54 protein-coding genes, 1 tRNA gene and 1 pseudogene (2 of these 56 cut by a window edge) are annotated in these 56,572 nt (G+C 60.1%); 42 read left to right on the top strand and 14 right to left on the bottom strand.

What is annotated here, in order from left to right; genetic code table 11:
* Positions 1 to 746, bottom strand: the 5' portion of a protein-coding gene (locus tag HX839_RS13500; protein WP_050550296.1) for an MFS transporter. It extends 382 nt beyond the left edge of the window; only the first 746 of its 1,128 coding nucleotides appear in the window; it begins with the start codon at positions 744 to 746; its stop codon lies beyond the left edge, outside the window.
* A gap of 243 nt (positions 747 to 989) precedes the next feature.
* Between HX839_RS13500 and HX839_RS13495 the strand changes: the two genes are divergently transcribed.
* The gene (locus HX839_RS13495) at positions 990 to 2,252 is read left to right on the top strand and encodes an MFS transporter (protein WP_102604557.1); all 1,263 of its coding nucleotides are present in this window, start codon (positions 990 to 992) and stop codon (positions 2,250 to 2,252) included.
* 15 nt (positions 2,253 to 2,267) lie between these two features.
* Here the strand turns inward: HX839_RS13495 and HX839_RS13490 are convergent, their stop codons facing one another.
* Positions 2,268 to 3,017, bottom strand: coding sequence for a hypothetical protein (locus tag HX839_RS13490; RefSeq protein ID WP_032898777.1), 750 nt, complete (start codon positions 3,015 to 3,017; stop codon positions 2,268 to 2,270).
* Between the two features lie 191 nt (positions 3,018 to 3,208).
* Here HX839_RS13490 and HX839_RS13485 point away from each other — a divergent pair, with 191 nt between their 5' ends.
* Entirely contained in the window at positions 3,209 to 3,769 is a 561-nt protein-coding gene (locus HX839_RS13485) for a fasciclin domain-containing protein (RefSeq protein WP_177067164.1), read from the top strand.
* A gap of 56 nt (positions 3,770 to 3,825) precedes the next feature.
* Here the strand turns inward: HX839_RS13485 and HX839_RS13480 are convergent, their stop codons facing one another.
* On the bottom strand, positions 3,826 to 4,023 hold the full coding sequence (locus HX839_RS13480) for a hypothetical protein (protein WP_177009152.1): 198 nt from the start codon (positions 4,021 to 4,023) through the stop codon (positions 3,826 to 3,828).
* Between the two features lie 598 nt (positions 4,024 to 4,621).
* On the opposite strand from HX839_RS13480, the gene HX839_RS13475 reads away from it, so the two are divergent.
* From HX839_RS13475 to HX839_RS13460, 4 genes are all read left to right on the top strand, one after another.
* On the top strand, positions 4,622 to 4,924 hold the full coding sequence (locus HX839_RS13475) for a helix-turn-helix transcriptional regulator (protein ID WP_177067163.1): 303 nt from the start codon (positions 4,622 to 4,624) through the stop codon (positions 4,922 to 4,924).
* Between the two features lie 62 nt (positions 4,925 to 4,986).
* Positions 4,987 to 5,979, top strand: a complete 993-nt coding sequence (locus HX839_RS13470; RefSeq protein ID WP_003219647.1) for a zinc-dependent alcohol dehydrogenase family protein — start codon at positions 4,987 to 4,989, stop codon at positions 5,977 to 5,979.
* 40 nt (positions 5,980 to 6,019) lie between these two features.
* The gene (locus tag HX839_RS13465; RefSeq protein WP_003219645.1) at positions 6,020 to 6,277 is read left to right on the top strand and encodes a hypothetical protein; all 258 of its coding nucleotides are present in this window, start codon (positions 6,020 to 6,022) and stop codon (positions 6,275 to 6,277) included.
* Between the two features lie 230 nt (positions 6,278 to 6,507).
* Positions 6,508 to 7,836: an OprD family porin gene (locus HX839_RS13460; RefSeq protein WP_003219643.1), complete on the top strand. Its 1,329-nt coding sequence runs from the start codon at positions 6,508 to 6,510 to the stop codon at positions 7,834 to 7,836.
* Between the two features lie 127 nt (positions 7,837 to 7,963).
* Here the strand turns inward: HX839_RS13460 and HX839_RS13455 are convergent, their stop codons facing one another.
* Positions 7,964 to 8,422, bottom strand: a complete 459-nt coding sequence (locus HX839_RS13455) for an Hsp20 family protein (protein ID WP_003219642.1) — start codon at positions 8,420 to 8,422, stop codon at positions 7,964 to 7,966.
* Between the two features lie 362 nt (positions 8,423 to 8,784).
* Between HX839_RS13455 and HX839_RS13450 the strand changes: the two genes are divergently transcribed.
* The gene (locus tag HX839_RS13450) at positions 8,785 to 9,696 is read left to right on the top strand and encodes a bifunctional GNAT family N-acetyltransferase/nucleoside diphosphate kinase regulator (protein ID WP_177067166.1); all 912 of its coding nucleotides are present in this window, start codon (positions 8,785 to 8,787) and stop codon (positions 9,694 to 9,696) included.
* A gap of 247 nt (positions 9,697 to 9,943) precedes the next feature.
* On the opposite strand, the gene HX839_RS13445 is transcribed toward HX839_RS13450, so the two are convergent.
* Positions 9,944 to 10,034 (bottom strand) — tRNA-Ser (locus tag HX839_RS13445).
* A 152-nt stretch (positions 10,035 to 10,186) separates the two neighbouring features.
* On the opposite strand from HX839_RS13445, the gene HX839_RS13440 reads away from it, so the two are divergent.
* From HX839_RS13440 to HX839_RS13410, 7 genes are all read left to right on the top strand, one after another.
* A complete protein-coding gene (locus tag HX839_RS13440; protein ID WP_003219636.1) occupies positions 10,187 to 10,858 on the top strand; it encodes a Bax inhibitor-1/YccA family protein in 672 nt (223 codons plus the stop codon).
* A gap of 89 nt (positions 10,859 to 10,947) precedes the next feature.
* A complete protein-coding gene (tusD, locus tag HX839_RS13435; RefSeq protein WP_003219632.1) occupies positions 10,948 to 11,340 on the top strand; it encodes a sulfurtransferase complex subunit TusD in 393 nt (130 codons plus the stop codon).
* Between the two features lies 1 nt (position 11,341).
* Positions 11,342 to 11,692, top strand: a complete 351-nt coding sequence (gene tusC / locus HX839_RS13430; RefSeq protein ID WP_177067162.1) for a sulfurtransferase complex subunit TusC — start codon at positions 11,342 to 11,344, stop codon at positions 11,690 to 11,692.
* Positions 11,692 to 11,985 (top strand): sulfurtransferase complex subunit TusB, encoded by a 294-nt coding sequence (gene tusB, locus HX839_RS13425; protein WP_003219628.1) that lies wholly within the window; start codon positions 11,692 to 11,694, stop codon positions 11,983 to 11,985. Before tusC ends, tusB begins: the two co-directional genes overlap by 1 nt.
* A complete protein-coding gene (locus tag HX839_RS13420; protein WP_102369434.1) occupies positions 11,982 to 12,317 on the top strand; it encodes a TusE/DsrC/DsvC family sulfur relay protein in 336 nt (111 codons plus the stop codon). Before tusB ends, HX839_RS13420 begins: the two co-directional genes overlap by 4 nt.
* Positions 12,314 to 13,315 (top strand): glycosyl transferase family protein, encoded by a 1,002-nt coding sequence (locus HX839_RS13415; RefSeq protein ID WP_087693048.1) that lies wholly within the window; start codon positions 12,314 to 12,316, stop codon positions 13,313 to 13,315. Before HX839_RS13420 ends, HX839_RS13415 begins: the two co-directional genes overlap by 4 nt.
* A gap of 88 nt (positions 13,316 to 13,403) precedes the next feature.
* Positions 13,404 to 14,399, top strand: coding sequence for a glutathione S-transferase family protein (locus HX839_RS13410; RefSeq protein ID WP_102369436.1), 996 nt, complete (start codon positions 13,404 to 13,406; stop codon positions 14,397 to 14,399).
* A gap of 145 nt (positions 14,400 to 14,544) precedes the next feature.
* On the opposite strand, the gene cysG is transcribed toward HX839_RS13410, so the two are convergent.
* From cysG to ftsK, 6 genes are read right to left on the bottom strand one after another with little or no spacing between them, the layout of a single operon-like run.
* Positions 14,545 to 15,939 (bottom strand): siroheme synthase CysG, encoded by a 1,395-nt coding sequence (cysG, locus tag HX839_RS13405; RefSeq protein ID WP_003219620.1) that lies wholly within the window; start codon positions 15,937 to 15,939, stop codon positions 14,545 to 14,547.
* A complete protein-coding gene (gene serS / locus HX839_RS13400; protein ID WP_177009159.1) occupies positions 15,940 to 17,220 on the bottom strand; it encodes a serine--tRNA ligase in 1,281 nt (426 codons plus the stop codon).
* Positions 17,221 to 17,236: 16 nt separating this feature from the next.
* On the bottom strand, positions 17,237 to 17,611 hold the full coding sequence (crcB, locus tag HX839_RS13395; protein ID WP_008431560.1) for a fluoride efflux transporter CrcB: 375 nt from the start codon (positions 17,609 to 17,611) through the stop codon (positions 17,237 to 17,239).
* Positions 17,611 to 18,933, bottom strand: a complete 1,323-nt coding sequence (locus tag HX839_RS13390; protein WP_003219616.1) for a replication-associated recombination protein A — start codon at positions 18,931 to 18,933, stop codon at positions 17,611 to 17,613. Before HX839_RS13390 ends, crcB begins: the two co-directional genes overlap by 1 nt.
* A gap of 27 nt (positions 18,934 to 18,960) precedes the next feature.
* The gene (gene lolA / locus HX839_RS13385) at positions 18,961 to 19,584 is read right to left on the bottom strand and encodes an outer membrane lipoprotein chaperone LolA (protein WP_016975527.1); all 624 of its coding nucleotides are present in this window, start codon (positions 19,582 to 19,584) and stop codon (positions 18,961 to 18,963) included.
* Positions 19,585 to 19,641: 57 nt separating this feature from the next.
* The gene (ftsK, locus tag HX839_RS13380; protein ID WP_003219614.1) at positions 19,642 to 22,050 is read right to left on the bottom strand and encodes a DNA translocase FtsK; all 2,409 of its coding nucleotides are present in this window, start codon (positions 22,048 to 22,050) and stop codon (positions 19,642 to 19,644) included.
* Between the two features lie 487 nt (positions 22,051 to 22,537).
* Here ftsK and aat point away from each other — a divergent pair, with 487 nt between their 5' ends.
* The 3 genes from aat to infA all read left to right on the top strand — a co-directional run bounded on the left by aat (position 22,538) and on the right by infA (position 24,300).
* Positions 22,538 to 23,218 (top strand): leucyl/phenylalanyl-tRNA--protein transferase, encoded by a 681-nt coding sequence (gene aat / locus HX839_RS13375; protein WP_003219611.1) that lies wholly within the window; start codon positions 22,538 to 22,540, stop codon positions 23,216 to 23,218.
* 55 nt (positions 23,219 to 23,273) lie between these two features.
* On the top strand, positions 23,274 to 23,981 hold the full coding sequence (locus HX839_RS13370; RefSeq protein WP_003219609.1) for an arginyltransferase: 708 nt from the start codon (positions 23,274 to 23,276) through the stop codon (positions 23,979 to 23,981).
* A gap of 100 nt (positions 23,982 to 24,081) precedes the next feature.
* On the top strand, positions 24,082 to 24,300 hold the full coding sequence (gene infA / locus HX839_RS13365; RefSeq protein ID WP_002553999.1) for a translation initiation factor IF-1: 219 nt from the start codon (positions 24,082 to 24,084) through the stop codon (positions 24,298 to 24,300).
* 236 nt (positions 24,301 to 24,536) lie between these two features.
* On the opposite strand, the gene clpA is transcribed toward infA, so the two are convergent.
* Together clpA and clpS are read right to left on the bottom strand one after the other, a co-directional pair.
* Positions 24,537 to 26,807, bottom strand: a complete 2,271-nt coding sequence (gene clpA, locus HX839_RS13360) for an ATP-dependent Clp protease ATP-binding subunit ClpA (protein ID WP_003219606.1) — start codon at positions 26,805 to 26,807, stop codon at positions 24,537 to 24,539.
* A 29-nt stretch (positions 26,808 to 26,836) separates the two neighbouring features.
* Positions 26,837 to 27,205, bottom strand: coding sequence for an ATP-dependent Clp protease adapter ClpS (gene clpS, locus HX839_RS13355; protein ID WP_003219604.1), 369 nt, complete (start codon positions 27,203 to 27,205; stop codon positions 26,837 to 26,839).
* A 224-nt stretch (positions 27,206 to 27,429) separates the two neighbouring features.
* Here clpS and cspD point away from each other — a divergent pair, with 224 nt between their 5' ends.
* The gene (gene cspD, locus HX839_RS13350; protein WP_023658953.1) at positions 27,430 to 27,690 is read left to right on the top strand and encodes a cold shock domain-containing protein CspD; all 261 of its coding nucleotides are present in this window, start codon (positions 27,430 to 27,432) and stop codon (positions 27,688 to 27,690) included.
* Positions 27,691 to 27,759: 69 nt separating this feature from the next.
* Here the strand turns inward: cspD and icd are convergent, their stop codons facing one another.
* The gene (icd, locus tag HX839_RS13345; protein ID WP_003219599.1) at positions 27,760 to 29,016 is read right to left on the bottom strand and encodes an NADP-dependent isocitrate dehydrogenase; all 1,257 of its coding nucleotides are present in this window, start codon (positions 29,014 to 29,016) and stop codon (positions 27,760 to 27,762) included.
* Positions 29,017 to 29,510: 494 nt separating this feature from the next.
* Here icd and HX839_RS13340 point away from each other — a divergent pair, with 494 nt between their 5' ends.
* The 24 genes and pseudogenes from HX839_RS13340 to HX839_RS13225 all read left to right on the top strand — a co-directional run.
* Positions 29,511 to 31,736: an NADP-dependent isocitrate dehydrogenase gene (locus tag HX839_RS13340; protein ID WP_177067161.1), complete on the top strand. Its 2,226-nt coding sequence runs from the start codon at positions 29,511 to 29,513 to the stop codon at positions 31,734 to 31,736.
* A 228-nt stretch (positions 31,737 to 31,964) separates the two neighbouring features.
* Positions 31,965 to 32,411 (top strand): NUDIX hydrolase, encoded by a 447-nt coding sequence (locus HX839_RS13335; RefSeq protein ID WP_177020160.1) that lies wholly within the window; start codon positions 31,965 to 31,967, stop codon positions 32,409 to 32,411.
* A gap of 59 nt (positions 32,412 to 32,470) precedes the next feature.
* Positions 32,471 to 33,595 carry a tRNA 2-thiouridine(34) synthase MnmA gene (gene mnmA, locus HX839_RS13330; RefSeq protein ID WP_003219588.1) on the top strand — a complete coding sequence of 375 codons (1,125 nt, stop codon included), beginning with the start codon at positions 32,471 to 32,473 and terminating at the stop codon, positions 33,593 to 33,595.
* A complete protein-coding gene (hflD, locus tag HX839_RS13325) occupies positions 33,592 to 34,215 on the top strand; it encodes a high frequency lysogenization protein HflD (RefSeq protein ID WP_003219586.1) in 624 nt (207 codons plus the stop codon). The genes mnmA and hflD overlap by 4 nt, the downstream gene beginning before the upstream one ends.
* A 124-nt stretch (positions 34,216 to 34,339) precedes the next feature.
* The gene (gene purB / locus HX839_RS13320; protein ID WP_003219584.1) at positions 34,340 to 35,710 is read left to right on the top strand and encodes an adenylosuccinate lyase; all 1,371 of its coding nucleotides are present in this window, start codon (positions 34,340 to 34,342) and stop codon (positions 35,708 to 35,710) included.
* Positions 35,711 to 35,794: 84 nt separating this feature from the next.
* The gene (locus tag HX839_RS13315; RefSeq protein ID WP_003219582.1) at positions 35,795 to 36,961 is read left to right on the top strand and encodes a cupin domain-containing protein; all 1,167 of its coding nucleotides are present in this window, start codon (positions 35,795 to 35,797) and stop codon (positions 36,959 to 36,961) included.
* On the top strand, positions 36,954 to 37,376 hold the full coding sequence (locus HX839_RS13310; RefSeq protein WP_003219580.1) for a GNAT family N-acetyltransferase: 423 nt from the start codon (positions 36,954 to 36,956) through the stop codon (positions 37,374 to 37,376). The genes HX839_RS13315 and HX839_RS13310 overlap by 8 nt, the downstream gene beginning before the upstream one ends.
* 239 nt (positions 37,377 to 37,615) lie before the next feature.
* Entirely contained in the window at positions 37,616 to 38,353 is a 738-nt protein-coding gene (locus HX839_RS13305; RefSeq protein WP_177023236.1) for a secretin N-terminal domain-containing protein, read from the top strand.
* Positions 38,354 to 38,846: 493 nt separating this feature from the next.
* Complete coding sequence (gene aceA, locus HX839_RS13300; protein ID WP_003219577.1) at positions 38,847 to 40,172, top strand: isocitrate lyase; 1,326 nt, start codon at positions 38,847 to 38,849, stop codon at positions 40,170 to 40,172.
* 716 nt (positions 40,173 to 40,888) lie between these two features.
* Complete coding sequence (locus HX839_RS13295) at positions 40,889 to 41,302, top strand: NADH-quinone oxidoreductase subunit A (RefSeq protein ID WP_003219575.1); 414 nt, start codon at positions 40,889 to 40,891, stop codon at positions 41,300 to 41,302.
* A gap of 10 nt (positions 41,303 to 41,312) precedes the next feature.
* Entirely contained in the window at positions 41,313 to 41,987 is a 675-nt protein-coding gene (locus tag HX839_RS13290) for an NADH-quinone oxidoreductase subunit B family protein (RefSeq protein ID WP_003219572.1), read from the top strand.
* 72 nt (positions 41,988 to 42,059) lie between these two features.
* The gene (gene nuoC / locus HX839_RS13285; RefSeq protein WP_003219570.1) at positions 42,060 to 43,844 is read left to right on the top strand and encodes an NADH-quinone oxidoreductase subunit C/D; all 1,785 of its coding nucleotides are present in this window, start codon (positions 42,060 to 42,062) and stop codon (positions 43,842 to 43,844) included.
* A 2-nt stretch (positions 43,845 to 43,846) separates the two neighbouring features.
* Complete coding sequence (nuoE, locus tag HX839_RS13280) at positions 43,847 to 44,344, top strand: NADH-quinone oxidoreductase subunit NuoE (protein WP_003219568.1); 498 nt, start codon at positions 43,847 to 43,849, stop codon at positions 44,342 to 44,344.
* Positions 44,341 to 45,696, top strand: a complete 1,356-nt coding sequence (gene nuoF, locus HX839_RS13275) for an NADH-quinone oxidoreductase subunit NuoF (protein WP_177067160.1) — start codon at positions 44,341 to 44,343, stop codon at positions 45,694 to 45,696. Before nuoE ends, nuoF begins: the two co-directional genes overlap by 4 nt.
* A gap of 135 nt (positions 45,697 to 45,831) precedes the next feature.
* Positions 45,832 to 48,546: an NADH-quinone oxidoreductase subunit NuoG gene (nuoG, locus tag HX839_RS13270; RefSeq protein ID WP_177009162.1), complete on the top strand. Its 2,715-nt coding sequence runs from the start codon at positions 45,832 to 45,834 to the stop codon at positions 48,544 to 48,546.
* The gene (nuoH, locus tag HX839_RS13265) at positions 48,543 to 49,550 is read left to right on the top strand and encodes an NADH-quinone oxidoreductase subunit NuoH (RefSeq protein ID WP_003219563.1); all 1,008 of its coding nucleotides are present in this window, start codon (positions 48,543 to 48,545) and stop codon (positions 49,548 to 49,550) included. The genes nuoG and nuoH overlap by 4 nt, the downstream gene beginning before the upstream one ends.
* 11 nt (positions 49,551 to 49,561) lie before the next feature.
* A complete protein-coding gene (gene nuoI / locus HX839_RS13260; RefSeq protein WP_003174725.1) occupies positions 49,562 to 50,110 on the top strand; it encodes an NADH-quinone oxidoreductase subunit NuoI in 549 nt (182 codons plus the stop codon).
* 9 nt (positions 50,111 to 50,119) lie between these two features.
* Complete coding sequence (gene nuoJ / locus HX839_RS13255; protein ID WP_003219561.1) at positions 50,120 to 50,623, top strand: NADH-quinone oxidoreductase subunit J; 504 nt, start codon at positions 50,120 to 50,122, stop codon at positions 50,621 to 50,623.
* A 2-nt stretch (positions 50,624 to 50,625) separates the two neighbouring features.
* A complete protein-coding gene (nuoK, locus tag HX839_RS13250; protein ID WP_003219560.1) occupies positions 50,626 to 50,934 on the top strand; it encodes an NADH-quinone oxidoreductase subunit NuoK in 309 nt (102 codons plus the stop codon).
* Complete coding sequence (nuoL, locus tag HX839_RS13245) at positions 50,931 to 52,784, top strand: NADH-quinone oxidoreductase subunit L (RefSeq protein WP_177067159.1); 1,854 nt, start codon at positions 50,931 to 50,933, stop codon at positions 52,782 to 52,784. Before nuoK ends, nuoL begins: the two co-directional genes overlap by 4 nt.
* 49 nt (positions 52,785 to 52,833) lie before the next feature.
* Entirely contained in the window at positions 52,834 to 54,366 is a 1,533-nt protein-coding gene (gene nuoM, locus HX839_RS13240) for an NADH-quinone oxidoreductase subunit M (RefSeq protein WP_003219558.1), read from the top strand.
* Positions 54,367 to 54,373: 7 nt separating this feature from the next.
* The gene (gene nuoN / locus HX839_RS13235; protein WP_003219557.1) at positions 54,374 to 55,837 is read left to right on the top strand and encodes an NADH-quinone oxidoreductase subunit NuoN; all 1,464 of its coding nucleotides are present in this window, start codon (positions 54,374 to 54,376) and stop codon (positions 55,835 to 55,837) included.
* Positions 55,838 to 56,075: 238 nt separating this feature from the next.
* Positions 56,076 to 56,425 (top strand): annotated as a pseudogene (locus tag HX839_RS13230) (toxin).
* Positions 56,415 to 56,572: the 5' portion of a DNA-binding transcriptional regulator gene (locus HX839_RS13225; RefSeq protein WP_003219555.1), read on the top strand. 157 nt of this gene lie beyond the right edge of the window; the window shows 158 of its 315 coding nt (coding positions 1-158); the start codon lies at positions 56,415 to 56,417; its stop codon lies beyond the right edge, outside the window. Before HX839_RS13230 ends, HX839_RS13225 begins: the two are co-directional and overlap by 11 nt.

The following is a 56,572-nucleotide window of genomic DNA, read 5'->3' as shown; positions in this document are numbered from 1 at the left end:
CGGTCGCCACTCAAGCGCCCCAACGCCATCATCACGGCGAAGCAGGCGTAGCCCAGGCCTGCAATGGAAGGCTCGACATCACGCACCTGGGTCAGGAACACCGCGCTCCAGTCGAGAATCGCACCTTCGGCCAGAAACGCGAACAGGCACAGCACCCCCAGCACCAGGACTTTACGCGTGGGCCGCACAAAGATCGGGCTGCCCTCTTCGCCGCTGCGCCCGAGCATCTGGCGCCCGTAACTCAGGACAAACGCAGCCAGTGCCGCCATCACCGCGCTGCTGGCCAGCAACGGCGTGGCGCCCAGCCAGAGCAGCGCGGTGATCCCCGCCGCACTGACAATCGTGCCCAGGCTGAACAAGCCATGAAAACCCGACATCAAGGACCGCCCGGTCGCACGCTCAACCATCACGCCCTGTACGTTCATCGTCACATCCACTGCGCCGCACCCTGCACCGAACACGGTCAGGGCAAACATCAAGCCCAAGAATGAATGTGTGGTCGCCAGCAGAGGCAGCGTCAGAAACACCAGGGCGATGCCGATGTGCATGGTAAAGCGGCAACCTTTGCGGGCGTTCAGGATGCCCGCCAGCGGCATCATCACCAGTGAGCCGAGGCCCAGGCACAGCAACAGGATGCCCAATGCGCCGTCGTCCACCCCGGCCCGGCTGCGCGCATAGGGAACCAGCGGCGCCCAGGCGCCCATGCACAGGCCGGACAGCAGAAACGTCAAGCGGTAGGCCGACATATGCGGCGTGGAGCACGGCAATAACAACTCTTGAGACGACACGGAAACCCCAATACCTGGACAGTTGGAGTTATACGTATAACTTAAAACTCAAGCGCCAGCCACTGCCTTGTGACTGTTACATATTCTGGATTGATAAAGCATTGACAGCCTACAGGGTGCAGGTTTTACTTCCGCAAGGTTATTCGTATAACCCAAAATTGCATAACCACCCCACAAAAACAAAAGGGACCATGCAGCGTGATAAGCACTTTCCAGAAAACCCCGATCCCCCCGCGTATTCGCAAGGCACGTATCGCCACCTTTCTCGGCTTCATGATGATCGGCGCTATGATGTACATCTGGTCCACCGGTGTAAGCGTGTTCAGGACCCAGCTTGGCCTGACGGGAGAACTCGGGGACTCGAGTTTCGGCCTGATTGCCCTCGGGGTCGGGGTCGGCTCCGCAGCCGGTGCGCTGCTGGTCGGGCGGCTGCTGGACACCTTCGGCGCCAAGCCGGTAATTACCCTTGGCGCCCTCGCCTATCCCCTTTCGATTATCCCGCTGGGCTTCGTCAACGGTTTCTGGTTTGCGCTGTGTTTCGGCTCTGTGCTGGGGCTGTTGCGCGGCGCCCTGGATACCGCCTTGAATGCCCACGGCGTGCAGGTTGAACGGTTTTATCGACGCTCGATCATGTCCGGCTTCCATGCCTTCTATTCCCTGGGCGGCTTCCTGCTGGGCATGGCATGCAGTTGGCTGACCCGGTTCTACACCGACAGCGTGCTGGTGCCTTACACCGTACTGGGCCTGGCGATGTTCATTCTGGGCTGTGTGTTCAGCCGATGGTTGCTGGGCAAGCATGATGTGCCCGACGCCCAGCTCGACGACTGGCAAGCGGGCACCCAGTCCCGGGACGAAACCGGCAAGGGCCCTTCGGCCAAGACACTGCTGGTGATGATCGCTCTCGGCACCTTGCTGCTGGGCAGCATGATGGGCGAAAACGCAATTGCCGACTGGGGCCAGGAATACATTCGCCGGGAGTTCGCGACCACCACCTCGACCGCAGGCATGGCGGTCTCACTGTTCGTCGGTGCGTCATTCGTGGGGCGTCTTTTTGGCGACCGCCTGGCCGCTGCGTTCGGTAATGCGCAGGTGGTGTTTGGATGCGGTACGTTGTGCGTCCTCGGCATGATCACCACGATATTGGGCGGTACGGCCGTGACCGGCGTTGTCGGCTTCGCGCTGTTTGGCCTCGGCCTTTCGTGCATCGCACCGTTGATGATCTCCGCCGCCGGGCGCCGGGACCCGGCACATGCCGGGCGCAATATCGGCATCGTCAACTGCATAGGATTTTCCGGGATGCTGGTGGGCCCCGCCGTCATCACCGTCATCGTCAGCAACTTCGGCCTGAGCAAGCTGATGTTCTTCCCGCTGGTGATGCTCGGTTTGCTCGCGACGTTCGGCCCACTGCTGATGCGCGCGCCGAAGAAAACCGTTGCCCGCGGCAAAGCGCAAACCGAGGTGTGAGGGAGGCCCGCATCGTCACTGCACCGGCAGGAAATTCATCAGCAGCAAGCTTTGCGCGTAGTTGAGCCCGATGCGCCGGTAGCGTTCGTCGAGCATCTGGGTCAACAGGTCGAGGCGCGCGACGATCTTGCCGAACTCCACGGCAAAGCTGAGGTTGCTGCCCGCCTCCGAGATCTCGTTGGAGAACAGCAACAGCGAGCCATTGGCATCCTGGCGCTGACTGAGCAGCCAGGTGGCCTTCTCGATATTGCGCGCGGCATTGCTGACGAACTGCGGGTTGATCGAGTCCGTTATATAAAACTCGGTGCGCCCGCCGTGTGCCGTCACCAGCATGCTGCCGATCGCGTAGATGAAGGCGCCTACCCGGTCGCCGCGAAACTCCGGGCTCAGGGAATAGCTCAGCGCCGCCAGGTCGCGACGATCCCCCAGGGCGGGCAGTGGTTGGCGAAGTTCGATGGCCTGGCGGATTTGCCGGGCGGCGGTCACCGCGTCGGTGTAACCCGATTGACGCCACTGGTTGGGGTTGCGCAGGTAGAGCTTGCTCATCAGCAGATACAGGCTTTGCAGGTTGTCGCGCATGCTCAGGGTGGCCATGCGATCAACGCTGGTCTGGAAGAATTCATCGGGCTTGCCGTTGCTGAACTGCGTGGCAATATCGCGCCCCTGCTGCTGGCTGCAACCATTGGCGCAAAGCATCAAAACCGCAGCCAGCCACAGCGGCTGACGCATCCATCGGGTGATAAAAACAGGTAACGTGCGATCCATCGGCACCAGGTCTGGGTCTGCTGTCCACGCCGGAAATTAGTGTGGTCGGGACAGAGATAGATCGGAAGAACGGGAAAAAGTGCAGTGAGGGCGGCAAACCAATAATTTTTCCAGAGGTGCATCCACTTTGATCCTTGGTACGTAGATTCAATACCCTCACCCGGAGGGCACAAGCACCAAGGAGATACATCATGCACGCCATCTACAAAAAAATTGCTGCCGTTGCCTGCTTTACGTTCCTCTCCGTCACCACATCCCTAAGTTTTGCCACCGACACCGTAATGGTGGGCGGCGCGGCGATGTATCCGACGAAAACCATCGTCGAAAACGCAGTCAACTCAAAGGACCACACCACTCTGGTGGCGGCGGTCAAGGCAGCCGGACTGGTGGATACCCTTAACAGCAAAGGCCCGTTCACCGTATTCGCACCGACCAACGAAGCTTTCGCCAAGCTCCCCGCAGGCACCGTGGATACGCTTGTGAAACCTGAGCACAAAGCCGATCTCACAAAAATCCTGACCTATCACGTGGTGGCTGGCACTCATACCTCTGCACAACTGATGGCCGACGCCAAGAAGAACGGCGGTACCGTGATGTTGAAAACCGTGCAGGGTGAGTCGCTGACGATCAAGCTGCATGACGGCAAACTGTGGGTGGTGGATGCCAAGGGTGGCAAGGCCAGCATCAGCATTGCGGATGTGATGCAGTCCAATGGCGTGATTCATGTGGTTGATTCGGTGCTGATGCCGTAATCGTCGCTTGACACCGAAAAGCCCGACGCAGTGTGCGTCGGGCTGATTCGGATGCTTCAGTTGTCGGGGTGTTCACTCGCGACAGAATCAGCCGCATCCACATCCGACATATCCTCTTCCAGAGGGGCGTCATCGTCCGGCGGTAGAGGCGCTTCAGGTTGATCGCGCCGAGGATCATGCCCGGTTTCATTGTCTGTACCGCGCGTTACGCCCTGCTGGGATACGTTTCCAGGGGCCTTCTCGTCAATTTCCATGCTGGCTCTCCGTTCTAGCGCGGGATGTCCGTGCTTGAACATGAGAAACGATGCGGTGTCGCGAGTGCCGGCCGATGGACGAACGGTGGGGATCAATTTCATAACGGCCCTAACGCTCCGAGAGACTCTATCCACCGCAGGATCGCGGGTTTCTCTGCTGGTTTTTCGCCAATGCAACACACCTCGGGGTCGGTGAGAGAACACCAGACAGACACCGGGTCTCCCACTCGCAAGCCATACGAGGCTTTACGAAGCGCCGTCGTTGACCAAGCGTCAACCGTCTCGTTGAGAGACTTGTGAAAGTGCTGCCCATTGACGCTATAGCTGAAGCTCATGAACTGGCGTCCGGCCCACGATGCCTCACGCCCGACGAAGGTTACGTAGCCAGGCACCACTTGCCCCGCGTCCATGGCACTCATGAGTTCTCTCCTGAAAACAGCCCGGAAACACGTTTGTTTTTTGTGCTTTTACACTGTTATAGCTCAGAGGCCCGCAGCGCGACAGGTCCTTGGTCGCCGCCTCCGATGAGGCCTGAAACTGACTACCCGTTATGTCTGACACACATTGACATATCGATAATTCTCGATATGATCGCGCCATGGACTTACTCGAAATATTCAAAGCCCTCTCAAACCAGACACGCCTCGAAATCCTGAAAGGTTTGAAGGACCCCGAGAAGAACTTCCCTGCACAAGATGAAGGGGACGTTCACACGGTGGGCGTGTGCGTCAGCAGTATTCAGGAAGGCATCGGGCTCTCGCAGTCGACGGTGTCCGGTTACCTGTCAACGCTGCAACGGGTGGGCCTGGTCGAAGTCAGGCGCATCGGCCAGTGGACTTACTACAAGCGCAATGAAGCCACCATCCGCAGGCTTGCCGAGATCATAGGGAAAGATTTGTAGTTTTTTTATCACGGAATATCGAGATTTCGCGATATCCCTTTTTGTCGAAACGAGGAAATGCAATGAAGGCGTTGATACTCAAGTCATTTGGCGGCCCGGAATCATTCGAACTTCGCGACGTTCCCAAGCCCGTTCCGCACACGGGGCAAGTCCTGGTCCGCGTACACGCAACCTCCATCAACCCGCTGGATTACCAGGTCCGACGTGGCGACTACGCTGACCTGGTGCCGCTACCGGCGATTACCGGGCATGACGTATCGGGGGTCGTTGAGGAAGTCGGGCCAGGGGTTACGTCCTTCGCGCCAGGCGACGAAGTCTGGTACACCCCGCAAATATTTGACGGACCCGGCAGCTATGCCGAATACCACGTGGCGGCCGAAGGCATTATCGGGAAGAAGCCCCCTGCCCTGAGTCACCTTGAAGCGGCAAGCCTGAGCCTGGTCGGCGGCACCGCCTGGGAAGCGCTGGTGGTGCGTGCAGCCCTCAGGGTGGGAGAAAGCATCCTGGTGCACGGCGGCGCGGGCGGCGTCGGCCATGTGGCGATCCAACTGGCGAAAGCCATTGGCGCCCAGGTGTTCACCACCGTACGCGACGTCAATGTCGAGTTCGCGCGAAGCCTGGGCGCGGACGTAATCATCGACTACGAAAAGGAAGATTACGTCGACGCCATCCTGCGGGAAACGGGTGGCCGTGGCGTTGATGTGGTGTTCGATACCATCGGCGGCACCACATTGTCCCGTAGCCCGGACGCGCTTGCGCAACTGGGTCGCGTGGTCACGATTGTGGACACGGCGCACCCCCAGAACCTCGTCCAGGCCTGGGGCAGGAACGCGAGTTATCACTTCGTTTTCACACGACAGAACCGCGGCAAGCTGGATGAAATGAGCGCACTGATCGCCAACGGTCAACTGCGGCCACACGTTGGCGCGGTGTATTCCCTTGCCGACATCCCGCTCGCCCATTCCCGCCTTGAAAGCCCCAACAACGGCATTCAAGGGAAAATCGCGATTGCCGTGTCCGCCGGCTTACAGGAGGATTGGCGCAACGGTGCCTGAGCTGATCGCACTGAACCACTTTTTTGGAGAGCACGGGTAAATGGCAGAACTGATGGAAATGCTCGACGGCCCAAGGACCGCACAGCAGGAACTGTTCTACGACCTCGAAGATGCGACGGCCGTTATCGCCTGGTCGGTCAATCAATTGGCCACTATCGCGGGGGTCGCCAAATCACCCGACGAAGCAGTCGCCCTGATGAAGATGGGTGCACTGCTCGCGGCTCAGCAGGAAAAGCTCAGCGGGTACGCGGATGAGGTGAAGGCCGGAAGGATTGTGCGAGGAGAGGATCACTCGTGATAAATACGCTATGCACCCAACAACCTTTCACATCCCTTTCACACTCGAGCGCTTATCGTCACTCCAGCTCCTAAGTGAACACCTTTAAGCCCGCACTCCCCATCGCGGGCTTTTCTTTGCCTGGAATTTGGTAAAAGGGATATCAAAACCTTCATCCAGTTTCATTTGTTGATGGCCTGGGCTGTCGCCTTAATGCTCCCACACGAACTCGTGCACAGGAGCAAAATATAATGAAAAAACGTCAACCGTTACTTCAGCTCAATACCTTGGCCGTGGCGCTGGCATTTGCCTTGCCGGCCATGAGCTATGCCAGCGATCAGTCCGACTCCAAGGGCTTTGTCGCCGACAGCAGCTTGAATATCCTCAACCGCAACCTGTTCTGGAACCAGAACGGCAACGGCGCCCACACCCGTGACTGGAGCCAGGCGCTGATGGCGACCTACAGCTCGGGCTTCACTCAAGGCACCATTGGCATCGGCATTGATGCGTTTGCCGACCTGGCGTTGCGCATCGACGGGGACACCGACCGCGCCGGTGGCCCGAACATACCGTCCGACGCCAATGGCAATCCGGATCATGGCTTCGCGAAGGCCGGTGGTGACGTCAAGTTCCGTATTTCCAATACCACGCTCAAGGTCGGCGACCTGCAGCCTACGTCGCCGGTGTTCGCCACCGCCGATAACTACCTGATGCCACAGACCGCAACAGGCTTCCAGATCGACAGCCATGAAATCACCGGCCTGAACCTGGAGGCCGGCCATTACACCTCCGGCACCGGTACCACCACCACCTCGCGCAGCGGCGACATTCTCGCCAGCTATGCAGGCGTGGAAGCGTCGTCGGCCAGCTTCGCGGGGGGCAAATACCAGTTCAGCAAGGAATTCACCGCGTCGCTGTACGGAGCACACCTGGAAGACGTGTGGAATCAGTACTACGTCAACCTGAACCTTGTTCATCCACTGACCGATGACCAATCCGTCGCGCTGGACTTCAACCTCTATCGCACACTGGACGACGGCAGCGCCAAGGCCGGGACCATCGACACCACCGCAGCCTCGCTGGCGGCTGCCTACACCCTGGGTGCACAGACCTTCACCCTGGCCGGGCAGAAAGTGCATGGTGACGAGCCGTTCGACTATGTCGGCTTTGGGGAGACCAATGCCGGCGTCGGTGCCGGGCGCTACGGCAACTCGATCAACCTGGCTGACTCGGTGCAATACTCCGACTTCAACGGCCCGGGCGAGCGGTCCTGGCAGATGCGCTATGACCTGGACATGGGAGCCTTTGGCGCCCCCGGCCTGAGCTTCATGGCCCGCCATATTCGCGGTGCCGGCATCGACGGTACGCATACCCCCGGCAATTCGGCCTACACCGGGTTCTATGGCGCCAACGACCAGGAACACGAAACCGACGCCGAAGTGAAATACGTCGTGCAGAGTGGCCCGGCCAAGAAGCTGTCCTTCCGCCTGAGGGAAGCCTGGCACGATGGTGATGCGTCCACCGGGGGGCATCTGGTGCAGACACGCCTGATTACCGAGTACCCGTTGAATATCTTCTAAACAGGCGGGAGTGCCCGGTTGATGGATCTACCGGGTACTCTGCGTAGCCAGGTATTGATCGGTAGGCGTTTTGATTCCACACACAAAAAAAGGCGCTACCAAGAGCGCCTTTTTTGTTACCGCTGACTTATTGCAAACTAACCTGACGCAGTTCGGGCTCTTTCCCGCTACCAATCGTGATGCGCTTGGGCTTGGCCTCTTCAGGAACCACGCGCAGCAAGTCGATGCTTAACAGCCCGTTGTTCATCGAAGCACCGCGCACCTCGATATGATCTGCCAGCCGGAACGACAGCCGAAATGCTCGTTGCGCGATGCCCTGGTGCAGATAAGTGACTGCTTTCTCGGTTTCGCGCTTGTCGCCAACGACTGTCAAAACGCCCTTCTCGACCTGTATATCCAGATCCGCTTCAGTAAGCCCAGCGACAGCAATGACAATGCGATATTCGTCATCACCGTGCTTTTCCACATTGTGAGGCGGATAAGTGTTCGGAGCCTCGCTGCGAAGCGCCGACTCAAACAGGTCATTGAAGCGATCGAAGCCCACGGATTGACGGAACAAAGGGGCCAACGAAAGGGTAGTAGCCATCTCAAAATCTCCTGATTAAATCCAAGTGATTAAGTGCGCGACCCGCATTCGGCGTCGCGTGATAAAAATTTATGTTCGCCGGAAAAATTTTCAAGAGGGCAGATAAAAATTTTTACATTTGAGTACCAGCCGGGAACGGCTTGCTCGGTTGGATAGACAGGCCGCCCTCAGGCTGCGATACGTAGTCAGCCCACCTTTCTCTTGAGTGCTTGCCTGGGTCGGGTTCAGCAAGCGGTGGCTTCTTGGAACTCTCTGGCATGTTCGCCATTACTCGCGGCATGTCTTAAAATATCCGGTTGCCGAAGAACCGCCATGACATATCCATGAAGGGCTTCAATCCTTTACAAGTAAGTGTGGTCAAGATGAATAAGCCTTTCATTTCGCTGTGCCCTGAAATTACGCGGGCGCACGCGCTGACGTTGATGGATTGGTTAGAGGATGAGCGCATCACCTGCTATCTGAGCGATTCGCGTCATGTCTCCCGCTCCATTGAGCAAGTCATTGATCGGACTCAGTTGCCGATCCTGACTCATCTATTCAACCAAGGCGGCAGATTCTTTATGGCCTATGACCGGCATGACGCCCCGGTGGGCTTTGTCCGTCTCATCAAGACCGGCTCAAATTGCGAGATTGTCCTGGTCATCGGAGACAGCGACAAATGGGGCCGGAACCTGGGCGCCAGCACGATCCGCGAAGGCATGAAACTGGCCTTCCTCGACATGCGGGCCGAGAAGCTCATCGCCAAGATTCACCCGGACAACTCGCGCTCGCTGAAAGCCTTTCTGCGCAGCGGCTTTATGCTGGAGAGCGAAACGCCGACATTGACGTCATTTTCCATGACGGCGGCGAGCTATTTCCAGTTCTTGCGCGAAGGCGCCGGTGGCGACTCCACCAGGATCTACATCACTGAAATCGACAAGGCCAGGCTCGAGGATCTGATCGCGTTCGAGCAAGGCCCGGCGGTTGTTGAACTCGAACATGAGATTGAGCGGGCCATTGTCGTCAAGCCGCAGCAGGTGGCGTGCAATGTCATCACGATGAACTCCAGGGCCTTGCTGCAACTGGACGATGAAGAGTTCGAAGTGGCCTTGGTCTACCCTGAAGACGCGGACAGCAACGCAGCAAAGCATTCCGTGTATTCCGACATAGGCACCGCCATCCTTGGCTATCAGGAGGGAGACGCCATCGACTGGCGAATTGCTGACCGGACCCGCCGGATTGAGATCAAGAAAGTGCTTTACCAGCCGGAGGCTGCGGGCGACTTCCACCTGTAATTGCGCCTTTTCTCAGTCACGAATCACGCCAGTCAGCGCGCCCGGCTTGGGTGCCTGACTTCTCCGGCGTGAACTGATAACCGAGACGGTTATCGGCGCGTGGGTGAGATCGTGAACCCTACCCGTTGACGCCCACTTTTTGCAGAGTTGCGGAAACTGCCTGAAATGATGCGTTAACGATTGGAGGTGTATTCCTGAACCCCAGAAACGCAAAAGCCCCGCAATAGCGGGGCTCTTGAGTAAATCTTGGCGGGAAACCAGGGATTCGAACCCTGGAGACGCTATTAACGTCCGCCGGTTTTCAAGACCGGTGCATTCAACCACTCTGCCAATTTCCCTTGTGCAACACAGGATTAGCGTAGCTCATCCTGCCTCAGCGGGCGCCATAATACCCGAATGAAACACACTGTCAAACTCTCGCCATAGCTTGTTACAGAGCGTCTGTTATGATCCTTGCGACTGAATGTTTCAAAACTGAAGGAGTGTCGCCATGCGCGAACAAAATTACGCAGTGAATGGAAACGCGCAGGCTGAGCAGCTAGAAGTTAGCCGCGTCCTGCGCAATACGTACGGCTTGCTCGCTCTCACCCTCGCGTTCAGCGGCGTGATGGCCTTCGTAGCCCAGCAAATGCGCGTCGGCTACCCGAATATCTTCGTCGTGCTGATCGGCTTCTACGGTCTGTTCTTCCTGACCAACAAGCTGCGCGACTCGGCCTGGGGCCTGGTGTCGGCGTTTGCCCTGACCGGTTTCATGGGCTTTATCCTCGGCCCGATCCTTAACCGCTACCTCGGCATGGCCGGCGGCGCGGAAGTGGTCAGCTCGGCATTTGCCATGACTGCCCTGGTATTTGGCGGCCTGTCGGCCTACGTGCTGATTTCCCGCAAGGACATGAGCTTCCTGGGTGGTTTCATCACCGCCGGTTTCTTCGTGTTGCTGGCTGCGGTACTGGCAGGCATGTTCTTCCAGATCAGCGGCCTGCAACTGGCGATCAGCGCAGGTTTCGTGCTGTTCTCCTCGGCCTGCATCCTGTTCCAGACCAGCGCAATCATCCAGGGTGGCGAGCGTAACTACATCATGGCCACCATCAGCCTGTATGTATCGATCTACAACCTGTTTATCAGCCTGTTGCAGATCTTCGGCATCATGGGCCGCGACGACTGATCGCAGCCGCACGCAAAAAGCCCGCTTCGGCGGGCTTTTTGTTGCCTGCGGCTTTATCATTGCCACAGGTTTTGCCTTCAGAGTGTTCCATGAAGTTCGCGATTGCGCTTTTTTCCGCCGCCCATGCGCCCTCCTCGCGCCGTGCCTTGCTGTTCGCCCAGGCGGCGCTGGCGGGTGGGCATGAGATTGTGCGGCTGTTTTTTTATCAGGATGGCGTCTACAGCGCGTCCACTAACATTGTTGCGCCGCAGGATGAGCAGGATATCGCCCGTCAGTGGCGCGAGTTTGTCAGCGAGCATCAGCTCGATGGCGTGGTGTGCATCGCCGCGGCCCTGCGCCGTGGCGTGCTGAATGCCGAAGAGGCCACCCGTTATCAGCGCAGCGCGGTGAACCTGGACGCGCCTTGGGCATTGTCCGGGCTTGGGCAGTTGCATGACGCCGCCCAGTCCGCTGACCGCTTGATCTGCTTCGGAGGGCCGTGACATGTCGAAATCCTTGCTGGTGATCAGCCGACAGGCGCCGTGGTCCGGCCCCAGCGCCCGTGAAGCGCTGGATATCGTATTGGCTGGCGGCGCGTTTGATTTGCCGATTGGCCTGTTGTTTCTGGATGACGGCGTGTTTCAACTGGCCGCGAGCCAGGACGCCAGGGCCGTGCAACAGAAAGACCTGAGCGCCAACCTCCAGGCCCTGGAATTATTTGGCGTCGAAGAGGTGTTTGCCTGCAGCCATAGCCTCGCCGTGCGCGGGCTGGCCACCTCCGGCAACGCACAGCCGCTGAGCAGCGAACAAATTACACAGATGATTGACCGTTACGACCAGGTGATTACCCTCTGATGTCGACCTTGCATGTGGTATCCCACTCGCCTTTTACCGACAGCCGGCTGGACAGCTGCCTGCGCCTCTGTGGCACCCAGGATGCGATCCTGCTGTGCGGCGACGGCGCCTACGCCCTGCAACCCGCCAGCGCGCCTTGCCAGGCCCTGCAGGCCAGGGGCGTGAAAGTGTTTGTACTGGCCGAAGACAGCCAGGCGCGTAACCTCGCCGTGCCTGAATGGGCCGGCAGTGTCGATTACCCGGCGTTCGTCCAGCTGTCGATCGACTATGACAAGGTCAATACCTGGCTATGAACACTTTGACCGTAGGTGAACGTACCCTCGAACTGGACAAGGACGGCTACCTCGTCGACCTGACCGAGTGGTCCAGCGACGTGGCCAACGCCCTCGCCACCGCCGAAGCGCTGGAGCTGACCCCGGAACACTGGGAAATCCTCGAACTGCTGCGCGGCTTCTACACCGAATTCCAGCTGTCGCCCGCCACCCGCCCGCTGATCAAGTACACCGCCTTGAAGCTGGGCCCGGAAAAGGGCAACAGCCTGCACCTCAACCGACTGTTCAAAGGCACTCCCGCCAAACTCGCCGCCAAGCTGGCGGGCCTGCCCAGGCCGACGAATTGCTTATGACTGATTTTGCCCCGTTGATCACTGAAACCCCTGCTGAGCACCCGTTCGCGCCGTTCGTGCGCATCCTCGGCAAAGGCAAGCGCGGCGCCCGCAACCTCACCCGTGAGGAAGCCCGGGAAGCCATGGGCATGTTGCTGGACGAGAAGGTCGAAGACACCCAGCTCGGCGCCTTCCTCATGCTGCTGCGGCACAAGGAAGAAAGCCCGGAAGAACTCGCAGGCTTCACCGAAGCCGTGCGCGAGCGCCTGAATGCACCGTCGCTCAATGTGGATGTCGACTGGCCGACCTACGCCGGTAAAAAACGCCACCTGCCGTGGTACCTGCTGGCAGCCAAGTGCCTGGCACAGAACGGCGTGCGTATCCTGATGCACGGCGGCGGCGCGCATACGGCAGGCCGGCTCTACACCGAGCAGTTGCTGGATGGCTTGCAGATTCCGTTGTGCCGCAATTGGCAACAGGTGGAAGCGGCCCTTGAACAGGGCAACCTGGCGTTTATTCCCCTGGGGGACTGGGCGCCGCAACTGCAGCGCATGATCGACCTGCGCAACACCCTGGGCCTGCGCTCGCCGATCCATTCACTGGCGCGCATCCTCAACCCGTTGAGCGCCCGCTGCGGCCTGCAAAGCATCTTCCACCCGGGCTACCAGGGCGTACACCGCGATGCCAGCGGCCTGCTTGGCGACAACAGCATCGTGGTCAAGGGCGACGGCGGCGAGATCGAGATCAACCCGGACACCATCAGCCACCTGTACGGCACTACCGGCGGCGAGAGCTGGGATGAAGAGTGGCCCGCCCTCTCCGCCCAGCGTCACGTCAAGCCTGCCGCCCTGGAGCCCGAGCATCTCAAGGCGCTATGGCGCGGTGAGGTGCAGGACAGCTACCCGCAACTGGCACTGATCGCCACCATGGCCCTGGCCTTGCGCGGCCTCGGCCACCCGCGGGAACAGGCGTTCGAACTGGCCCAACAGTACTGGGATGCCCGGGACAAATCGATTTAGTCGATCATTAACCCCCAGCCTTTGCGCTTTTTGTTCGAACTCAGACCTTTAGACTGCACTCCAACGCTTATTAGCCAAGGAGTCAGTCATGGGTTTGCTGATCGAAGGACGCTGGCATGACCAGTGGTACGAAAGTAGCGCAGACGGCGCCTTCCAACGGGAGCAGGCGCAACGCCGCAACTGGGTGACCGCCGATGGTGAACCCGGCCCGACCGGCGAAGGCGGTTTCGCGGCTGAAGCCGGTCGTTACCATTTATACGTATCCCTCGCCTGCCCCTGGGCGCACCGCACATTGATCCTGCGCAAGCTCAAAGGCTTGGAAAGCCTGATCGACGTGTCGGTGGTCAGTTGGCTGATGCTGGAAAACGGCTGGACCTTCGACAAGGCCCATGGCTCCAGCGGCGACAAGCTTGACGACTTCACCTTCATGCACCAACGCTACACCGCCGACACCGCCAGCTACACCGGGCGGGTCACAGTGCCGGTGTTGTGGGACAAGAAGCTCAAGCGGATTGTCAGCAATGAGTCGGCGGAGATTATTCGCATGTTCAACAGTGCGTTTAATGAACTGACCGGCAATCAACTGGATTTCTATCCCGAAGCCCAGCGCTCGACCATTGATGCACTGAACGATCGAATCTATCCCGCCGTGAACAACGGTGTGTACCGCGCAGGCTTTGCCACGTCACAAAAGGCTTATGAGGCCGCATTTGATGATGTGTTTGCCGAACTGGATCACCTTGAGCAGCACTTGGGTGAGCATCGTTACCTGGCGGGAGAATACCTGACTGAAGCCGATGTAAGGCTTTTCACCACGGCGATTCGGTTTGATGCGGTGTACTACAGCCACTTCAAATGCAACCTGCGGCGAATTGCGGATTATCCGAACCTGTCGAACTGGCTAAGGGAGTTGTATCAGTGGCCGGGGATTGCCGAGACGGTGGATTTTGCTCACATCAAGGGGCATTACTACGCCAGTCACCGCACGATTAATCCGACGGGGATTGTGCCGAAGGGGCCGTTGCAGACGTTTGAGGCGGAGCATGACCGCGCGAGACTGAGCGGAAAAGGCATCTTGAGCTGACACACCCTGTGGCGAGGGAGCTTGCTCCCGCTGGGCTGCGCAGCGGCCCCAAAATCCTGGGAGCGCTTCGCACTCCAGCGGGAGCAAGCTCCCTCGCCACAGCAAGCTCCCTCGCCACAGAGACGGTCTCGCCACAGGAGACGTGTCAGACTTGCGACTGAGCGCCTTCAAACCACTTCAGCTTCTCACGCAACTGCACCACTTCTCCCACAATCACCAGTGTCGGCGCATGAACCTCATGTTCCGCCACCATGCGTGGCAGGTCAGCCAGGGTGCCGGTAAACACCCGCTGGTTGGACGTGGTGCCCTGCTGGATCAACGCCGCCGGCGTATCCGCCGAACGACCATGCTTGATCAGCTGTTCGCAGATGATCGGCAACCCGATCAAGCCCATGTAGAACACCAGGGTCTGCGAAGGGCCCACCAGGTCACTCCACGGCAGGTCCGAAGTCCCGTCCTTCAAGTGCCCGGTAATGAAGCGAACCGATTGCGCATAGTCGCGGTGGGTCAGCGGAATACCGGCATACGCCGCGCAACCACTGGCCGCGGTAATACCCGGCACCACCTGGAACGGGATGCCATGGGCCGCCAGCTCTTCGATCTCTTCACCGCCACGCCCAAAGATGAACGGATCGCCACCCTTGAGCCGCAGCACGCGCTTGCCTTGCCTGGCCAGGTCCACCAGTTGCTGGTTGATCTGGTCCTGCGGCACCGCATGGTCTGCGCGCCGCTTGCCGACATACACCCGCTCGGCATCGCGACGGCACAATTCAAGAATCGCCGGCGCCACCAGGCGGTCGTACAGCACCACGTCGGCCTGTTGCATCAAGCGCAAGGCGCGGAACGTCAGCAGGTCCGGATCACCCGGGCCTGCGCCCACCAGGTAGACTTCGCCCGGTGCGTGGGGCGGCGCGCCGTTGATTTTCTCCACCAGCAGACGCTCGGCTTCATCGCCCTGCCCGGCCAGTTGCCGATCAGCAATCGGGCCTTGGAAGACGTCTTCCCAGAACGCGCGACGTTGCTGCACATCCGGGAACAAGCCTTTGACCTGGCTGCGAAACCGCGCCGCCAGCCCGGCCAACTGGCCGTAAGTCGACGGAATCCAGGTTTCCAGCTTGGCGCGGATCAAGCGTGCCAGCACCGGCGCATCGCCGCCGCTGGACACTGCGATCACCAACGGCGAACGGTCGACAATCGCCGGGAAGATCACGCTGCACAAGGCCGGCGCATCCACCACATTGACCGGTACGCAACGACGCCGGGCATCGCTGGACACTTGCGCGTTCAGCGGCTCGTCGTCGGTCGCCGCGATGATCAGGGTGCAACCGTCGAGGTCGGCCTCCTGATAACCACGCAAAATCAGTTCACCGCCACTGCCCTGCACCAGTTCACGCAACTGGTCTTCAATCTGGGGAGCAACCACCCGCAACAACGCGCCGGCGTCGGCCAGCAGCCGGGATTTGCGCAAGGCAATCTCCCCGCCACCGACGACCAACACACGACTGCCGCGCAGGTTATGAAACAGCGGCAGAAATTCCATTTAGCCGATGACCTCAACGCCCGCCATGTACGGCTTGAGCACTTCAGGTACGCGGATCGAACCGTCAGCCTGCTGGTAGTTTTCCAGCACGGCCACCAGGGTACGGCCTACTGCCAGGCCCGAACCGTTGAGGGTGTGGACCAGCTCGGGCTTGCCGGTTTCCGGGTTACGGAAACGCGCCTGCATGCGACGGGCCTGGAAATCACCGCAGTTGGAGCACGACGAAATCTCGCGGTATTTATCCTGGCTCGGCACCCACACTTCCAGGTCGTAAGTCTTCACGGCGCTGAAACCCATGTCGCCGGTGCACAGCGCCAGAACGCGGTACGGCAGCTCCAGCAGTTGCAGGACGCGTTCGGCGTTGGCGGTCAGGCCTTCCAGCGCTTCCATGGAAGTCGACGGCTCGACAACCTGCACCATCTCGACCTTGTCGAACTGGTGCTGGCGAATCATGCCGCGGGTGTCGCGGCCCGATGCACCGGCTTCGCTGCGAAAGCATGGCGAGTGGGCGACAAACTTGATCGGCAGCTGCTTGGCGTCGAGGATTTCCCCGGCCACGATATTGGTCAGCGACACTTCGGCGGTCGGGATCAGGTACAAGTCGGCTTCGCCATCGCGGCTGATCTTGAACAGGTCTTCCTCGAATTTCGGCAGCTGGCTGGTGCCCATCAGCGCCGGAGCCTGGACCAGGTACGGGGTGTAAGCCTCTTCGTAGCCGTGCTCGCCGGTGTGCAGGTTGATCATGAACTGCGCCAGGGCGCGGTGCATGCGTGCAATCGGGCCACGCAGCAAGGCAAAGCGCGCACCGGACATTTTGGCCGCTGTCTCGAAGTCCAGGCCACCGGTCAATTCGCCCAGCGCGACGTGGTCCTTGATCTCGAAATCGAAGGTTTTTGGCGTGCCCCAGCGACGGACTTCGACGTTGCCGTCTTCGTCTTCGCCAATCGGCACGGACTCGTGTGGCAGGTTCGGGATACCCAGCAGGATCGAGTCCAGCTCAGTCTGGATCGCGTCCAGTTCGACTTTGCCGGAAGCCAACTCGCCAGCCATACGCTCGACGTCCGCCATCAACGGCGCGATGTCTTCGCCGCGCTGCTTGGCCTGACCGATGGATTTGGAACGCGCATTACGCTCAGCCTGCAGTGCTTCGGTGCGGGTCTGGACGGTCTTGCGCTGTTCTTCCAGCGCTTCGATGCGCGCAACATCCAAGGCAAAGCCACGGGATGCCAGGCGGTCCGCTACGTCCTGAAGGTTGCTACGTAACAGTTTGGAATCGAGCATGTCGGTCTCTCGTTTATCAAAGTTTGGTCAAGGACAGGCCAGCCCAAGTGGCGAGCAGCCCGCCGAACACGCTGATGGCCAGGTACCCGAAGGCGACCGGTGCCTGCCCGCTTTCCAGCAGGCGTAGCGTGTCCAGTGAAAAGGATGAAAAGGTCGTCAGACCGCCTACAAAACCGACAATCAAGCCGGCACGAATCTCAATCGGCACTTCCGGGCGAAGCAGAAACCACCCGTACAACAAGCCGATGATCAAACAGCCCACCAGGTTGACCGCCAGGGTCGCCGCATAAAAATGCTTCGGCCAATTGGCGCTGACCCAGGTGCTGGTGGCGAAACGCAATAATGTACCAGCGATGCCGGCTACGGACACGGCAAGAATCGTTCTGAGCACTACTTTCTCCGCTGTTTCGGACTGAGCCGGTCAAGTTGGGCAAGGTGATTGAGCTTTTCGCCGATCTTCAGCTCCAGGCCGCGGGGCACCGGCTGGTAAAACGGCTGCGGCTCAAGGTCATCCGGGAAGTAATCTTCGCCAGCCGCATAGGCGTCCGGTTCATCGTGGGCGTAGCGGTACTCATCGCCGTAGCCGAGTTGCTTCATCAGCTTGGTCGGCGCATTGCGCAAGTGCAGCGGCACTTCCAGGGAGCCATGCTCGGCGGCAGCACGCAGGGCGGACTTGAAGCCCATGTACACCGCGTTGCTCTTCGGTGCGCAGGCCAGATAGGTGATGGCCTGGGCCACCGCCAACTCGCCTTCCGGGCTGCCCAGGCGTTCCTGCACTTCCCAGGCGGCCAGGCACAGGCTCAGCGCACGCGGGTCGGCATTGCCAATATCTTCGCTGGCCATGCGCACCACGCGCCGGGCGAGGTACAACGGGTCGCAACCGCCGTCGATCATCCGCGCAAACCAGTACAGCGCGCCGTCGGGGTTGGAGCCGCGCACAGATTTGTGCAGCGCGGAAATCTGGTCGTAGAACGCTTCGCCGCCCTTGTCGAAACGCCGGCGGGTGTCGCCCAACAGGCTCTGCAGCAAGTCGACGCCGATTTCGCTGCCATCCTCGGCCAGGTCGGAAGCGTTTTCCAGCAGATTGAGAAAACGTCGACCGTCGCCATCCGCAGCAGTCAGCAGGATCTTGAAGCCTTCCTCACTGACACTCAACTGGCGCTTGCCCAGGCCCTTGTCTTCGTTCAGCGCGCGCTGCAAGAGCTTCTGCATCGCGGCTTCATCGAGGCTCTTGAGCACATAGACACGCGCCCGGGACAGCAAGGCATTGTTCAGTTCAAAAGACGGGTTTTCGGTGGTGGCACCAATAAAGATCAGCGTGCCGTCTTCGACATACGGCAAGAACGCATCCTGCTGCGACTTGTTGAAGCGATGCACTTCGTCGACGAACAGGATGGTGCGCTTGCCGTACTGCCCGGCCTGCTGCTTGGCGACTTCCACCGCCTGGCGGATCTCCTTGACCCCGGCCAGCACCGCCGAGACCGTCTCGAAGTGTGCATCCGATACTTTTGCCAGGAGCCGCGCCAGGGTGGTTTTACCCACGCCCGGCGGACCCCAGAAAATCATCGAGTGCAGCGCACCCTGCTCAAGGGCCTCGCGCAAAGGCTTGCCGCGGGCGAGCAGGTGTTCCTGCCCGACGTACTCGTCCAGGTTGGTCGAGCGCAGGCGCGCCGCCAGAGGCTGAGCAATCGGGTCACTTCGAAACAGGTCCATGGGCAGCGTTTGAAACCTCTGGGCAGTTTATTCCTGGATCACGTCGGCACCCTTCGGGATGTCGAACTTGAACTTGGATGCCGGTACCGGCTGGTTGGCCTTGACCCCGGAGAACAGGATATCGGTGCGCTGGCCGACGCTGTCAACCAGACGCATGTTGTTGATCACGCCGTTGCCAAACGACAGGGACAGCGTGTCAAAGAGCGTGTCCTTGGATTTCGGCTTAAGGGTGAATTCAATCACGTTGCTGGTCTGCTTGGAGGTAATATCGAAGCTGTCGTTGATCTTCGACACATCGCCCGACAGCAACAGCGCTGGCGTCTGGTTCAGGCGCGGGTCGAGCTTCTTGATGGTCGCCTGCTCCAGGTCCGGGTCCCACAGGGTGACTTTTTGGCCGTCAGAGACGATGGTCTGCTCGGCCTTGCCTTCTGTGTGCCAGTAGAACAGCCCTGGGCGCTGCACAGCCATCTCGCCGGCGGTTTCCTGCAACTGGGTGCCACCGGCATCCAGCGTGAGCTGGGAGAAGCGCGCGGTCAGGGTCTGGGATTTGTCCAACAGGTTTTTCAGGCTCGCGACGGAAGCCGGGTCAGCATGAGCCGAAACAGCAGTCAGGGCCAATGCAGGCAACAACAGCATGCGGATAAGACGCATGGGAGTCCTCTTAGATTCGGTTGCAAGGCGTGCCGCGTGTTGCCACGCGGCACGTAATCAGTCACGCATCTGCGCTGGCGCAATCACTTCGCGCGAGCCGTTGGTGTTCATCGAGGTGACCACGCCGGCCATTTCCATGGCTTCGATCATGCGGGCAGCGCGGTTGTAGCCAATCTTCAGCTTGCGCTGTACGGCGGAGATCGAGGCGCGGCGGCTTTCAAGCACGAACTGCACCGCTTCGTCGTAGAGCGCATCGGTCTCGGCATCATCGTCGCCACCGCCGCTGCCACCGTCGAAGCCGCTGCCGGCCTCTTCGACGCCGGCGAGGATGTCGTCGTTGTATTCCGGGGCGCCACGCAGTTTCCAGGCTTCCACCACACGGTGCACCTCATCGTCGGAGACGAACGCGCCGTGGACACGGATCGGCAAACTGGTGCCCGGCGGCATGTAGAGCATGTCACCGTGGCCCAGCAGTTGCTCGGCGCCGCCCTGGTCGATGATGGTCCGGGAATCGATCTTGCTCGACACCTGGAACGCCATGCGGGTCGGGATGTTGGCCTTGATCAGGCCGGTGATCACGTCCACCGACGGACGCTGGGTCGCGAGGATCAAGTGGATCCCGGCGGCCCGCGCCTTCTGGGCGATACGGGCGATCAGTTCTTCGACCTTCTTGCCGACGATCATCATCATGTCGGCAAATTCGTCGACCACCACCACGATGGTCGGCAATTTGGTCAACAGCGGCGCTTCGTCGTGGATGCTTTCGCGCTTGTACAACGGGTCGGTCAGCGGCGTGCCGGCGTCCTGGGCTTCCTTGACCTTGGCGTTGAAGCCCGACAGGTTACGCACGCCCATCTTCGCCATCAGCTTGTAGCGCCGCTCCATCTCGGCAACGCTCCAGCGCAGGGCGTTCGCCGCATCCTTCATGTCGGTCACCACCGGGCACAACAGGTGCGGAATGCCTTCGTAGATCGACAGCTCAAGCATTTTCGGGTCGATCATGATCAGCTTGGCGTCATCCGGGCCCGACTTGAACAGGATCGACAGGATCATCGCATTCACACCCACCGACTTACCGGAACCGGTGGTACCGGCAACCAGCAAGTGAGGCATTTTCGCCAGGTCGGTGATCACCGGCTTGCCGCCGATGTCGTGGCCCAGGGCCAGGGTGACCGGCGACTTGAAGTTGTCGTATTCCGGGGTCGACAGCACTTCGGAGAAGCGCACGATCTGCCGGTCTTCGTTGGGAATCTCGATACCGACGGTGGTCTTGCCCGGAATCACTTCCACCACCCGCACGCTGGTCACGGCCAGCGAACGCGCCAGATCCTTGGCCAGGTTGGAAATGCGGCTGACCTTGACGCCGGCAGCCGGCTGGATTTCGTAGCGGGTAATCACCGGGCCCGGGTGGATCGAATCCACCGAGACTTCGACGCCGAATTCCTTGAGCTTGATTTCCAGCAGGTGGCCGACGGCCGCCAGGGATTCAGGGGAATAATTGAGCTGTTTCTTTTCCGCAGGATCAAGAATCGAGATCGGCGGCAAGGTGCCTTCCACGGCGCTGTCGACAAACAACGGCGCCTGTTTCTCTTTCTGCACGCGGTGGCTCGGCTCGGGGGCCTTCGGCGGCGCAGGGGCAATCACCGGCGGCACTTGCTTCTCGCGGTCCGACATGTGCTTGGTCAGGGCCTGCTCGCGTTCGATCAGGCGTTCCTTGACCTTGGCCTGCTCACGCCGGTCCGGCGTGCTCGGGGCTACCACCTCGTTGACGCGGGTATCCACCTCGCGCAGTTGCGCAACCATGCGTTTGCGGTCCACCCGGGCCGACCACCAGCGATTCGCGGCGCCCTGGAACAGTTCGAGCAGGTCGAGGGTGATCTTGCCGGTCACGTCCATGACCTTGAACCAGGACAGGTCGGTAAACACGGTGAGGCCGAACAGGAACAGCGCGATGAACATCAGGGTGCTGCCCTGGATGTTCAGGGTCCTGCGGGCCAGATCGCCGAGGCTTTCGCCCAGAGCGCCGCCGGCACCGGCCGGCAGACCGGTAGGTGCATGGAAATGGATATGGGCCAGGGCCGCGCCGGACAACACCAGGAACACCAGGCCGATCAGGCGCCAGGAGAACAGCCAGCCGCTCCATTGCCACGGCTCGTGACGCTGGCGGAAGATCTGCCAGGTCTTGATGGCCAGCAGCAACGGGAAGATGTAAGCGAAGTAACCCAGCACCATGAACAGGATGTCGGCGCTGTAGGAGCCGGCCGGACCGCCGAAGTTCTGCACGTCTTCGATCTTGCTGTTGTGGCTCCAGCCTGGATCGTCCTTGCCATAGGTGAGCAAGGCCATCATCAGGAACAGGCACAGCGCGCCGATGGCGATCAGTGCACCTTCCTTGAGTCGGTAGTGCAGGTGCTGGCGCCAGGCGGGCACGACTGCGGCTTTAGGTGTTGCGGCGGATTTCTTCAAAACGGGTCTTTTCCTGCGCCTTTAGCGCGTCCATCTGTTGAATGACTGCAAAACACTGCCCAATCCGGGCAGGTAAAAAATGAACGAGTGCCAGTGGAGCTACTTTTAACACCCTGCTACTGATTCATGAAACGGCGATAACGCCCCAATGGCCGCATTGTACGGGTTTGTGTGCGCGATGCCACGCACTTGGCCCTACGTTACACAGCATAGCCAATGTTCAATTTCATAACGTTCAATTTGAGCATGCATTGTCTTTACTGACAAAGGCTTATGAGCTGTTTTTGCCAATCCAGGCTAGCTTGCCGACCGACGTACGCGATTACGACCACGCCCCCGGCATAGAGTTGCAGAAACACCCGTTCATGCTTATCTGCACCGATCCCATGTTCGGGGTAGCCCCAGAGCGTTTCGTCGACAATAATCACAGCTCTTGCAACGGACAACATCGCCGTTTCCGCCCTCCCCTTCCGTAAGCCTGGATGCCATGCTGACCTGGTTACAACGCAACACCCTGACCTTCCCACCGCTGGCCAAGGCCATGCGCGAACCCAATGGCCTGCTCGCTGCCGGTGGCGACCTGTCGGCCGACCGCCTGATCCAGGCCTACCGCCACGGCTGCTTTCCCTGGTTCTCGGAAGGCCAGCCCATCCTCTGGTGGTCGCCCGACCCACGCACCGTATTGTTCCCCGATGAGCTGCACGTTTCCCGCAGCCTCGGCAAATTGTTGCGCCAGCAGCGTTACACAGTGACCTTCGACCAGGACTTCGCTGCGGTCATCCAGGCGTGCGCGGCGCCGCGCAGTTATGCCGATGGCACCTGGATCACCGAAGCCATGCAGAACGCCTACCTGCAACTGCACCAGCGCGGTTATGCGCATTCGGTGGAGGTGTGGGACGCGGGCGAACTGGTGGGCGGCCTGTACGGCCTGGCGATGGGCCAGTTGTTTTTCGGCGAGTCCATGTTCAGTCGCGCCGACAACGCCTCGAAATACGGCTTTGCCACCCTGGTTCGGCAACTACAGGCCTGGGGCTTTGTGCTGATCGACTGCCAGATGCCCACCGATCACCTGCACAGCCTCGGCGCCCGCGCCATTCCCCGCAGCGACTTCGCCAACTACCTGCGCGACCATTTGGACCAAACCAGCTCTGCTCCGTGGGTTTCCTAGGCGACTTCCCCGCACCTGGCTTACACTTATTTCAAAGCTTATCCGAGGGTTGATCATGACCGAGCTGGCGCGTTTGAAGTTTTATGCCACTCAACCCCACTCATGCAGCTATCTGCCCGATGAGCAGGCCACCACGCTGTTCCTCGACCCCAGCCAGCCGATGGACGTGCATGTGTATGCCGATTTGTCGGAAATGGGCTTCCGCCGCAGCGGCGACCACCTTTACCGGCCGCACTGCCAGAACTGCAACGCCTGCGTACCGGCGCGCATCCCGGTGGCGCAGTTCCTGCCGGACCGCAACCAGAAACGCATCCTGAAGCGCAACGCCGACCTGACCGTTACCGCCACCAAACCCGGCTTCAGCGAAGAATATTTCGACCTTTACCAACGCTACATCGAACAGCGCCACGCCGACGGCGACATGTTCCCGCCCAGCCGCGACCAGTTTTCCACCTTCCTGGTGCGCGACCTGCCCTTCTCGCGCTTCTATGAGTTTCGGCTCGAGGGACGACTGGTGGCGGTCGCCGTGACTGACCTGCTGCCCAATGGCCTGTCGGCGGTCTACACCTTTTATGAGCCCGCCGAGGAACGGCGCAGCCTGGGACGCTTTGCGATCCTGTGGCAGATCGGTGAAGCCTTGCGCCTGGAATTGGAGGCGGTGTACCTCGGATACTGGATAAAAAACTGCAAAAAGATGAACTACAAGACCCAATATCGGCCCATTGAGCTGCTAATTAACCAAAGATGGGTCACGTTGAACTAGAACCTCTTGGCTTAAACACCCTTTTTCGGGCACAATGCACGCCGCTTTTGCCTGGCGCAGTTGCACCGGGCCATTCACTGGATACCGAGGGCTTTACTGCATGTCGAAAGAAGACAGCTTCGAAATGGAAGGCACTGTCGTCGACACCCTGCCCAACACCATGTTTCGTGTGGAGTTGGAAAATGGGCACGTCGTAACCGCGCATATCTCCGGCAAGATGCGCAAGAACTACATTCGTATTCTTACCGGTGACAAAGTGCGCGTCGAACTGACGCCCTATGACCTGAGCAAAGGGCGCATCACTTACCGCGCCCGTTAATCAAGTCAATACAAAACGCCCGGTTATGCCGGGCGTTTTTGTGTGCGCGCGATTTACCTGAAACCAGAAATCCCTTGTGGGAGCGGGCTTGCTCGCGAATGCAGCGTGTCAGTCATTGATTGTGTCGACTGGCACACCGCATTCGCGAGCAAGCCCGCTCCCACATTTGATCTGCATCGGGTTCAAGGCAGCAAAAAGGCGCCTCTCGGCGCCTTTTTGTTTTGTTGCGTCAGCTATCAGGCCATTTCAGCCGTGGTTTCGAAGTCGAAGGTCAACTCGCCGTCCTTCAGATCGATATGCACCACGCCACCATGGTCTGCCAGTTCGCCAAACAGGATCTCTTCCGCCAGTGGGCGCTTGATCTTGTCCTGGATCAGGCGAGCCATTGGCCGAGCGCCCATTGCCGCGTCGTAGCCACCTTCCGCCAGCCAGTTGCGCGCCGCGTCCGAGACTTCCAGCTGCACGCGCTTGTCTTCCAACTGCGCCTGGAGCTCGGTGAGGAACTTGTCCACCACGCTTTTGATGACCTCATGGCTGAGGCGACCAAACTGGATGATGGTGTCCAGGCGGTTGCGGAATTCCGGCGTGAAACTCTTCTTGATCACTTCCATGGCGTCGGAAGAGTGATCCTGATGAGTAAAGCCAATGGAAGCCCGCGCGGCTGTTTCGGCACCGGCGTTGGTGGTCATGATCACGATCACGTTGCGGAAGTCCGCCTTGCGCCCGTTGTTGTCGGTCAGAGTGCCGTGGTCCATGACCTGCAACAGCAGGTTGAAGACTTCCGGGTGCGCCTTCTCGATTTCATCGAGCAGCAGTACGCAATGTGGCTGCTTGGTGATCGCCTCGGTCAACAGGCCGCCCTGGTCGAAGCCGACATAGCCCGGAGGCGCACCGATCAGGCGCGAGACGGTGTGACGCTCCATGTACTCGGACATGTCGAAACGCACCAGCTCGATCCCCATGGCCTTGGCCAATTGCCGCGCCGCTTCGGTCTTGCCGACGCCGGTAGGCCCGGCGAACAGGAACGAACCGACCGGCTTGTCCGGCGACTTGAGGCCAGCGCGGGACAGCTTGATCGCGGTGGACAGCGAGTCGATGGCTGCATCCTGACCAAACACGGTCAGCTTGAGGTCGCGCTCCAGGTTACGCAGCAGCTCCCGATCGGAGGTGTTGACGTGTTTTGGCGGAATCCGCGCGATCTTCGCCACGATATCCTCGACCTGAGGCACGTCGATGCGTTTCACACGCTTCTCTACCGGCTGCAGGCGCTGGTAGGCACCCGCCTCGTCGATCACGTCGATGGCCTTGTCCGGCATGTGCCGGTCATTGATGTAGCGCGATGCCAGCTCGGCGGCTGCACGCAGCGCCTCATCGGTGTACTCGATGCCATGGTGCGCTTCAAAGCGCCCCTTGAGCCCGCGCAGGATGCCAATGGTGTCTTCTACCGAAGGCTCGGACACATCCACTTTCTGGAAGCGGCGCGCCAGGGCGCGGTCTTTTTCGAAGATCCCGCGGAATTCCTGGAACGTGGTCGAACCGATGCAACGGATATCGCCCGAAGACAGCAGCGGCTTGAGCAGGTTCGACGCATCCATCACGCCACCGGAAGCCGCACCGGCACCGATGATGGTGTGGATTTCGTCAATGAACAGGATCGCCTGCGGGCGTTTTTTCAACTCGCCGAGCAACGCCTTGAAGCGCTTCTCGAAATCGCCACGGTACTTGGTCCCGGCGAGCAATGCGCCCAGGTCAAGGGAGTAGACGACGCTGTTGGCCAGCAGGTCGGGCACCTGGTTATCAACAATGCGTTTGGCCAGGCCTTCGGCAATCGCGGTTTTACCCACGCCTGCCTCACCGACCAACAACGGGTTGTTCTTGCGGCGACGCGCCAGGATCTGCGCCACGCGCTCAACTTCCAGCTCACGCCCCACCAGCGGATCGATCCGCCCCTGGCGCGCCAGTTCGTTGAGGTTGCTGGCATAAGCGTCCAGCGGGTTGCTCGAAGAAGAAGACTCACCGCCCTCGTCATCCTGCATATCCTGCTCACCTTCCGAGTGATCGCCATGCCCCGGCACCTTGGAAATGCCATGGGCGATGTAGTTGACGACATCAATACGGGCAACGCTTTGCTGCTTGAGCAGGAACACAGCCTGGCTTTCCTGCTCGCTGAAGATCGCCACGAGCACATTGGCCCCTGTGACTTCGCGCTTGCCGGAGCTCTGTACGTGGAAAACGGCACGCTGCAGTACCCGCTGGAAGCCCAGGGTTGGCTGGGTCTCGCGGTCCTCGTCATGAACGGGGATCAACGGCGTGGTGGAGTCGATAAACTCCTGCAGGTCATGCTTGAGTTTGTCGAGATTGGCACCACACGCACGCAGTACGGTGGCGGCAGCTTCGTTATCCAAAAGTGCCAGCAGCAGGTGTTCGACGGTCATGAATTCATGACGCTTCGAACGGGCCTCCTTGAAGGCAAGATTGAGGGTGACTTCGAGCTCGCGGTTTAACATAGCTTCACCTCATACCCAAGTGGTCGGAGTTAACCGTCCTTCTCGATTTCACAGAGTAGCGGATGCTGGCTTTCCCTGGCGTACTGGTTGACCTGCATGGCCTTTGTCTCGGCGATGTCGCGGGTAAACACTCCACATACTGCCCGTCCTTCTGTGTGAACGGCCAGCATTACCTTGGTCGCCAACTCGCGGTTCAGGTTAAAAAACACCTCGAGTACTTCGACGACGAAATCCATCGGTGTGTAGTCATCATTGAACAAAACCACCTTGTACATCGGCGGCGCCTGTAAAGCAGGCTTGGCCTCCTGGACAGCAATGCCTGCAGAACCGTCGTCGTCTTCTTGATGATCCGGGCGATCCTGATTGAATGTTAGTCGAATCTGGCTGATTGCATGCATGGAAAGAAAGGTTCGTCAGTGGTTCAAATACAGTGGTGGGGGCGACCTGTCAGAATTTCAACTCTGACCGACTGGTCGCCTTGACTATCGGCAAATCAGTGTTACAACCAATAGAACCCACAGTGGGTAAAAAAGGTCCGCGCAGTCAACCTTATTTATTCGGGTTAGGACGGATAAACTGGATGATACTCCAGTGATGGAGTCTGGTGCAGAGGGATATGGGCATGGCGAGCGGTAAGGTCAAGTGGTTCAACAATGCCAAGGGTTACGGCTTCATCAACGAAGACGACAAGACTGACGACCTATTTGCGCATTACTCGGCTATCCAAATGGATGGCTACAAGACACTAAAGGCAGGGCAACCGGTTTCCTTCGACATCATTCAGGGACCCAAGGGCTTGCACGCAGTGAATATCAGCGCTCCAGTCAGCGCCACTACCCCCAAAGAGGGCGTCGCTCAAAAATCAAAAAGACAACTGGCCTGATCAGCCACTGAGCAAACGCTCTAAAAAAAACCGGCCCATAAGGCCGGTTTTTTACGCCTCCGTATCAGCTTACATATGCGAAATCAGCGCATCCCCGAACGCCGACGACGACAGCAACTTGGCGCCGTCCATCAAGCGGTGGAAGTCATAGGTCACGGTCTTGGCCGAAATTGCGCCGTTGGTGCCCTTGATGATCAGGTCGGCCGCTTCGGTCCAGCCCATGTGGCGCAACATCATTTCCGCCGACAGGATCAACGAACCCGGGTTGACCTGGTCCTTGCCGGCATACTTCGGCGCAGTACCGTGGGTGGCTTCGAACATCGCCACGGTGTCGGACAGGTTGGCGCCCGGCGCAATACCGATACCGCCCACTTCCGCCGCCAGGGCGTCGGACAGATAGTCACCGTTAAGGTTAAGGGTGGCGATCACGTCGTATTCGGCCGGGCGCAGCAGGATCTGCTGGAGCATGGCGTCGGCAATGGCGTCCTTGACCACCACATTCTTGCCGGTGCGCGGGTTCTTGAATTGCATCCACGGGCCGCCATCCAACAGGGTCGCGCCGAACTCTTCGGCCGCCACTTCGTAGGCCCATTCCTTGAAGGCACCTTCGGTGAACTTCATGATGTTGCCTTTGTGCACAATGGTCAGCGAGTCGCGGTCGTTATCCACGACATACTGCAAGGCCTTGCGCGCCAGGCGCTTGGTGCCTTCCAGGGACACCGGCTTGATGCCGATCCCGCAGTTCTGGTCGAAACGGATCTTGGTGACGCCCATCTCTTCCTTCAGGAACTTGATGACCTTGATCGCTTCCGGGGAGCCGGCTTTCCACTCGATGCCGGCGTAAATATCCTCGGAGTTCTCGCGGAAGATGGTCATGTCCACATCGCCTGGCTTCTTGACCGGGCTTGGCACGCCTTCGAACCAGCGCACCGGGCGCAGGCACACATAAAGGTCGAGCTGTTGGCGCAGGGCAACGTTCAGCGAACGGATACCGCCACCGACTGGGGTGGTCAGCGGGCCCTTGATGGAAACCACGTAGTCCTTGACCGCATCCAGGGTTTCCTGGGGCAGCCAGGTGTCCTGGTCGTAAACCTGGGTGGCCTTTTCGCCGGCATACACCTCCATCCAGGAGATTTTGCGCTTGCCGCCATAAGCCTTGTTAACAGCTGCATCGACCACCTTGATCATCACCGGGCTGATGTCGACGCCAATACCGTCACCCTCGATGAAGGGGATGATCGGGTTGTCAGGAACATTGAGAGAATGGTCTGCATTGACGGTGATTTTGTCGCCGACTGCCGGAACCTGAATCTTCTTGTATCCCATGCTGAACTCCATCTATGGATTGAACATCTGGCTGCGTTCGAGCCTACTCCAGATAAATGAGGACTGAAACCTCAGGCCCTGCACATTTGCGTCGAAAACAGCATATTTAGCGGCCTACAAGCTTGAAAGCAAAGGGAAAAGCGCCAATCTTGAGCACATCATGCGACTTTAGGCGCAACCCGCTGCCTGCGACCTTTAGACCAATGGACGACACACCTTTTGTATGAAGGCTCGGCGTAAGCATAGCGACCTATGTATAATGCCGCCGCTGACCAAAGAGTCACGACGGCCGACCGCTCTAGACAGACGCCCTCCGCCAGAAAAGCCGAGCTACTACAGTAGCTCACCCGCTTGACGCTCGACTGATGCAACCCAACATCACCGCGAAGAAACTTCGACATTTCGCTCATGGATGACTTTGAACGAACGCGCTTTACCCGGCGCATCTCGAGTTTCTGCGCATGCTTTCAGCAAAGAAGAGAGTTAATCCGAATATGCCCACCCGCTCGAAGATCATCTACACCTTCACCGACGAAGCACCAGCCCTCGCCACCTATTCACTGCTGCCTATCGTAGAGGCCTTCACCGCTTCCGCTGATATTGCCGTGGAAACCCGCGACATTTCCCTGGCCGCGCGCATCCTCGCAAGCTTCCCCGAGCAACTGGGCGCCAAGGCCGTGCCGGACCACCTCGCCGAACTGGGCGACCTGGCCGTTACCCCTGAAGCCAACATCATCAAGCTGCCGAACATCAGTGCCTCGACCCCTCAGCTGCAAGCTGCGATCAAGGAACTGCAGGCCCAGGGCTACGCCCTGCCGGACTACCCGGAAACCGTAACCACCGACGCGGAAAAAGAAACCCGTGCACGTTACGACAAGGTCAAGGGCAGCGCCGTGAACCCGGTACTGCGCGAAGGCAACTCCGACCGCCGCGCCCCGCTGTCGGTCAAGAACTACGCTCGCAAGCACCCGCACAAAATGGGCGCCTGGGCTGCCGACTCCAAGTCCCACGTTGCCCACATGAGCACCGGCGACTTCTACGGCAGCGAGAAAGCCGTTCAGATCGAAGGCGCTGATGCCGTCAAGATCGAACTGATCGCCAAGGACGGTACTGCTACCGTCCTGAAGGAAAAAACCAGCGTACAAGCTGGCGAGATCATCGACACCGCCGTGCTGAGCAAGAAAGCCCTGCGCAGCTTCATCGCCGCTGAAATCGAAGACGCCAAGAAACAAGGCGTGCTGCTGTCGGTTCACCTGAAAGCCACTATGATGAAGGTTTCCGACCCGATCATGTTCGGCCAGATCGTTGCCGAGTTCTATAAAGACGCGCTGGCCAAGCACGCTGTGGTGCTGGAGCAGATCGGCTTCAACCTGAACAACGGCATCGGCGACCTGTACGCTCGCATCAAGGCCCTGCCGGCCGATCAGCAAGCGCAGATCGAAGTCGACATCCAGGCGGTATACGCTGCTCGCCCTTCCCTGGCGATGGTCAACTCCGACAAAGGCATCACCAACCTGCACGTGCCGAGCGACGTCATCGTCGACGCATCGATGCCTGCCATGATCCGTGACTCCGGCAAGATGTGGGGCACCGACGGCCAGCTGCACGACACCAAGGCTGTGATCCCGGATCGCTGCTACGCCACTATCTACCAGGCAGTGATCGAAGACTGCAAGGCCAATGGCGCCTTCGACCCAACCACCATGGGCAGCGTGCCAAACGTTGGCCTGATGGCGAAAAAAGCCGAAGAGTACGGCTCCCACGACAAGACCTTCCAGATCAAGGCTGACGGCGTAGTCCGCGTCACCGACAGCAAGGGCAACCTGCTGATGGAACAGGCTGTGGAAGCCGGCGACATCTTCCGCATGTGCCAGACCAAAGACGCGCCGATCCAGGACTGGGTCAAACTGGCCGTCAACCGCGCCCGCGCCAGCAACACCCCGGCCATCTTCTGGCTGGACCCGCAGCGCGCGCACGACGGCGTCGTGGTCGAGAAAGTTCAGGCTTACCTGAAAGACCACAACACCGAAGGCCTGGACATTCGCATCATGTCGCCGGTCGACGCGATGAAGTTCACCCTGGAGCGCACCCGCAAGGGCCTGGACACCATCTCGGTGACCGGCAACGTTCTGCGCGACTACCTGACCGACCTGTTCCCGATCATGGAACTGGGCACCAGCGCCAAGATGCTGTCGATCGTGCCGCTGATGAACGGTGGCGGCCTGTTCGAAACCGGCGCTGGCGGCTCGGCTCCGAAGCATGTGCAGCAACTGGTTGAAGAGAACTTCCTGCGCTGGGATTCCCTGGGCGAGTTCCTGGCCCTGGCCGCATCCCTCGAGCATTTGGGTGTGACGTACAACAACCCGAAAGCCCTGGTGCTGTCCAAGACCCTGGACCAGGCCACCGGCCAGTTCCTCGACAACAACAAGTCGCCATCGCGCAAAGTCGGCAACATCGACAACCGCGGCAGCCACTTCTACCTGGCGCTGTACTGGGCTCAAGCCCTGGCGGCCCAGACCGAAGACACTGCACTGCAAGCGCAGTTTGGCGAACTGGCCAAGACCCTGACCGCGAATGAGGCAACCATCGTTGCCGAGCTCAACGCTGTCCAGGGCAAGCCAGTGGACATCGGTGGCTACTACGCACCGAACGCCGAGCTGACCAGCAAGGCCATGCGCCCAAGCGCCACCCTCAACGCGGCAATCGCTGCGCTGGTGTAAGGTTGTAAGGATGCAAAGAAGCCCCGGCCCTGTGCCGGGGTTTCTGTTTCTGGACATGGCGCTTTTATTGAAGAAACCCAATCAAAATGTGGGAGCGGGCTTGCTCGCGAATGCGGTGGATCAGTCAATACCTCTTTAACTGACACGCCGTATTCGCGAGCAAGCCCGCTCCCACACTGAATGCAATCGCGCCTGAACACAGCGTTACACCTTGAATCGAGGCACTTTATGACCTGGCTACCTCACATCACCGTCGCCACCATCGTCGAAGACAACGGCCGCTTCCTGATGGTCGAAGAACTCAAGGGCGGCCGCGCCGTGCTCAACCAGCCCGCCGGCCACCTCGACCCGAACGAAACCCTGACCGAGGCCGCCGTGCGCGAAACCCTCGAAGAGACCGGCTGGGACGTCGAAGCCACCGGGGTTGTCGGGATTTACCTGTACACCGCTCCCAGCAATGGCGTGACCTATCAGCGCGTATGCTTCATCGCCAAGGCCCTGCAACACCACCCCGACTACCCACTGGACGACGGTATTCTGCGCGCCCTCTGGCTGACCCGTGACGAATTGATGGCCCTGCGCGAAGACTGGCGCAGCGAGCTGATTATCCGCTGCATCGACGATTATCTGGCCGGCCAACGCCACAGCCTCGAATTGATCCGCCCTTCTCTTTAGCCTTGCAGACGCGAGCCTGCTAGAATCGCGTCCTTTTTAAAGACTCCCGTTGAAATCCTATGCGTGATCCAGCCCCTTCTGACACACAAAAGAAGCGCGTCATCGTCGGTATGTCCGGCGGCGTGGATTCTTCCGTTTCCGCCGTTCTGCTCATGGAGCAGGGTTATGAGGTGGAAGGCCTGTTCATGAAGAACTGGGAAGAAGACGATGGAACGGAATATTGCACCGCCATGGACGACCTGGCGGATGCCCAGGCCGTCTGCGACAAAATCGGCATCAAGCTGCACACCGCCAACTTCGCCGCCGAGTACTGGGACAACGTGTTCGAGCACTTCCTGGCCGAATACAAGGCCGGTCGCACGCCGAACCCGGACATCCTGTGTAACCGCGAGATCAAGTTCAAGGCGTTCCTCGACTACGCGATGATCCTCGGTGCCGACCTGATTGCTACGGGCCACTACGTGCGCCGTCGCGACATCGATGGCCGCACCGAGCTGCTCAAGGGCCTGGACGCCAACAAGGACCAGAGCTACTTCCTGCACGCCGTCGGCGGCGAACAGATCGCCAAGACCCTGTTCCCGGTGGGCGAGCTGGAAAAACCCGAAGTGCGCGCCATTGCCGAGAAACACGGCCTGGCCACCGCCAAGAAGAAGGATTCCACCGGGATCTGCTTTATCGGCGAGCGCCGTTTCAGCGACTTCCTCAAACAGTACCTGCCGGCGCAACCGGGCGAGATCAAGACCACCGAAGGCGAGATCATCGGCCGTCACCACGGCTTGATGTACCACACCATCGGCCAGCGCCAGGGCCTGGGCATCGGCGGCTTGAAAGACGCCGGCGAAGAGCCGTGGTACGTGCTGGTCAAGGACCTGGAGCACAACGAGCTGATCGTGGGCCAGGGCAATGACCACCCATGGCTGTTCTCCCGTGCCCTGCTGGCCTCGGACATCTACTGGGTCAACCCGGTGGACCTCAGCAGCCCGCGCCGCCTGACGGCCAAAGTGCGCTATCGCCAGAGCGACCAGCCCTGCACCCTGGAAAAAACCGCCACCGGCTATCGCGCCACCTTCGACGACCCGCAGCGCGCCGTAACGCCGGGCCAATCGGTAGTGTTCTATGACGGAGAGATTTGCCTGGGGGGCGGTGTGATCGAAGTTGCCGAACCCTGGAGCAGCCAGGCATGAGCCCGACCCAGGAGCAACTGACGGCACTGGGCGGCGTGTTTCTCGCCGCGGTGCTGGTGGACAAGATCGCCAAGACCGGCCAGGTCACCGAGGCAGGCCTGACCTGCATGCTCGGCAGCCTGCTGATCCGCGACCCGAAGGACACCCTGGAAGTGTACGGCGGCGACGACCTGGCCCTGCGCGAAGGTTATCGCGCACTGGTCGGCGCCCTCGAGCGCGACCCAAGCACCTTGCAGCGCGAGCCGCTGCGCTACGCCCTGTCGATGCTCGGCCTGGAGCGTCAATTGGCCAAGCGCGACGACCTGCTGGACACCATCGGCAAGCGCCTGCCGCAGATCCAGTCCCAGGTCGAGCATTTTGGCCCGGCCCACGAAAACGTGATCGCAGCCTGTGGCGCCCTGTACCAGGACACCCTGAGCACCTTGCGCCAGCGGATCCAGGTGCACGGCGATATGCGCAACCTGCAACAACCGAACAACGCCTCGAAAATCCGCGCCCTGCTGTTGGCCGGTATTCGTTCGGCGCGGTTATGGCGCCAATTGGGCGGTCATCGCTGGCAGTTGGTGGTCAGCCGACGCAAATTGCTGAAAGAGCTTTACCCGTTGATGCGCAACGAATAAGTCGCAGCAACCGATTTTTTTATAGCCCCACGCGTAATACGCCGGTCAGTTGGCAACGGACCGGCGGATTTTTTCATGTATGATACGCGCCCCATTTCGTTGCCCGACTGTCCGAGAACACCCCATGCAGCTTTCTTCGCTCACTGCGGTTTCCCCTGTTGACGGCCGCTACGCCGGCAAAACCCAGGCCCTGCGCCCTATTTTCAGCGAATACGGCTTGATCCGTGCTCGTGTTCTGGTTGAAGTGCGCTGGCTCCAACGCCTGGCCGCTCACCCTGGCATCAGCGAAGTGCCGGCGTTCTCTGCCGAAGCCAACGCTGTGCTGAACGCCCTGGCGGAAAACTTCGCTCTGGAGCACGCCGAGCGTGTCAAAGAGATCGAGCGCACCACCAACCACGACGTTAAAGCCATCGAATACCTGCTCAAAGAGCAAGCGGCCAAGCTGCCGGAACTGGCCAAGGTCAGCGAGTTCATCCACTTTGCCTGCACCAGCGAGGACATCAACAACCTGTCCCACGCCCTGATGCTGCGCGAAGGCCGTGATGACGTGATGCTGCCACTGATGCGCCAGACTGCCGACGCCATCCGCGAACTGGCGATCCGTTTCGCCGACGTTCCGATGCTGTCGCGCACCCACGGCCAGCCGGCTTCGCCGACCACCCTGGGTAAAGAACTGGCCAACGTGGTGTACCGCCTGGAGCGCCAGATCGCTCAAGTCGCGGCCGTACCGCTGCTGGGCAAGATCAACGGCGCCGTAGGCAACTACAACGCCCACCTGTCGGCCTATCCTGAGATCGACTGGGAAGAAAACGCCCGCGCCTTCATCGAAGACGAACTGGGCCTGGGTTTCAACCCGTACACCACGCAAATCGAACCCCACGACTACATCGCCGAGCTGTTCGACGCGATTGCGCGCTTCAACACCATCCTGATCGACTTCGATCGCGATATCTGGGGCTACATCTCCCTGGGCTACTTCAAGCAGCGCACCATTGCCGGCGAAATCGGTTCGTCGACCATGCCGCACAAGGTCAACCCGATCGACTTCGAAAACTCCGAAGGCAACCTCGGGATCGCCAACGCCCTGTTCCAGCACCTGGCCAGCAAGTTGCCAATCTCCCGCTGGCAGCGCGACCTGACCGACTCCACCGTACTGCGCAACCTCGGCGTGGGCTTCGCCCACAGCGTGATCGCGTACGAAGCCAGCCTCAAAGGCATCAGCAAACTGGAGCTCAACGAGCAGAAGATCGCCGCTGACCTGGACGCTTGCTGGGAAGTGCTGGCCGAGCCGATCCAGACCGTGATGCGCCGCTACAACATCGAAAACCCGTACGAGAAGCTCAAAGAGCTGACCCGCGGCAAGGGCATCACCTCCGAAGCGCTGCAAACTTTCATTGACGGCCTGGATATGCCAGCCGCCGCCAAAGCCGAGCTGAAACTGCTCACCCCGGCCAACTACATCGGCAACGCTGTGGCTCAAGCCAAACGCATCTGATAGAAGCTTGACCCTTTGAGACGCCCGGCAGCGCCGGGCGTTTTTATTCCCGTCTGAAAAGTGCTTTTTTTCAATAGGTTACACATGAATCCTGACATTCCTCTTCAACTTCTGGGCGGCATCACGGCACGGGAATTCCTGCGCGACTACTGGCAGAAAAAACCCCTGCTGATCCGCCAGGCCATCCCTGACTTCGAAAGCCCGATCGACGCCGACGAACTGGCCGGCCTGGCGCTGGAAGAAGAAGTCGAGTCGCGCCTGATCATCGAACACGGCGAACGCCCGTGGGAGTTGCGCCGCGGCCCGTTCGCCGAAGATGCCTTCAGCACCCTGCCCGAGCGCGAGTGGACCCTGCTGGTGCAGGCGGTCGACCAGTTCGTGCCGGAAGTGGCCGAACTGCTGGAAAACTTCCGCTTCCTGCCAAGCTGGCGCATTGACGATGTGATGATCAGCTACGCCGCCCCGGGTGGCAGCGTGGGCCCGCACTTCGACAACTACGACGTGTTCCTGCTGCAAGGTTCCGGCAAGCGCAACTGGAAGATCGGCCAGATGTGCAACTCCGAAAGCCCGCTGCTGCAACACGCGGACCTGCGCATCCTCGCTGAATTCGAAGAGACCGCCGAATGGGTGCTGGAACCGGGCGACATGCTCTACCTGCCGCCCCGCCTGGCCCACTGCGGTGTGGCCGTGGATGATTGCATGACTTACTCCGTAGGCTTCCGCGCTCCGAGCGCCGCTGAAGTGCTGACCCACTTCACCGACTTCCTCAGCCAGTACCTGACTGACGAAGAGCGCTACACCGACGCCGATGCCCAGCCGGTCAGCGACCCGCACCAGATCCAGGGCGACGCCCTCGACCGCCTGAAAAGCCTGTTGGCCGAGCACATGAGCGACGAGCGCATGCTGCTGACCTGGTTCGGCCAGTTCATGACCGAGCCGCGCTACCCGGAACTGGTCGCCGGCCCGGAAGTGGAAGAAGAAGACCTGCTGGGCAGCCTGGAAAACGGCGCCGTGCTGATCCGCAACCCGAGCGCCCGCCTGGCCTGGTCCGAAGTCGACGACGACCTGCTGCTGTTCGCCAGCGGCCAGAGCCGCCTGTTGCCGGGCAAGCTGCGGGAACTGCTGAAGCTGGTGTGCGCCGCCGACGCCCTGCACATCGACAACCTCGGCCCATGGCTGGCGGATGAAGATGGCTGCGCCCTGCTGTGGGAACTGGTCAAGCAAGGAAGCCTGGGGTTTGCCGATGAATAAGATTCACGTAAGTGTCGCGGACTGGCAAAAGGATATCGCCGAGATACGGCGCATTCGTGAAGCGGTATTTATCGCTGAACAATCGGTTCCACCGGAGCTGGAATGGGATGCAGACGACGCGAGTGCCGTGCATTTCCTGGCGTTCGAAGGCGACTTTCCCATCGGTACTGCACGCCTGCTGCCTACCGGCGAGATCGGCCGCGTGTCGGTTCTCAAGGACTGGCGCGGCCTGAAGGTCGGCGACAAGCTGATGGAAGCGGTGATCGGCGTGGCCGAGAAACGCGGCCAGACCCGGCAGATCCTCAGTGCACAGGTCCATGCGGCGCCGTTTTATGAGCGCCTGGGCTTCAAGATTGTCAGCGATGAGTTCCTGGAAGTCGGGATTCCTCACGTTGATATGGTGCGCGAGGGCTGATCCGAGACCGCGCCGCGCCCTTCGCAGGCAAGCCAGCTCCCACATTCGATCCAGTACATCCTTTGGAATGAGGTCAAATGTGGGAGCGGGCTTGCTCGCGAAGGCGCCATCAGCAACACCTCAAAAGGCCCTGCCATCCCCCGATGCCAGGGCCTTTTGCCGTCCAGGATTCAACTTGCGCCCCGCCAAGCCGACAAACTGGCAATATCTAGCCTAAATGACTCGCAGAGATAACGGACATGTCCCTACGCACCCTGCTCACCCTGTTGCTCCTGGCCACCAGTTTCTCGGTGATGGCCGCCACCGAAGTCGTGCCCCTGAGCAACCGCACCAGCGCCGACCTGCTGCCGGTGGCGCAGAACTTTATCGGCAAGGACGGCACCGTCAGCGCCTACGGCAACCAACTGATCGTGAACGCCGAGCCCGACAAGATCCAGGGCCTGCGCGCCCTGCTCGCGCAACTGGACACGCCTTCCAAGCGCCTGCTGATCACCGTCGACACCAACGAAAACAACCAGCAGAGCAACGGCAACAATCAAACACAGGTCATCACCTACAGCACCGAAAGCCGTGACGGCGGGATCCAGCAGATCCAGGCCAGCGAAGGCGTGCCCGCGCTGATCCAGATCGGCCAGAGCGTGCCCCTCACCACCACCCAGCCCGATGCCTACGGCCGCCCGCAGAACCAGACCCAGTATCGCAACGTAACCCAGGGTTTCTACGTGACGGCCAGCGTCACCGGCGAGACCGTTCACCTGAGCATCAGTACCAATCGTGACCGCATGAGCCAGGAACGTCCCGATGTAGTGAACGTGCAAAGTACCGACACAACTGTCAGCGGACGCCTGGGCGAGTGGATCACCCTGGCCGGGATCAACCGCCAGACCCAGGCCGACAAAAGTACCACAACCCGCAGCTACTCTACTCAAGGGCGCGATGACCTGACATTGCGGGTCAAAGTCGACACGCTGAACTGAAGCACCAAAAACTGACTGGCGAGTCGTATTAGACTAAAGATGTAGTGCTTTAAAAAAAGCACTACAAAACATTTGACGATCCAAAAAAGCATGGGCATGATGGCCTCGCTCCCGCTAATCAGGGGCCCTGGCAAGGGCCTTCGGATCGTCGCTCAAAGCCACCCACCCGAGCCGATTCGTGTCTGTACCGCCCACAAGGTGTGTTTGACGAGGTTGCGACTGGAACGAAGTTGTCCCGAGGGACGGAAGCTAACCAGGTAACCCGGCAACACACTGATGGATCGTACAAAGGCCCACGACGCCCGAAGACTGTTCGCAGTTCGCCCTTACCTGCTCAACTCCCCCTTGAGCCACTCGTTCATCCCGTCGCCTTCCCCGCCGAGCCTGACTTGACCGCCTAAGCTTCTGGTCAGCGAGCAGCCATAACCACGCACTGATACGTGGCTGGCAAATGGAATTTTCCACCTAGACCTATGCGACGAGGTTTTTCCCCATGGCACTGACACGCGAACAGCAAATTGCAGCCCTTGAAAAAGACTGGGCTGAAAACCCACGCTGGAAAGGCGTGACCCGCGCTTATTCCGCTGCTGACGTCGTCCGCCTGCGTGGCTCGGTTCAACCTGAGCACACCTTTGCAAAACTCGGCGCCGAGAAGCTGTGGAAGCTGGTCACCCAGGGTGCCAAGCCGTCCTTCCGTCCCGAAAAAGATTTCGTCAACTGCATGGGCGCCCTGACTGGCGGCCAAGCGGTTCAACAGGTCAAAGCCGGTATCCAGGCGATCTACCTGTCTGGCTGGCAAGTGGCAGCGGACAACAACTCCGCTGAATCCATGTACCCCGACCAATCGCTGTACCCGGTGGACTCCGTACCAACCGTGGTCAAGCGCATCAACAACTCGTTCCGCCGTGCCGACCAGATCCAGTGGAAAGCCGGTAAAGGCCCGGGCGATGAAGGCTACATCGACTACTTCGCACCGATCGTTGCAGACGCTGAAGCCGGTTTCGGTGGCGTACTGAACGCCTACGAGCTGATGAAGAGCATGATCGAGGCAGGCGCTGCCGGCGTTCACTTCGAAGACCAGCTGGCTTCGGTGAAGAAATGCGGCCACATGGGCGGCAAGGTACTGGTTCCAACCCAGGAAGCTGTTCAAAAGCTGACGGCTGCTCGTCTGGCTGCTGACGTTGCTGGCACTCCGACCATCATCCTGGCCCGTACCGATGCCAACGCGGCTGATTTGCTGACCTCGGATTGCGACCCGTACGACCAGCCGTTCGTGACTGGCGAACGTACCCAGGAAGGTTTCTATAAAGTGCGCGCCGGTCTCGACCAGGCGATCGCTCGTGGCCTGGCCTACGCGCCGTACGCCGACCTGATCTGGTGCGAAACTGCCAAGCCGGACCTGGACGAAGCCCGCCGCTTTGCCGAAGCCATCAAGAAGGAATACCCGGATCAACTGCTGTCCTACAACTGCTCGCCTTCCTTCAACTGGAAGAAGAACCTGGACGACGCGACCATCGCCAAGTTCCAGCGTGAACTGTCTGCCATGGGCTACAAGCACCAATTCATCACCCTGGCCGGCATTCACAACATGTGGCACAGCATGTTCAACCTGGCGCACGACTACGCCCGCAACGACATGACTGCCTACGTGAAGCTTCAGGAACAAGAGTTCGCTGATGCTGCCAAGGGTTACACCTTTGTGGCGCACCAGCAGGAAGTGGGCACCGGTTACTTCGACGACATGACCACCGTGATCCAGGGCGGCACCTCGTCCGTGACTGCGCTGACCGGTTCGACCGAAGAAGAGCAGTTCCACTAAGTACTGAGTACACGGCCACTGCGGCCCCACGGAAGACCTAACCGCAGTGCCGCACGATCTGACGCCCCGACTGGTTCGGGGCGTTTTTTTGGGCGCCTGAAAAGCACTGGAGTGTGAGAGCAGCCACGGTCAACTGTAGGAGCTGGCTTGCCTGCGATGCCGACAACTCGGTTTCTGCGATACACCGAGGCGATGCCATCGCAGGCAAGCCAGCTCCCACAGGAAAGCAGAGCGGCACGCGCCTTGGCCCAGCCTTTGATTGGGCTTTTGAATATGTGCCCCTGCGCGCCCTCGCCACCCGATTTCGATCAAAACATTGATCCAGAGCGCTATTCCCATCTGCAAAACCAGTTAAAAGATCCGCTTTACCAACTAGCATCACCCGCACAAGTAACAACAACTTCCCGCGCTAAACCCCGAACAGTTGTTTAAAACCCACGCAAACAATATTCATTATCATTTAGAGCATGAAAACTTCTTTACCGGTTAAACAAAACACAATTCGTGAAAAGCCCGCTAATGCCCGCAGCACAAGGGCTACAGCCCCAAGAAGGTGCACTATGTGCTTATTCCATCGAATAATTTCGCTATAGGAATTTTACTTGCCCGGTGTTTAGCCATAAAATCACCGCGATTGATTGCGCTGCGACATATCGTCACTGCATCGTTACTTTTTCGAGCTCAGAGACCTTTGCTCTCTGTTAAGGATTTCCAGCATGACCGAAGCGACAGGACTCATGGCCCACAACTGGGGCTTTGCCATTTTCCTTCTCGGTGTAGTCGGCCTTTGCGCCTTCATGCTCGGCGTCTCCAGCCTCCTCGGGTCAAAAGCCTGGGGCCGCAGCAAAAACGAACCGTTCGAGTCCGGCATGCTACCTACAGGTGGCGCCCGCTTGCGGCTCTCAGCCAAATTCTATCTGGTCGCGATGCTCTTCGTGATCTTCGACATCGAAGCCCTTTTTCTCTTTGCCTGGTCTGTGTCCGTCCGCGAAAGCGGCTGGACCGGATTCGTCGAAGCCCTCGTTTTCATAGCAATTCTGTTGGCAGGCCTTGTCTACCTATTTCGAGTGGGCGCCCTTGACTGGGCTCCGGAAGCTCGTCGCAAGCGGCAAGCGAAGCTGAAACAATGAGGCTTTGGCGATGCAATACAATCTCACCAGGATCGACCCGGATGCTCCTAACGAGCAGTACCCCATCGGCGAACGGGAAACCGTTTCCGACCCGTTAGAAGACCAAGTCCACAAAAACATCTACATGGGCAAGCTGGAAGACGTGCTGAGTGGCGCGGTCAACTGGGGACGTAAGAACTCCCTGTGGCCGTACAACTTCGGTCTGTCCTGCTGCTACGTGGAAATGACCACCGCCTTCACGGCGCCCCACGACATCGCGCGCTTTGGCGCCGAAGTTATCCGGGCATCGCCGCGTCAGGCGGATTTCATGGTTATCGCCGGTACCTGCTTTATCAAGATGGCGCCGATCATTCAGCGTCTCTACGAGCAAATGCTCGAACCAAAGTGGGTTATCTCCATGGGTTCGTGCGCCAACTCCGGTGGCATGTACGACATCTACTCCGTGGTTCAGGGGGTGGACAAGTTCCTGCCCGTGGACGTCTACGTGCCTGGCTGCCCGCCCCGCCCTGAAGCATTTCTGCAAGGCTTGATGCTGTTGCAGGAATCGATTGGCAAGGAGCGTCGCCCACTTTCCTGGGTTGTCGGAGATCAAGGCGTATACCGCGCCGAGATGCCGTCACAAAAGGAACAGCGCCGCGAACAGCGTATTCAGGTAACCAACCTGCGCAGCCCCGACGAAGTCTGATCCAGAACCGCTTCTTTTATAGAACGAAAACCTGGCTTCATTCTTTACGTTGACCGAAAGCGATAAAAAACCATGACTACAGGCAGTGCTCTGTACATCCCGCCTTATAAGGCAGACGACCAGGATGTGGTCGTCGAACTCAACAACCGTTTTGGCCCTGACGCCTTCACCGCCCAGGCCACACGCACCGGCATGCCGGTGCTGTGGGTGGCGCGTGCCAGGCTCGTCGAAGTCCTGAGCTTCCTGCGCAACCTGCCCAAGCCGTACGTCATGCTCTATGACCTGCATGGCGTGGACGAGCGCCTGCGCACCAAGCGCCAGGGGCTGCCGAGCGGCGCCGACTTCACCGTGTTCTACCACTTGATGTCGCTGGAACGTAACAGCGACGTGATGATCAAGGTGGCCCTCTCCGAGAGCGACCTGAGCGTTCCGACCGTGACCGGTATCTGGCCCAACGCCAACTGGTACGAGCGTGAAGTGTGGGACATGTTCGGCATCGATTTCCCGGGCCACCCGCACCTGTCGCGCATCATGATGCCGCCGACCTGGGAAGGCCACCCGCTGCGCAAGGACTTCCCTGCCCGCGCCACCGAATTCGATCCATTCAGCCTGACCCTCGCCAAGCAACAGCTTGAAGAAGAGGCTGCGCGCTTCCGTCCGGAAGACTGGGGCATGAAGCGCTCCGGCACCAACGAGGACTACATGTTCCTCAACCTGGGCCCGAACCACCCTTCGGCTCACGGTGCCTTCCGCATCATCCTGCAACTGGACGGCGAAGAAATCGTCGACTGCGTACCGGACATCGGCTACCACCACCGTGGTGCCGAGAAGATGGCCGAGCGTCAGTCGTGGCACAGCTTCATCCCGTACACCGACCGTATCGACTACCTCGGCGGCGTGATGAACAACCTGCCGTACGTGCTCTCGGTCGAGAAGCTGGCCGGCATCAAGGTGCCGGACAAGGTCGACACCATCCGCATCATGATGGCCGAGTTCTTCCGGATCACCAGCCACCTGCTGTTCCTGGGTACCTATATCCAGGACGTCGGCGCCATGACCCCGGTGTTCTTCACCTTCACCGACCGTCAGCGTGCGTACAAGGTCATCGAAGCCATCACCGGTTTCCGCCTGCACCCGGCCTGGTACCGCATCGGCGGCGTCGCCCACGACCTGCCGCGTGGCTGGGAACGCCTGGTCAAGGAATTCATCGACTGGATGCCCAAGCGTCTGGACGAGTACCAGAAAGCCGCCCTGGACAACAGCATCCTCAAGGGCCGGACCATCGGCGTCGCCCAGTACAACACCAAAGAGGCCCTGGAATGGGGCGTCACCGGTGCTGGCCTGCGTTCCACCGGTTGCGATTTCGACCTGCGTAAAGCACGCCCGTACTCCGGCTACCAGAACTTCGAATTCGAAGTGCCGCTGGCGGCCAACGGCGATGCCTACGACCGCTGCATCGTGCGCGTCGAAGAAATGCGCCAGAGCCTGAAGATCATCGAACAGTGCATGCGCAACATGCCGGAAGGCCCGTACAAGGCGGATCACCCGCTGACCACGCCGCCGCCGAAAGAGCGCACGCTGCAACACATCGAAACCCTGATCACGCACTTCCTGCAAGTTTCGTGGGGCCCGGTGATGCCGGCCAACGAATCCTTCCAGATGATCGAAGCGACCAAGGGTATCAACAGTTATTACCTGACGAGCGATGGCGGCACCATGAGCTACCGCACCCGGATTCGTACGCCAAGCTTCCCGCACCTGCAGCAGATCCCTTCGGTGATCAAAGGTGAAATGGTCGCGGACTTGATTGCGTACCTGGGTAGTATCGATTTCGTTATGGCCGACGTGGACCGCTAAGCATGAATAGCACGCTTATCCAGACAGACCGTTTCACCTTGAGTGAAACCGAGCGCTCGGCCATCGAGCACGAGCTGCATCACTACGAAGACCCGCGCGCGGCGTCGATCGAAGCCTTGAAGATCGTCCAGAAGGAACGTGGCTGGGTGCCGGACGGCGCCCTCTACGCCATCGGCGAGATCCTCGGCATCCCCGCCAGCGACGTTGAAGGCGTGGCGACGTTCTACAGCCAGATCTTCCGCCAGCCGGTCGGCCGCCACATCATTCGCGTGTGCGACAGCATGGTCTGCTACATCGGTGGCCACGAGTCCGTGGTCAGCGAGATCCAGAGCAAGCTGGGCATCGGCCTGGGCCAAACCACTCCGGACGGGCGCTTCACGCTGCTGCCGGTGTGCTGCCTGGGCAACTGTGACAAGGCGCCGGCGTTGATGATCGACGACGACACATTCGGCGACGTGCAGCCTGCTGGCGTCACCCAATTGCTCGAGGGCTACCCATGACCCTGACTTCCTTCGGTCCTGCCAACCACATCAAGCGGTCGGCCGAGACTCACCCGCTGACCTGGCGCCTGCGTGACGACGGCGAGCCTGTATGGCTTGACGAGTACCAGGCCAAGAACGGTTACGCGGCCGCGCGCAAAGCCTTTGCCGACATGGCCCAGGACGACATCGTCCAGACCGTGAAAGACGCAGGCCTTAAGGGCCGCGGCGGTGCAGGCTTCCCCACGGGTGTCAAGTGGGGCCTGATGCCCAAAGACGAATCCATCAACATCCGCTACCTGCTGTGCAACGCGGATGAAATGGAGCCGAACACCTGGAAAGACCGCATGCTGATGGAGCAACTGCCCCATCTGCTGATCGAAGGCATGCTGATCAGTGCTCGCGCCCTGAAAACCTACCGTGGCTACATCTTCCTGCGTGGCGAGTACACCACCGCCGCCAAGCACCTGAACCGTGCCGTGGAAGAAGCCAAGGCCGCTGGCCTGCTGGGCAAGAACATCCTTGGTTCGGGTTTCGACTTCGAACTGTTCGTGCACACCGGCGCCGGGCGTTATATCTGCGGTGAAGAAACCGCACTGATCAACTCCCTCGAAGGCCGCCGCGCCAACCCGCGTTCCAAGCCGCCCTTCCCTGCCGCCGTGGGCGTGTGGGGCAAGCCGACCTGCGTGAACAACGTTGAAACCCTGTGCAACGTGCCGGCAATCATCGGCGACGGCGTGGAGTGGTACAAATCGTTGGCCCGCGAAGGCAGCGAAGACATGGGCACCAAGCTCATGGGCTTCTCCGGCAAGGTCAAGAACCCGGGCCTGTGGGAACTGCCTTTCGGCGTGACCGCACGGGAGCTGTTCGAGGACTACGCCGGCGGCATGCGCGATGGCTACACCCTCAAGGCCTGGCAGCCAGGCGGCGCCGGTACCGGCTTCCTGTTGCCAGAACACCTGGACGCGCAAATGTACGCCGGCGGCATCGGCAAGGTGGGCACCCGTATGGGTACCGGCCTGGCCATGGCCGTGGACAACACCGTGAACATGGTGTCGTTGCTGCGCAACATGGAGCAGTTCTTCTCCCGCGAATCCTGTGGCTTCTGCACCCCGTGCCGCGACGGTTTGCCATGGAGCGTCAAGCTGCTGATGGCCCTGGAAAACGGCGAAGGCCGCGAGGGCGACATCGAGACCCTGCTGGGTCTGGTCGGTTTCCTCGGCCCAGGCAAGACCTTCTGTGCTCACGCACCGGGCGCCGTGGAGCCATTGGGCAGCGCGATCAAATACTTCCGCTCGGAGTTCGAAGCCGGCATCGCGCCTACCAGCGCCGCCGTCCCGCCTCTGGCAAGGCCGATCGTAGTCGGCGCGTAACGCTTAAAAAGGCGAAGGGTCCGTGCCCTTCGCTTTCTCATGTGCTGACGCCTTCAAGGCTGTGTTGATGCACATGAATAACAAGATTCCATTAGCCACGCCCGCTGACACCGGGCCAACGAAGAACTTTGAACCATGGCCACTATCCACGTAGACGGCAAAGAGCTCGAAGTCGATGGGGCAGACAACCTGTTACAGGCGTGTCTGTCGCTAGGCCTCGACATTCCATATTTCTGCTGGCACCCCGCCCTTGGCAGCGTTGGCGCTTGCCGCCAGTGCGCGGTCAAGCAGTACACCGACGAGAACGACACCCGTGGTCGTATCGTCATGTCCTGCATGACCCCTGCCACCGACGGCAGCTGGATCTCCATCGAAGACGAAGAAGCGAAAGTGTTTCGCGCCAGCGTCGTCGAATGGCTGATGACCAACCACCCGCACGACTGCCCTGTGTGTGAGGAAGGCGGCCACTGCCACCTGCAAGACATGACCGTGATGACCGGCCACAACGAGCGCCGGTATCGCTTCACCAAGCGTACCCACCAGAACCAGCAACTGGGCCCGTTCATTTCCCACGAGATGAACCGCTGCATCGCTTGCTACCGCTGCGTGCGCTTCTATAAGGACTACGCCGGCGGTACCGACCTCGGTGTGTTTGGCGCCCACGACAACGTGTACTTCGGTCGCGTTGAAGACGGCACCCTGGAAAGTGAATTCTCCGGCAACCTCACCGAGGTCTGCCCGACCGGTGTGTTCACCGACAAGACTCACTCCGAGCGCTACAACCGCAAGTGGGACATGCAGTTCTCGCCGAGCATCTGCCATGGCTGCTCCAGCGGTTGCAACATCTCCCCGGGTGAGCGCTACGGCGAACTGCGTCGGATCGAAAACCGCTTCAACGGTTCGGTCAACCAGTACTTCCTGTGCGACCGTGGCCGTTTCGGCTATGGCTACGTCAACCGCGAAGACCGCCCACGTCAGCCACTGCTGGCCGACGGCGCCAAGTTGAGCCTCGACGAAGCACTGGATAAAGCCGCTGACCTGCTGCGCGGTCGCAACATCGTCGGTATCGGTTCGCCCCGCGCCAGCCTCGAAAGCAACTACGCGTTGCGCGAGCTGGTAGGCGCCGAACACTTCTACTCGGGTATCGAAGCCGGTGAGCTGGAGCGTATCCGCCTGGTGCTGCAAGTTCTGAACGACAGCCCGCTGCCGGTTCCGAACATGCGCGACATCGAAGACCATGACGCGATCTTCGTCCTCGGTGAAGACCTGACCCAAACCGCTGCACGCGTGGCCCTGTCCCTGCGCCAGTCGGTAAAAGGCAAGGCCGAAGACATGGCCGACGCCATGCGCGTCCAGCCTTGGCTCGACGCTGCGGTGAAAAACATCGGCCAGCACGCGCTGAACCCGCTGTTTATCGCCAGCCTGACCGCCACCAAGCTCGACGACATCGCAGAAGAATGCGTACACGCCGCGCCTGACGACCTGGCCCGCATCGGTTTCGCCGTGGCCCACGCCCTCGACGCCAGTGCGCCTGCCGTAGAAGGCCTGGACGCTGAAGCCGCTGAACTGGCCAAGCGTATCGCCGACGCCCTGCTGGCCGCCAAGCGTCCATTGATCATTGCCGGTACCTCGTTGGGTTCCAAGGCGCTGATCGAAGCCGCTGCCAACATTGCCAAAGCCTTGAAGCTGCGCGAGAAGAACGGTTCCATCAGCCTGATCGTGCCGGAAGCCAACAGCCTTGGCCTGGCCATGCTCGGTGGCGAGTCCCTCGACGCCGCTCTGCAAGCCGTGACCGACGGCAGTGCCGACGCGATCGTGGTGCTGGAAAACGACCTGTATACCCGCACTGATTCGGCCAAGGTCGACGCAGCGCTGAACGCGGCCAAAGTGGTGATCGTTGCCGACCACCAGAAAACCGCCACCAGCGACCGTGCCCACCTGGTACTGCCCGCCGCCAGCTTTGCTGAAGGCGACGGTACCCTGGTCAGCCAGGAAGGCCGCGCCCAGCGCTTCTTCCAGGTGTTCGATCCGAAGTACATGGACGCCAGCATCCTGGTTCACGAAGGCTGGCGCTGGCTGCATGCCCTGCGCGCTACCCTGCTGAACCAGCCGATCGACTGGACCCAGCTCGACCACGTGACTGCCGCCACAGCCGCAGCCGCACCGCAACTGGCGCGCATCGTCGACGCTGCACCGTCCGCCGCGTTCCGCATCAAGGGCATGAAACTCGCCCGTGAACCGTTGCGCTACTCCGGCCGTACCGCCATGCGGGCTGACATCAGCGTGCATGAGCCACGTACACCGCAAGACAACGACACCGCGTTTGCCTTCTCCATGGAAGGTTACTCGGGTTCGGTCGAGCCACGTCAGCAGGTGCCTTTCGCCTGGTCGCCGGGCTGGAACTCGCCGCAGGCCTGGAACAAGTTCCAGGACGAAGTCGGTGGCCACATCCGTGCCGGCGACCCGGGCACCCGCCTGATCGAAAGCACCGGTGACTCGCTGAACTGGTTCGCCAGCGTTCCGCGTCCGTTCAACCCGGCCCAGGGTACCTGGCAGGTTGTGCCGTTCTTCCACTTGTTCGGCAGCGAAGAGACTTCTTCCAAAGCCGCGCCGGTACAAGAGCGCATTCCAGCCGCCTACGTGTCCGTAGCCAAGTCCGAAGCCGACCGCCTGGGCGTCAACGACGGTGCCCTGCTCAGCGTGAACGTCGCCGGCAAGACCCTGCGTCTGCCGCTGCGCATCGACGAAGAGTTGGGTGCTGGCCTGGTTGCATTGCCAAAAGGCCTCGCGGGGATTCCTCCGGCGATCTTCGGCCTTACCGTTGACGGTCTGCAGGAGGCAGCTCAATGACCTGGTTCACCCCTGAAGTGATCGACGTGATCATCGCGGTGGTCAAGGCCATCGTGATCCTGTTGGCCGTGGTCGTGGCGGGCGCCCTGCTCAGCTTCGTCGAACGTCGCCTGCTGGGCTGGTGGCAGGACCGTTACGGTCCGAACCGCGTTGGCCCGTTTGGTATGTTCCAGATCGCCGCCGACATGCTGAAAATGTTCTTCAAGGAAGACTGGACCCCGCCGTTTGCCGACAAGGTGATCTTCACCCTGGCACCGGTCGTGGCCATGAGCGCCTTGCTGATTGCCTTCGCAATCATCCCGATCACCCCGACCTGGGGCGTGGCGGACCTGAACATCGGCTTGCTGTTCTTCTTCGCCATGGCCGGCCTGTCGGTCTACGCGGTGCTGTTCGCCGGTTGGTCGAGCAACAACAAGTTCGCCCTGCTGGGCAGCTTGCGGGCCTCGGCCCAGACCGTGTCCTACGAAGTGTTCATGGGCCTCGCGCTGATGGGCATCGTGGTGCAGGTGGGCTCGTTCAACATGCGCGACATCGTCGAGTACCAGGCGCAGAACCTGTGGTTCATCATTCCGCAGTTCTTCGGCTTCTGTACGTTCTTCATCGCTGGCGTCGCCGTGACTCACCGTCACCCGTTCGACCAGCCGGAAGCGGAACAGGAACTGGCCGACGGTTACCACATCGAATACGCCGGCATGAAATGGGGCATGTTCTTCGTTGGTGAATACATCGGCATCATCTTGATCTCGGCCCTGCTGGTCACGCTGTTCTTCGGCGGCTGGCACGGTCCGTTCGGCATCCTGCCGCAGCTGGCGTTCTTCTGGTTCTTCCTGAAGACCGCGTTCTTCATCATGCTGTTCATCCTGCTGCGCGCTTCCATCCCGCGTCCACGGTATGACCAGGTGATGGATTTCAGCTGGCGATTCTGCCTGCCGCTGACCCTGATCAATTTGCTGGTGACTGCTGCCGTTGTGTTGTTGAACACGCCAGCGGGCGCGGTTCAGTGAGGATTTGACCCATGTTCAAATATATTGGCGACATCGTTAAGGGTACCGGTACCCAGTTGCGAAGCCTGGTGATGGTGTTCGGTCACGGCTTTCGCAAACGCGACACCCTGCAATACCCGGAAGAAGCGGTGTACCTGCCGCCGCGTTATCGCGGCCGCATTGTCCTGACCCGCGACCCCGACGGCGAAGAGCGCTGCGTGGCCTGCAACCTGTGCGCCGTGGCGTGCCCGGTGGGTTGCATCTCGCTGCAGAAAGCTGAAACCGAAGACGGTCGCTGGTACCCGGACTTCTTCCGCATCAACTTCTCGCGCTGCATTTTCTGCGGCCTCTGCGAGGAAGCTTGCCCGACCACCGCGATCCAGCTGACACCGGATTTCGAGATGGCCGAGTTCAAACGTCAGGACCTGGTGTACGAGAAAGAAGATCTGCTGATCTCTGGTCCCGGTAAAAACCCTGATTACAACTTCTATCGTGTTGCAGGTATGGCCGTTGCCGGTAAGCCGAAAGGCGCCGCACAAAACGAAGCCGAGCCGATCAACGTGAAGAGCTTGCTGCCTTAAGGAAGAAAGATGGAATTCGCTTTCTATTTCGCATCGGGTATTGCAGTGGTGTCCACGCTTCGCGTGATCACCAACACTAACCCCGTGCACGCCCTGCTCTACCTGATCATTTCGCTGATCGCCGTGGCCATGACCTTCTTCAGCCTCGGCGCACCGTTCGCCGGTGTACTGGAAGTGATCGCCTACGCCGGCGCCATCATGGTGCTGTTCGTGTTTGTGGTGATGATGCTCAACCTGGGGCCGGCGTCTGTCGCCCAGGAACGCGTCTGGCTCAAGCCCGGCATCTGGCTCGGCCCGGTGATCCTCGCAGCCCTGCTGCTGGGTGAACTGCTGTATGTGCTGTTCGCTCACCAGAGCGGCCAGGCCATCGGCCACACCACCGTAGACGCGAAAGCCGTGGGCATCAGCCTGTTCGGCCCGTACCTGCTGGTGGTCGAACTGGCTTCGATGCTGCTGCTCGCTGCAGCCATCACCGCCTTCCACTTGGGCCGCAACGAAGCCAAGGAGCAATGACGATGCCTGCTATCCCTTTGGAGCATGGTCTGGCGGTCGCCGGCATCCTGTTCTGCCTTGGCCTGGTCGGCCTGATGGTTCGCCGCAACATTCTGTTCGTGTTGATGAGCCTGGAAATCATGATGAACGCCGCGGCACTCGCGTTCATCGTGGCCGGTAGCCGTTGGGGCCAGCCGGATGGACAAGTGATGTTCATCCTGGTGATCAGCCTGGCAGCCGCCGAGGCCAGTATTGGCCTGGCGATCCTGCTGCAACTGTATCGTCGCTTCCACACGCTTGATATCGACGCTGCCAGTGAGATGCGCGGATGAACATGATCTTTCTGACTTTCGTATTTCCCCTGATCGGTTTCCTGCTGCTGTCGTTCTCCCGTGGACGCTGGTCGGAAAACCTCTCGGCCCTGGTGGGTGTGGGTTCCATCGGCCTGTCGGCAATTGTCGCCGCCTACGTCATCTGGCAATTCAACGTCGCACCGCCTGAAGGCGGTCACTACACCCTGGTGTTGTGGCAGTGGATGTCGGTGGAGGGCTTCAAGCCCAACTTCGCCCTCTACGTCGACGGCCTGTCGATCACCATGCTCGGCGTGGTCGTCGGTGTAGGCTTCCTGATCCACCTGTTCGCGTCCTGGTACATGCGCGGTGAAGCCGGTTACTCGCGCTTCTTCGCCTACACCAACCTGTTTATCGCCAGCATGCTGTTCCTGGTGCTGGGCGATAACCTGTTGTTCCTGTACTTTGGCTGGGAAGGCGTGGGCCTGTGCTCGTACCTGTTGATCGGTTTCTACTACAGCAACCGCAACAACGGTAACGCCGCACTCAAAGCCTTTATCGTGACCCGGATCGGTGACGTGTTCATGGCCATCGGCCTGTTCATCCTGTTCCAACAGGTGGGCACGCTGAACATCCAGGAACTGCTGGTGCTGGCACCGCAGAAATTCCAGATCGGCGACTTCTGGATCACCCTGGCGACCCTGATGCTGCTGGGTGGCGCTGTCGGTAAATCCGCACAACTGCCGCTGCAAACCTGGCTGGCGGATGCGATGGCCGGCCCTACCCCGGTTTCGGCACTGATCCACGCCGCGACCATGGTAACCGCCGGTGTCTACCTGATTGCCCGTACCCACGGCCTGTTCACCCTGGCGCCGGAGATTCTGCACCTCGTGGGCCTGGTGGGTGGCGTGACCCTGGTACTGGCAGGTTTTGCTGCCCTGGTTCAGACCGACATCAAGCGTATCCTCGCCTACTCGACCATGAGCCAGATCGGCTACATGTTCCTGGCCCTGGGCGTTGGCGCCTGGGACGGCGCGATCTTCCACCTGATGACCCACGCCTTCTTCAAGGCCCTGCTGTTCCTTGCTTCCGGTGCGGTGATCGTTGCCTGCCACCACGAGCAGAACATCTTCAAGATGGGCGGCCTGTGGAAGAAACTGCCGTTGGCCTACGCCAGCTTCATCGTCGGCGGCGCGGCCTTGTCGGCCCTGCCACTGGTGACCGCAGGTTTCTACTCGAAAGACGAAATCCTCTGGGAAGCCTTTGCCAGCGGTAACCACGGCCTGCTGTACGCCGGCCTGGTAGGTGCGTTCATGACCTCGCTGTACACCTTCCGCCTGATCTTCATCACGTTCCACGGTGAAGCCAAGACTGAAGCCCACGCAGGCCATGGCATTTCCCACTGGCTGCCACTGTCGGTGCTGATCATCCTGTCGACCTTCGTCGGCGCCATGATCACCCCGCCACTGGCCGGTGTTCTGCCGGAAAGCGCCGGCCATGCCGGTGGTGCAGCCAAGCACAGCCTGGAAATCGCCTCGGGCGCCATCGCCATCGCGGGTATCCTGCTGGCGGCCCTGCTGTTCCTCGGCAAGCGCCGCTTCGTCACCGCCATCGCCAACAGTGGCATTGGCCGCTTCCTTTCGGCCTGGTGGTTCGCTGCCTGGGGCTTCGACTGGATCTACGACAAACTGTTCGTCAAGCCGTACCTTGCGATCAGCCACGTACTGCGCAAAGACCCGCTCGACCAGACCATCGGTTTGATCCCGCGTGCCGCCAAGGCCGGTCACACCGCCCTGAGCCGCAGCGAGACCGGCCAATTGCGCTGGTATGCAGCTTCCATGGCGGCCGGTGCCGTCCTGGTAATCGGCGCCATCATCGTGGTCGCGGTCTGACTATGCACATTGCGAACTTTGCGAACTTGCGAAAGGAAACGAGCCCGTCATGATTCTGCCCTGGCTAATCCTGATCCCCTTTATCGGCGGCCTGCTCTGCTGGATGGGTGAACGCTTCGGCGCCACCCTCCCCCGCTGGATTGCGTTGCTGACCATGTCCCTGGAACTCGCTCTCGGCCTCTGGCTGTGGGCCCACGGCGACTATTCATTTGCTCCGGCACCGGGTGTCGATCCCACCTTCGCGCTTGAATTCAAGCACGTGTGGATCCAGCGCTTCGGCATCAACGTGCACCTGGCCCTCGACGGCCTGTCGCTGTTGATGATCCTGCTGACCGGCCTGCTGGGTATCCTCTCGGTACTCTGCTCCTGGAAAGAGATCCAGCGTCACGTGGGCTTCTTCCACCTGAACCTGATGTGGATCCTGGGCGGCGTTGTCGGCGTGTTCCTCGCCCTCGACCTGTTCATGTTCTTCTTCTTCTGGGAAATGATGCTGGTGCCGATGTACTTCCTCATCGCGCTCTGGGGTCACAGTTCTTCGGACGGCAAGAAAACCCGGATCTACGCGGCGACCAAGTTCTTCATCTTCACCCAGGCTTCCGGCCTGATCATGTTGGTGGCGATCCTGGGCCTGGTACTGGTCAACTTCAACAGCACGGGCGTGATCACGTTCAACTACGCCGACCTGTTGAAAACCAAGATGTCCCTGACCACCGAGTACATCCTGATGCTGGGCTTCTTCATCGCGTTCGCGGTGAAGCTGCCGGTGGTGCCGTTCCACTCCTGGTTGCCTGACGCTCACGCCCAGGCGCCGACTGCAGGTTCCGTCGACCTGGCCGGTATCCTGTTGAAGACGGCGGCCTACGGCCTGCTGCGTTTCGCCCTGCCGCTGTTCCCGAATGCCTCGGCCGAGTTCGCGCCGATCGCCATGACCCTCGGTCTGATCGGGATCTTCTACGGTGCGTTCCTGGCCTTCGCCCAAACCGACATCAAGCGTCTGATTGCCTTCTCGTCCGTTTCCCACATGGGCTTCGTACTGATCGGCATCTACTCCGGCAGCCAACTGGCGCTGCAAGGCGCAGTGATCCAGATGCTGGCTCACGGTGTGTCGGCAGCGGCACTGTTTATCCTCAGCGGCCAACTGTACGAGCGCCTGCACACTCGTGACATGCGCGAGATGGGTGGCGTGTGGTCACGTATCGCCTACCTGCCGGCCATCAGCCTGTTCTTCGCCGCCGCATCCCTGGGCTTGCCGGGTACCGGCAACTTCATCGGCGAGTTCCTGATCCTGATGGGTGCCTTCGTGCATACGCCGTGGGTCAGTGCGATCGCTACGTCTGGCCTGGTGTTCGGTTCGGTCTACTCGCTGATCATGATCCACCGCGCATACTTCGGTCCGGCCAAGTCCGACACCGTGTTGCACGGCATGGACGGTCGCGAACTGATCATGGTGCTCGGCCTTGCGGTACTGCTGGTGTTTATCGGCGTGTACCCGCAACCGTTCCTGGATACTTCTGCCGCAACGATGCATGGCGTGCAGCAGTGGTTCGGCACCGCCTTCTCTCAACTCGCTTCGGCCCGGTAAGAGCGCTATGGAATTCACGATCCAACACTTTATCGCGCTTGCGCCGCTGCTGATCACCAGCCTCACCATCGTGGTGGTGATGCTGGCGATCGCCTGGCGCCGCAATCACTCGCAAACGTTCCTGCTGTCCTGTGCGGGCTTGAACCTGGCCCTGCTGTCGATTATCCCGGCACTCAAGGTCGCGCCACTGGCCGTGACCCCGCTGATGATGGTCGATGACTTCGCGCTGCTGTATATCGCGCTGATCCTGGTTGCCACCCTGGCCTGCGTCACGCTCGCCCACGCCTACCTCGGCGAAGGCGGCACCGGCTACCCGGGCAACCGCGAAGAGCTGTACCTGCTGATCCTGCTGGCTGCGGCCGGTGGTATCGTGCTGGTCAGCGCGCAGCACCTGGCCGGCTTGTTCATCGGCCTGGAACTGCTGTCGATCCCGGTCTACGGCCTGGTGGCGTATGCCTTCTTCAACAAGCGCTCCCTGGAAGCCGGCATCAAGTACATGGTGCTGTCGGCAGCCGGTTCGGCGTTCCTGTTGTTCGGTATGGCCCTGCTCTACGCAGAAGCCGGCAGCCTGAGCTTCAGCGGTATCGGTCACGCCCTGGCAGCCTCCGGCAGCCCTGCGCCAATTGCCCAACTGGGCCTGGCCATGATGCTGATCGGCCTGGCGTTCAAGCTGTCGCTGGTGCCGTTCCACCTGTGGACCCCGGACGTGTACGAAGGCGCCCCGGCGCCGGTGGCTGCTTTCCTGGCTACCGCGTCGAAAGTCGCCGTGTTTGCCGTGATGGTGCGTCTGTTCCAGATCTCCCCTGCGGCCAACACCGGTGTACTCAGCAACGTGCTGACCATCATCGCCATCGCTTCGATCCTGTTCGGCAACCTGCTGGCGCTGACCCAGAACAACCTCAAGCGTCTGCTGGGTTATTCGTCCATCGCGCACTTCGGTTACCTGCTGATAGCCCTGGTGGCGAGCAAGGGCCTGGCGATGGAAGCCATCGGCGTGTACCTGGTCACCTACGTGATCACAAGCCTGGGTGCATTCGGTGTGATCACGCTGATGTCCTCGCCTTACAAAGGCCGCGACGCCGACGCCCTGTACGAATACCGCGGCCTGTTCTGGCGCCGTCCGTACCTGACCGCCGTACTGACCGTGATGATGCTGTCCCTGGCGGGTATCCCGCTGACTGCGGGCTTCATCGGCAAGTTCTACATCGTGGCCACCGGTGTTGAAGCGCACGAATGGTGGTTGGTTGCGTCCCTGGTACTGGGCAGCGCCATCGGCGTTTTCTACTACCTGCGCGTGATGGTGACCTTGTACCTGATCGAGCCAAACCTGCGCCGTGTGGACGCCGAGTTGCACTGGGAACAGAAAGCAGGCGGCGTGATGCTGCTGGCAATCGCCCTGCTGGCGTTCTTCCTGGGTGTGTACCCACAACCGTTGCTCACCCTGGTGCAGCATGCGGTGATGGCGGGTTGATCGCTTAGTTAAACGCAGCAAGCAAAACGGCGCCTTCGGGCGCCGTTTTGCGTTTCTGGCGTATTAATTTGTTGTCTGACACACAAAGGGAATTTTCCTCGTCGAGATGCCTCCCCTTCCGGCATCACCCTGCCTGGGTCGCTCGTATCGTGGTTGCGTTTTAGGAAACATCCCACAGCAGGGTCACTTGACCCACCGCAGATGGGCCACCAAACTATACGCAGGCTACGTACAGAACATGGATGCTCTATTTATCGAATTGCCAGCCTTTGAGCGGCACCGCAGGGATTATCTGAGTGATGAGTTATTTCACGGCTTCAACAAGAGTTGATGAGAAACCCGCAAGCGGGCAACGTGATAGAGGGAACCGGCGGGTTACGCAAGGTGCGCTTTGTCGACGAGCGACGCAACAAGGGCAAACGGGGTGGCCTGCGAGTCATCTATTACTGGTGGTCGGGCGGTACGCAGTTCTGGCTGTTCACCCTTTATGGCAAACACGAACAGGACGACCTGAGCGCTCAACACAAAACGGCGCTCAAACACCTGCTGGACAGGGAAATCAAAGCGAGAAAATCTTATGAAACGTGACATCTTTTCCGAACTGGTCGAAGGCTTCGACGCGCTGGCAGATGAACGAGAAGGCAAGGTAACGCTGCGCAGTCACAAGGTGCAGTTGAGCAAGCTGGCACCGCTCACTGCCGACGAAGTAGTCGCTGTGCGTCAACAACTCAATCT

Source organism: Pseudomonas sp. I8001, assembly GCF_013385345.1.
Lineage (GTDB): Bacteria > Pseudomonadota > Gammaproteobacteria > Pseudomonadales > Pseudomonadaceae > Aquipseudomonas.
This window is presented reverse-complemented; position numbering and strand designations above follow the sequence as displayed.

What these genes read in the sequence shown, in the direction of transcription:
- HX839_RS13490 (WP_032898777.1), bottom strand. Translation starts at nt 3,017, where the DNA reads ATGGATCGCACGTTACCTGTTTTTATCACCCGATGGATGCGTCAGCCG.
- HX839_RS13485 (WP_177067164.1), top strand. Translation starts at nt 3,209, where the DNA reads ATGCACGCCATCTACAAAAAAATTGCTGCCGTTGCCTGCTTTACGTTC.
- HX839_RS13480 (WP_177009152.1), bottom strand. Translation starts at nt 4,023, where the DNA reads ATGGAAATTGACGAGAAGGCCCCTGGAAACGTATCCCAGCAGGGCGTA.
- HX839_RS13475 (WP_177067163.1), top strand. Translation starts at nt 4,622, where the DNA reads ATGGACTTACTCGAAATATTCAAAGCCCTCTCAAACCAGACACGCCTC.
- HX839_RS13470 (WP_003219647.1), top strand. Translation starts at nt 4,987, where the DNA reads ATGAAGGCGTTGATACTCAAGTCATTTGGCGGCCCGGAATCATTCGAA.
- HX839_RS13465 (WP_003219645.1), top strand. Translation starts at nt 6,020, where the DNA reads ATGGCAGAACTGATGGAAATGCTCGACGGCCCAAGGACCGCACAGCAG.
- HX839_RS13460 (WP_003219643.1), top strand. Translation starts at nt 6,508, where the DNA reads ATGAAAAAACGTCAACCGTTACTTCAGCTCAATACCTTGGCCGTGGCG.
- HX839_RS13455 (WP_003219642.1), bottom strand. Translation starts at nt 8,422, where the DNA reads ATGGCTACTACCCTTTCGTTGGCCCCTTTGTTCCGTCAATCCGTGGGC.
- HX839_RS13450 (WP_177067166.1), top strand. Translation starts at nt 8,785, where the DNA reads ATGAATAAGCCTTTCATTTCGCTGTGCCCTGAAATTACGCGGGCGCAC.
- HX839_RS13440 (WP_003219636.1), top strand. Translation starts at nt 10,187, where the DNA reads ATGCGCGAACAAAATTACGCAGTGAATGGAAACGCGCAGGCTGAGCAG.
- tusD (WP_003219632.1), top strand. Translation starts at nt 10,948, where the DNA reads ATGAAGTTCGCGATTGCGCTTTTTTCCGCCGCCCATGCGCCCTCCTCG.
- tusC (WP_177067162.1), top strand. Translation starts at nt 11,342, where the DNA reads ATGTCGAAATCCTTGCTGGTGATCAGCCGACAGGCGCCGTGGTCCGGC.
- tusB (WP_003219628.1), top strand. Translation starts at nt 11,692, where the DNA reads ATGTCGACCTTGCATGTGGTATCCCACTCGCCTTTTACCGACAGCCGG.
- HX839_RS13420 (WP_102369434.1), top strand. Translation starts at nt 11,982, where the DNA reads ATGAACACTTTGACCGTAGGTGAACGTACCCTCGAACTGGACAAGGAC.
- HX839_RS13415 (WP_087693048.1), top strand. Translation starts at nt 12,314, where the DNA reads ATGACTGATTTTGCCCCGTTGATCACTGAAACCCCTGCTGAGCACCCG.
- HX839_RS13410 (WP_102369436.1), top strand. Translation starts at nt 13,404, where the DNA reads ATGGGTTTGCTGATCGAAGGACGCTGGCATGACCAGTGGTACGAAAGT.
- cysG (WP_003219620.1), bottom strand. Translation starts at nt 15,939, where the DNA reads ATGGAATTTCTGCCGCTGTTTCATAACCTGCGCGGCAGTCGTGTGTTG.
- serS (WP_177009159.1), bottom strand. Translation starts at nt 17,220, where the DNA reads ATGCTCGATTCCAAACTGTTACGTAGCAACCTTCAGGACGTAGCGGAC.
- HX839_RS13390 (WP_003219616.1), bottom strand. Translation starts at nt 18,933, where the DNA reads ATGGACCTGTTTCGAAGTGACCCGATTGCTCAGCCTCTGGCGGCGCGC.
- lolA (WP_016975527.1), bottom strand. Translation starts at nt 19,584, where the DNA reads ATGCGTCTTATCCGCATGCTGTTGTTGCCTGCATTGGCCCTGACTGCT.
- aat (WP_003219611.1), top strand. Translation starts at nt 22,538, where the DNA reads ATGCTGACCTGGTTACAACGCAACACCCTGACCTTCCCACCGCTGGCC.
- HX839_RS13370 (WP_003219609.1), top strand. Translation starts at nt 23,274, where the DNA reads ATGACCGAGCTGGCGCGTTTGAAGTTTTATGCCACTCAACCCCACTCA.
- infA (WP_002553999.1), top strand. Translation starts at nt 24,082, where the DNA reads ATGTCGAAAGAAGACAGCTTCGAAATGGAAGGCACTGTCGTCGACACC.
- clpA (WP_003219606.1), bottom strand. Translation starts at nt 26,807, where the DNA reads ATGTTAAACCGCGAGCTCGAAGTCACCCTCAATCTTGCCTTCAAGGAG.
- clpS (WP_003219604.1), bottom strand. Translation starts at nt 27,205, where the DNA reads ATGCATGCAATCAGCCAGATTCGACTAACATTCAATCAGGATCGCCCG.
- cspD (WP_023658953.1), top strand. Translation starts at nt 27,430, where the DNA reads ATGGCGAGCGGTAAGGTCAAGTGGTTCAACAATGCCAAGGGTTACGGC.
- icd (WP_003219599.1), bottom strand. Translation starts at nt 29,016, where the DNA reads ATGGGATACAAGAAGATTCAGGTTCCGGCAGTCGGCGACAAAATCACC.
- HX839_RS13340 (WP_177067161.1), top strand. Translation starts at nt 29,511, where the DNA reads ATGCCCACCCGCTCGAAGATCATCTACACCTTCACCGACGAAGCACCA.
- HX839_RS13335 (WP_177020160.1), top strand. Translation starts at nt 31,965, where the DNA reads ATGACCTGGCTACCTCACATCACCGTCGCCACCATCGTCGAAGACAAC.
- mnmA (WP_003219588.1), top strand. Translation starts at nt 32,471, where the DNA reads ATGCGTGATCCAGCCCCTTCTGACACACAAAAGAAGCGCGTCATCGTC.
- hflD (WP_003219586.1), top strand. Translation starts at nt 33,592, where the DNA reads ATGAGCCCGACCCAGGAGCAACTGACGGCACTGGGCGGCGTGTTTCTC.
- purB (WP_003219584.1), top strand. Translation starts at nt 34,340, where the DNA reads ATGCAGCTTTCTTCGCTCACTGCGGTTTCCCCTGTTGACGGCCGCTAC.
- HX839_RS13315 (WP_003219582.1), top strand. Translation starts at nt 35,795, where the DNA reads ATGAATCCTGACATTCCTCTTCAACTTCTGGGCGGCATCACGGCACGG.
- HX839_RS13310 (WP_003219580.1), top strand. Translation starts at nt 36,954, where the DNA reads ATGAATAAGATTCACGTAAGTGTCGCGGACTGGCAAAAGGATATCGCC.
- HX839_RS13305 (WP_177023236.1), top strand. Translation starts at nt 37,616, where the DNA reads ATGTCCCTACGCACCCTGCTCACCCTGTTGCTCCTGGCCACCAGTTTC.
- aceA (WP_003219577.1), top strand. Translation starts at nt 38,847, where the DNA reads ATGGCACTGACACGCGAACAGCAAATTGCAGCCCTTGAAAAAGACTGG.
- HX839_RS13295 (WP_003219575.1), top strand. Translation starts at nt 40,889, where the DNA reads ATGACCGAAGCGACAGGACTCATGGCCCACAACTGGGGCTTTGCCATT.
- HX839_RS13290 (WP_003219572.1), top strand. Translation starts at nt 41,313, where the DNA reads ATGCAATACAATCTCACCAGGATCGACCCGGATGCTCCTAACGAGCAG.
- nuoC (WP_003219570.1), top strand. Translation starts at nt 42,060, where the DNA reads ATGACTACAGGCAGTGCTCTGTACATCCCGCCTTATAAGGCAGACGAC.
- nuoE (WP_003219568.1), top strand. Translation starts at nt 43,847, where the DNA reads ATGAATAGCACGCTTATCCAGACAGACCGTTTCACCTTGAGTGAAACC.
- nuoF (WP_177067160.1), top strand. Translation starts at nt 44,341, where the DNA reads ATGACCCTGACTTCCTTCGGTCCTGCCAACCACATCAAGCGGTCGGCC.
- nuoG (WP_177009162.1), top strand. Translation starts at nt 45,832, where the DNA reads ATGGCCACTATCCACGTAGACGGCAAAGAGCTCGAAGTCGATGGGGCA.
- nuoH (WP_003219563.1), top strand. Translation starts at nt 48,543, where the DNA reads ATGACCTGGTTCACCCCTGAAGTGATCGACGTGATCATCGCGGTGGTC.
- nuoI (WP_003174725.1), top strand. Translation starts at nt 49,562, where the DNA reads ATGTTCAAATATATTGGCGACATCGTTAAGGGTACCGGTACCCAGTTG.
- nuoJ (WP_003219561.1), top strand. Translation starts at nt 50,120, where the DNA reads ATGGAATTCGCTTTCTATTTCGCATCGGGTATTGCAGTGGTGTCCACG.
- nuoK (WP_003219560.1), top strand. Translation starts at nt 50,626, where the DNA reads ATGCCTGCTATCCCTTTGGAGCATGGTCTGGCGGTCGCCGGCATCCTG.
- nuoL (WP_177067159.1), top strand. Translation starts at nt 50,931, where the DNA reads ATGAACATGATCTTTCTGACTTTCGTATTTCCCCTGATCGGTTTCCTG.
- nuoM (WP_003219558.1), top strand. Translation starts at nt 52,834, where the DNA reads ATGATTCTGCCCTGGCTAATCCTGATCCCCTTTATCGGCGGCCTGCTC.
- nuoN (WP_003219557.1), top strand. Translation starts at nt 54,374, where the DNA reads ATGGAATTCACGATCCAACACTTTATCGCGCTTGCGCCGCTGCTGATC.